The organism is Nocardioides sp., assembly GCF_035576065.1.
GTDB lineage: Bacteria > Actinomycetota > Actinomycetes > Propionibacteriales > Nocardioidaceae > Nocardioides.
On sequence record NZ_DATLWX010000011.1, the window covers coordinates 54,525 to 110,765 of the forward strand.

Annotated in this window: 56 protein-coding genes (2 of these 56 running past the window's edge); 41 read left to right on the forward strand and 15 right to left on the reverse strand. The window is 70.2% G+C overall.

The features are described from left to right. The 5 genes from rnc to VNJ48_RS04955 form a co-directional block, all read left to right on the forward strand. A protein-coding gene (rnc, locus tag VNJ48_RS04935; protein WP_325600195.1) for a ribonuclease III crosses the window boundary here: on the forward strand, positions 1-113 show its 3' portion. It extends 595 nt beyond the left edge of the window; only the last 113 of its 708 coding nucleotides appear in the window; its start codon lies off the left edge, out of view; it ends in the stop codon at positions 111-113. A gap of 3 nt (positions 114-116) precedes the next feature. Then, positions 117-983: a bifunctional DNA-formamidopyrimidine glycosylase/DNA-(apurinic or apyrimidinic site) lyase gene (gene mutM / locus VNJ48_RS04940; RefSeq protein WP_325599689.1), complete on the forward strand. Its 867-nt coding sequence runs from the start codon at positions 117-119 to the stop codon at positions 981-983. A gap of 90 nt (positions 984-1,073) precedes the next feature. Next, complete coding sequence (locus VNJ48_RS04945) at positions 1,074-1,286, forward strand: hypothetical protein (protein WP_325599691.1); 213 nt, start codon at positions 1,074-1,076, stop codon at positions 1,284-1,286. 52 nt (positions 1,287-1,338) lie between these two features. After that, entirely contained in the window at positions 1,339-2,880 is a 1,542-nt protein-coding gene (locus tag VNJ48_RS04950; RefSeq protein ID WP_325599693.1) for a hypothetical protein, read from the forward strand. 84 nt (positions 2,881-2,964) lie between these two features. Next, positions 2,965-4,233, forward strand: coding sequence for an MFS transporter (locus VNJ48_RS04955; protein WP_325599695.1), 1,269 nt, complete (start codon positions 2,965-2,967; stop codon positions 4,231-4,233). On the opposite strand, the gene VNJ48_RS04960 is transcribed toward VNJ48_RS04955, so the two are convergent. Continuing rightward, complete coding sequence (locus VNJ48_RS04960; RefSeq protein ID WP_325599697.1) at positions 4,193-5,248, reverse strand: methyltransferase domain-containing protein; 1,056 nt, start codon at positions 5,246-5,248, stop codon at positions 4,193-4,195. The two genes, VNJ48_RS04955 and VNJ48_RS04960, sit on opposite strands and share 41 nt — an antisense overlap. Positions 5,249-5,422: 174 nt before the next feature. On the opposite strand from VNJ48_RS04960, the gene smc reads away from it, so the two are divergent. From smc to ftsY, 4 genes are all read left to right on the forward strand, one after another. Further along, positions 5,423-8,977, forward strand: a complete 3,555-nt coding sequence (gene smc, locus VNJ48_RS04965) for a chromosome segregation protein SMC (RefSeq protein WP_325599699.1) — start codon at positions 5,423-5,425, stop codon at positions 8,975-8,977. Beyond that, positions 8,974-9,423 carry a thioesterase family protein gene (locus VNJ48_RS04970; RefSeq protein WP_325599701.1) on the forward strand — a complete coding sequence of 150 codons (450 nt, stop codon included), beginning with the start codon at positions 8,974-8,976 and terminating at the stop codon, positions 9,421-9,423. The genes smc and VNJ48_RS04970 overlap by 4 nt, the downstream gene beginning before the upstream one ends. Before the next feature lie 121 nt (positions 9,424-9,544). Next, on the forward strand, positions 9,545-9,724 hold the full coding sequence (locus VNJ48_RS04975) for a hypothetical protein (protein WP_325599703.1): 180 nt from the start codon (positions 9,545-9,547) through the stop codon (positions 9,722-9,724). 32 nt (positions 9,725-9,756) lie between these two features. After that, positions 9,757-10,893, forward strand: a complete 1,137-nt coding sequence (gene ftsY, locus VNJ48_RS04980) for a signal recognition particle-docking protein FtsY (protein WP_325599705.1) — start codon at positions 9,757-9,759, stop codon at positions 10,891-10,893. Positions 10,894-10,917: 24 nt separating this feature from the next. On the opposite strand, the gene VNJ48_RS04985 is transcribed toward ftsY, so the two are convergent. Genes VNJ48_RS04985 through VNJ48_RS05000 form a run of 4 tightly spaced genes read right to left on the reverse strand, consistent with a single transcriptional unit; the run spans position 10,918 to position 17,894 of the window. Next, positions 10,918-13,860 (reverse strand): glycosyltransferase, encoded by a 2,943-nt coding sequence (locus VNJ48_RS04985; RefSeq protein WP_325599707.1) that lies wholly within the window; start codon positions 13,858-13,860, stop codon positions 10,918-10,920. A 5-nt stretch (positions 13,861-13,865) separates the two neighbouring features. After that, positions 13,866-16,025, reverse strand: coding sequence for a glycosyltransferase family protein (locus tag VNJ48_RS04990; RefSeq protein ID WP_325599709.1), 2,160 nt, complete (start codon positions 16,023-16,025; stop codon positions 13,866-13,868). Further along, a complete protein-coding gene (locus VNJ48_RS04995; protein WP_325599711.1) occupies positions 16,022-16,867 on the reverse strand; it encodes a hypothetical protein in 846 nt (281 codons plus the stop codon). Before VNJ48_RS04995 ends, VNJ48_RS04990 begins: the two co-directional genes overlap by 4 nt. Before the next feature lie 7 nt (positions 16,868-16,874). After that, positions 16,875-17,894 (reverse strand): glycosyltransferase family 2 protein, encoded by a 1,020-nt coding sequence (locus VNJ48_RS05000; protein WP_325599713.1) that lies wholly within the window; start codon positions 17,892-17,894, stop codon positions 16,875-16,877. A gap of 210 nt (positions 17,895-18,104) precedes the next feature. Between VNJ48_RS05000 and VNJ48_RS05005 the strand changes: the two genes are divergently transcribed. From VNJ48_RS05005 to ffh, 4 genes are read left to right on the forward strand one after another with little or no spacing between them, the layout of a single operon-like run. After that, positions 18,105-19,433: an ammonium transporter gene (locus tag VNJ48_RS05005; protein WP_325599715.1), complete on the forward strand. Its 1,329-nt coding sequence runs from the start codon at positions 18,105-18,107 to the stop codon at positions 19,431-19,433. Then, positions 19,430-19,768 (forward strand): P-II family nitrogen regulator, encoded by a 339-nt coding sequence (locus VNJ48_RS05010; RefSeq protein WP_325599717.1) that lies wholly within the window; start codon positions 19,430-19,432, stop codon positions 19,766-19,768. Before VNJ48_RS05005 ends, VNJ48_RS05010 begins: the two co-directional genes overlap by 4 nt. Positions 19,769-19,817: 49 nt before the next feature. Then, on the forward strand, positions 19,818-22,070 hold the full coding sequence (locus VNJ48_RS05015) for a [protein-PII] uridylyltransferase (protein ID WP_325599719.1): 2,253 nt from the start codon (positions 19,818-19,820) through the stop codon (positions 22,068-22,070). 46 nt (positions 22,071-22,116) lie between these two features. After that, positions 22,117-23,685 carry a signal recognition particle protein gene (gene ffh, locus VNJ48_RS05020; RefSeq protein WP_325599721.1) on the forward strand — a complete coding sequence of 523 codons (1,569 nt, stop codon included), beginning with the start codon at positions 22,117-22,119 and terminating at the stop codon, positions 23,683-23,685. Between the two features lie 3 nt (positions 23,686-23,688). On the opposite strand, the gene VNJ48_RS05025 is transcribed toward ffh, so the two are convergent. After that, positions 23,689-24,855: an ROK family transcriptional regulator gene (locus tag VNJ48_RS05025; protein WP_325599723.1), complete on the reverse strand. Its 1,167-nt coding sequence runs from the start codon at positions 24,853-24,855 to the stop codon at positions 23,689-23,691. 151 nt (positions 24,856-25,006) lie between these two features. On the opposite strand from VNJ48_RS05025, the gene VNJ48_RS05030 reads away from it, so the two are divergent. From VNJ48_RS05030 to VNJ48_RS05040, 3 genes are read left to right on the forward strand one after another with little or no spacing between them, the layout of a single operon-like run. Further along, a complete protein-coding gene (locus VNJ48_RS05030; protein WP_325599725.1) occupies positions 25,007-26,992 on the forward strand; it encodes a glycoside hydrolase family 3 protein in 1,986 nt (661 codons plus the stop codon). 54 nt (positions 26,993-27,046) lie between these two features. Further along, complete coding sequence (locus tag VNJ48_RS05035) at positions 27,047-27,412, forward strand: NYN domain-containing protein (RefSeq protein WP_297740375.1); 366 nt, start codon at positions 27,047-27,049, stop codon at positions 27,410-27,412. A gap of 46 nt (positions 27,413-27,458) precedes the next feature. After that, on the forward strand, positions 27,459-28,532 hold the full coding sequence (locus VNJ48_RS05040) for an amidohydrolase family protein (protein WP_325599728.1): 1,074 nt from the start codon (positions 27,459-27,461) through the stop codon (positions 28,530-28,532). 21 nt (positions 28,533-28,553) lie between these two features. On the opposite strand, the gene VNJ48_RS05045 is transcribed toward VNJ48_RS05040, so the two are convergent. Then, positions 28,554-29,204: a hypothetical protein gene (locus tag VNJ48_RS05045; protein WP_325599730.1), complete on the reverse strand. Its 651-nt coding sequence runs from the start codon at positions 29,202-29,204 to the stop codon at positions 28,554-28,556. A 127-nt stretch (positions 29,205-29,331) separates the two neighbouring features. On the opposite strand from VNJ48_RS05045, the gene VNJ48_RS05050 reads away from it, so the two are divergent. From VNJ48_RS05050 to VNJ48_RS05115, 14 genes are all read left to right on the forward strand, one after another. Continuing rightward, positions 29,332-29,988 (forward strand): GNAT family protein, encoded by a 657-nt coding sequence (locus tag VNJ48_RS05050; protein WP_325599732.1) that lies wholly within the window; start codon positions 29,332-29,334, stop codon positions 29,986-29,988. Between the two features lie 173 nt (positions 29,989-30,161). Then, positions 30,162-30,809 (forward strand): 30S ribosomal protein S16, encoded by a 648-nt coding sequence (gene rpsP / locus VNJ48_RS05055; RefSeq protein ID WP_325599734.1) that lies wholly within the window; start codon positions 30,162-30,164, stop codon positions 30,807-30,809. Between the two features lie 5 nt (positions 30,810-30,814). Further along, positions 30,815-31,057: an RNA-binding protein gene (locus tag VNJ48_RS05060; RefSeq protein WP_297740349.1), complete on the forward strand. Its 243-nt coding sequence runs from the start codon at positions 30,815-30,817 to the stop codon at positions 31,055-31,057. Positions 31,058-31,129: 72 nt separating this feature from the next. Further along, on the forward strand, positions 31,130-31,687 hold the full coding sequence (gene rimM, locus VNJ48_RS05065; RefSeq protein ID WP_325599739.1) for a ribosome maturation factor RimM: 558 nt from the start codon (positions 31,130-31,132) through the stop codon (positions 31,685-31,687). After that, positions 31,684-32,838 carry a tRNA (guanosine(37)-N1)-methyltransferase TrmD gene (trmD, locus tag VNJ48_RS05070; RefSeq protein ID WP_325599741.1) on the forward strand — a complete coding sequence of 385 codons (1,155 nt, stop codon included), beginning with the start codon at positions 31,684-31,686 and terminating at the stop codon, positions 32,836-32,838. Before rimM ends, trmD begins: the two co-directional genes overlap by 4 nt. Before the next feature lie 233 nt (positions 32,839-33,071). Beyond that, the gene (gene rplS / locus VNJ48_RS05075) at positions 33,072-33,422 is read left to right on the forward strand and encodes a 50S ribosomal protein L19 (protein ID WP_297740355.1); all 351 of its coding nucleotides are present in this window, start codon (positions 33,072-33,074) and stop codon (positions 33,420-33,422) included. A 50-nt stretch (positions 33,423-33,472) separates the two neighbouring features. Further along, entirely contained in the window at positions 33,473-34,267 is a 795-nt protein-coding gene (gene lepB, locus VNJ48_RS05080; RefSeq protein WP_325599743.1) for a signal peptidase I, read from the forward strand. A gap of 22 nt (positions 34,268-34,289) precedes the next feature. Further along, positions 34,290-35,021: a ribonuclease HII gene (locus VNJ48_RS05085; RefSeq protein WP_325600197.1), complete on the forward strand. Its 732-nt coding sequence runs from the start codon at positions 34,290-34,292 to the stop codon at positions 35,019-35,021. After that, positions 35,021-35,329 carry a DUF2469 domain-containing protein gene (locus tag VNJ48_RS05090; protein WP_297740361.1) on the forward strand — a complete coding sequence of 103 codons (309 nt, stop codon included), beginning with the start codon at positions 35,021-35,023 and terminating at the stop codon, positions 35,327-35,329. The genes VNJ48_RS05085 and VNJ48_RS05090 overlap by 1 nt, the downstream gene beginning before the upstream one ends. Before the next feature lie 128 nt (positions 35,330-35,457). Continuing rightward, complete coding sequence (locus VNJ48_RS05095; protein ID WP_325599745.1) at positions 35,458-35,844, forward strand: YraN family protein; 387 nt, start codon at positions 35,458-35,460, stop codon at positions 35,842-35,844. After that, the gene (locus tag VNJ48_RS05100; RefSeq protein ID WP_325599747.1) at positions 35,844-37,448 is read left to right on the forward strand and encodes a YifB family Mg chelatase-like AAA ATPase; all 1,605 of its coding nucleotides are present in this window, start codon (positions 35,844-35,846) and stop codon (positions 37,446-37,448) included. The genes VNJ48_RS05095 and VNJ48_RS05100 overlap by 1 nt, the downstream gene beginning before the upstream one ends. Then, positions 37,445-38,581 carry a DNA-processing protein DprA gene (dprA, locus tag VNJ48_RS05105; protein WP_325599749.1) on the forward strand — a complete coding sequence of 379 codons (1,137 nt, stop codon included), beginning with the start codon at positions 37,445-37,447 and terminating at the stop codon, positions 38,579-38,581. The genes VNJ48_RS05100 and dprA overlap by 4 nt, the downstream gene beginning before the upstream one ends. An 81-nt stretch (positions 38,582-38,662) precedes the next feature. Further along, positions 38,663-39,610, forward strand: coding sequence for a tyrosine recombinase XerC (locus tag VNJ48_RS05110; RefSeq protein ID WP_325599751.1), 948 nt, complete (start codon positions 38,663-38,665; stop codon positions 39,608-39,610). A gap of 132 nt (positions 39,611-39,742) precedes the next feature. Continuing rightward, positions 39,743-42,550 carry an Ig-like domain-containing protein gene (locus VNJ48_RS05115; RefSeq protein WP_325599753.1) on the forward strand — a complete coding sequence of 936 codons (2,808 nt, stop codon included), beginning with the start codon at positions 39,743-39,745 and terminating at the stop codon, positions 42,548-42,550. A gap of 78 nt (positions 42,551-42,628) precedes the next feature. On the opposite strand, the gene VNJ48_RS05120 is transcribed toward VNJ48_RS05115, so the two are convergent. Continuing rightward, positions 42,629-43,228, reverse strand: a complete 600-nt coding sequence (locus tag VNJ48_RS05120) for a M23 family metallopeptidase (protein ID WP_325599755.1) — start codon at positions 43,226-43,228, stop codon at positions 42,629-42,631. A 414-nt stretch (positions 43,229-43,642) separates the two neighbouring features. Between VNJ48_RS05120 and rpsB the strand changes: the two genes are divergently transcribed. Both rpsB and tsf read left to right on the forward strand, forming a co-directional pair. After that, a complete protein-coding gene (gene rpsB / locus VNJ48_RS05125; protein ID WP_325599757.1) occupies positions 43,643-44,887 on the forward strand; it encodes a 30S ribosomal protein S2 in 1,245 nt (414 codons plus the stop codon). 75 nt (positions 44,888-44,962) lie between these two features. Then, positions 44,963-45,775, forward strand: a complete 813-nt coding sequence (gene tsf / locus VNJ48_RS05130; RefSeq protein WP_325599759.1) for a translation elongation factor Ts — start codon at positions 44,963-44,965, stop codon at positions 45,773-45,775. A 73-nt stretch (positions 45,776-45,848) separates the two neighbouring features. Here tsf and VNJ48_RS05135 read toward each other — a convergent pair whose 3' ends face one another. After that, on the reverse strand, positions 45,849-46,397 hold the full coding sequence (locus VNJ48_RS05135; protein WP_325599761.1) for a hypothetical protein: 549 nt from the start codon (positions 46,395-46,397) through the stop codon (positions 45,849-45,851). Between the two features lie 105 nt (positions 46,398-46,502). Between VNJ48_RS05135 and pyrH the strand changes: the two genes are divergently transcribed. The 7 genes from pyrH (at position 46,503) to rlmN (ending at position 51,598) form a co-directional block, all read left to right on the forward strand. Further along, positions 46,503-47,219: a UMP kinase gene (gene pyrH, locus VNJ48_RS05140; RefSeq protein WP_325599763.1), complete on the forward strand. Its 717-nt coding sequence runs from the start codon at positions 46,503-46,505 to the stop codon at positions 47,217-47,219. Between the two features lie 70 nt (positions 47,220-47,289). Next, the gene (gene frr / locus VNJ48_RS05145) at positions 47,290-47,844 is read left to right on the forward strand and encodes a ribosome recycling factor (RefSeq protein WP_325600199.1); all 555 of its coding nucleotides are present in this window, start codon (positions 47,290-47,292) and stop codon (positions 47,842-47,844) included. A 21-nt stretch (positions 47,845-47,865) separates the two neighbouring features. Next, a complete protein-coding gene (locus VNJ48_RS05150) occupies positions 47,866-48,762 on the forward strand; it encodes a phosphatidate cytidylyltransferase (RefSeq protein WP_325599765.1) in 897 nt (298 codons plus the stop codon). 1 nt (position 48,763) lies between these two features. After that, positions 48,764-49,540, forward strand: coding sequence for an SDR family oxidoreductase (locus VNJ48_RS05155; RefSeq protein WP_325599767.1), 777 nt, complete (start codon positions 48,764-48,766; stop codon positions 49,538-49,540). Beyond that, entirely contained in the window at positions 49,537-50,061 is a 525-nt protein-coding gene (locus tag VNJ48_RS05160) for a histidine phosphatase family protein (protein WP_325599769.1), read from the forward strand. The genes VNJ48_RS05155 and VNJ48_RS05160 overlap by 4 nt, the downstream gene beginning before the upstream one ends. Before the next feature lie 4 nt (positions 50,062-50,065). Further along, positions 50,066-50,416 carry a hypothetical protein gene (locus tag VNJ48_RS05165; protein WP_325599771.1) on the forward strand — a complete coding sequence of 117 codons (351 nt, stop codon included), beginning with the start codon at positions 50,066-50,068 and terminating at the stop codon, positions 50,414-50,416. A gap of 54 nt (positions 50,417-50,470) precedes the next feature. After that, on the forward strand, positions 50,471-51,598 hold the full coding sequence (rlmN, locus tag VNJ48_RS05170; protein ID WP_325599773.1) for a 23S rRNA (adenine(2503)-C(2))-methyltransferase RlmN: 1,128 nt from the start codon (positions 50,471-50,473) through the stop codon (positions 51,596-51,598). Positions 51,599-51,616: 18 nt separating this feature from the next. On the opposite strand, the gene VNJ48_RS05175 is transcribed toward rlmN, so the two are convergent. From VNJ48_RS05175 to VNJ48_RS05185, 3 genes are read right to left on the reverse strand one after another with little or no spacing between them, the layout of a single operon-like run. Next, a complete protein-coding gene (locus VNJ48_RS05175) occupies positions 51,617-52,357 on the reverse strand; it encodes a class I SAM-dependent methyltransferase (protein ID WP_325599775.1) in 741 nt (246 codons plus the stop codon). Positions 52,358-52,396: 39 nt separating this feature from the next. Further along, positions 52,397-52,936 carry an AAA family ATPase gene (locus tag VNJ48_RS05180; RefSeq protein WP_325599777.1) on the reverse strand — a complete coding sequence of 180 codons (540 nt, stop codon included), beginning with the start codon at positions 52,934-52,936 and terminating at the stop codon, positions 52,397-52,399. Continuing rightward, the gene (locus VNJ48_RS05185; RefSeq protein WP_325599779.1) at positions 52,933-53,505 is read right to left on the reverse strand and encodes a hypothetical protein; all 573 of its coding nucleotides are present in this window, start codon (positions 53,503-53,505) and stop codon (positions 52,933-52,935) included. Before VNJ48_RS05185 ends, VNJ48_RS05180 begins: the two co-directional genes overlap by 4 nt. A 130-nt stretch (positions 53,506-53,635) precedes the next feature. Between VNJ48_RS05185 and VNJ48_RS05190 the strand changes: the two genes are divergently transcribed. Next, the gene (locus VNJ48_RS05190) at positions 53,636-53,890 is read left to right on the forward strand and encodes a PspC domain-containing protein (RefSeq protein WP_325599781.1); all 255 of its coding nucleotides are present in this window, start codon (positions 53,636-53,638) and stop codon (positions 53,888-53,890) included. A gap of 31 nt (positions 53,891-53,921) precedes the next feature. Continuing rightward, positions 53,922-54,107 carry a hypothetical protein gene (locus VNJ48_RS05195; RefSeq protein WP_325599783.1) on the forward strand — a complete coding sequence of 62 codons (186 nt, stop codon included), beginning with the start codon at positions 53,922-53,924 and terminating at the stop codon, positions 54,105-54,107. A gap of 2 nt (positions 54,108-54,109) precedes the next feature. Here VNJ48_RS05195 and VNJ48_RS05200 read toward each other — a convergent pair whose 3' ends face one another. From VNJ48_RS05200 to VNJ48_RS05210, 3 genes are all read right to left on the reverse strand, one after another. Then, complete coding sequence (locus VNJ48_RS05200) at positions 54,110-55,174, reverse strand: alanine racemase (protein WP_325599785.1); 1,065 nt, start codon at positions 55,172-55,174, stop codon at positions 54,110-54,112. 572 nt (positions 55,175-55,746) lie between these two features. Further along, the gene (locus VNJ48_RS05205; RefSeq protein ID WP_325599787.1) at positions 55,747-55,923 is read right to left on the reverse strand and encodes a hypothetical protein; all 177 of its coding nucleotides are present in this window, start codon (positions 55,921-55,923) and stop codon (positions 55,747-55,749) included. A 259-nt stretch (positions 55,924-56,182) separates the two neighbouring features. Beyond that, a protein-coding gene (locus VNJ48_RS05210; RefSeq protein WP_325599789.1) for a hypothetical protein crosses the window boundary here: on the reverse strand, positions 56,183-56,241 show its final stretch. Its footprint extends 292 nt past the window's final position; the window shows 59 of its 351 coding nt (coding positions 293-351); its start codon lies off the right edge, out of view; it ends in the stop codon at positions 56,183-56,185.

A 56,241-nucleotide genomic window follows, 5' to 3' on the forward strand; every position in this document is an offset into this window, starting at 1 on the left:
TCTACGGCCACGGCACCGGCGGCTCCAAGAAGCAGGCCGAGCAGGGCGCGGCAGAGACGGCCTACGGCGAGCTGTCGAAGCTCCACCCCGAGCTCGTCTTCGACCGCTCCTGACCGGTGCCTGAGCTCCCCGAGGTCGAGGTCGTCCGGGCGGGCCTGGCCCGGCACGTCACCGGCTGCACCATCGAGGGCGTCGAGGTGCTGCACCCACGCCCGTTGCGGCGTGACCCTCGCGGCTCCGACGGTTTCGCGGCGCACCTGATCGGCCACGAGATCACGGCCGTACGTCGCCGCGGCAAGTACTTCTGGCTCGCCCTCAGCTCCGGCGACGCCGTGCTCGGACATCTCGGGATGAGCGGGCAGATGCTGCTCCAGCAACCCGGGGTGCCGGACGAGAGGCATCTACGGGTGCGGTTCACCCTCTCCGGGGGTCTGGAGATGCGTTTCGTGGACCAGCGGATGTTCGGCGGGCTGCTCATCTCCGACGGCGGGGCCGAGCTGCCGACCGAGATCGTCCACATCGGCCGCGACCCGCTCGACCCGGAGTTCGACCAGGGTGCGGTCGTGCGGCGGATCCGTCGCCGTACGGTCGGGATCAAGCGCCAGCTGCTCGACCAGGGACTCGTCTCCGGCATCGGTAACATCTACGCCGACGAGGCCCTGTGGGCGGCGCGCCTGCACTACGACCGGCCGGGGGACCGGCTCACCCGCGCCCAGGCCGACCTCGTCCTGAGCCACGCGACCACGGTCATGCGAGAGGCGCTGGGCCAGGGCGGGACGTCGTTCGACGCGCTCTACGTCAACGTCAACGGTGAGTCCGGCTACTTCGACCGCTCCTTGCACGCCTACGGCCGCGAAGGGGAACCGTGCGAGCGGTGCGGGACCGCGATCAGGCGGGCGGCCTTCATGAACCGGTCGTCGTTCTTCTGCCCCGCGTGCCAGAAGGTGCCGCGTCAGACGCGAAAGCCCCCCTCGCGACATTGACCCGCACCCCAAGCGGTGGGACATTGGTAGACGGTGGCAAACGCGACCACCTCACCCTCCTCACTGACTCTGCTCGAAGGAGCGCTCCTCATGGCGAAGGCGCTTGTCGGCCATCTCCGTAGCGACCAACGCATCCCCACCCGGCTGTCACTGGACAACCAGCGCCTGCGTCGTCGCGTGTCCGACCTCGAGACGCTGGTGCTGCAGCTCCAGGTCGAGAACGACCGCCTGCGGATCGAGAACGAGCGATTGGTCTCCGAACGCTCAACGCCCGTGCACCAGCCGGAGATGCTGCCGGCCTGACCCGGTCGACGTCGGGGCGTGACCTCCGACATGTGTGCCTCGTTGAGGTGCCATGCGAATCCTGCCCGCCGCCACAGCGGCCCTCATCCTGGGCGCCTCCGTCGCCCTGACCAGCCCCGCCCTGGCACATGGTGACCGCGACCGCATGGACCAGAAGCGCTCCGAGTACGACGCCGGCCTGAACGCCCCCGTCGTCATGAGTGACAGCGTCAGCCTGGTGGACAGCAATCCCGGATCGGCGGGTATCTCCGGCTGCTTCATGAAGACCGCGCCGCTGTTCGTGATGTCGGGGCTCGACTCGGTCGTCGTGCACGACGTGAGCAACCCGCTCGACCCGCAGCGCGTCGGCACGATGCCGAGCGCGCAGTTCGAGAACGAGGCCGTGAACTGTGGCGAGCGCAAGGTCGGCAAGTCAACGCAGCGGTTCGCCCTGATCGGCGTCGATCTCTACCAGGCCTCGCCGGACGACATCACGCACGTCAACGAGCCCGTGACCGGTGACTACGAGCTGATCGTGGTCGACGTCACCGACCCGACGAACCCGCACGTCCGCTCGCGCGTCCCGTCTACGACCAGCACCCACACGGTGAGCTGCGTCGTCGCCACCGACTGCCGCTACGTCTACTCCGCAGGCGATGCCCGGCAGGTGCGCGGGCAGGGCAGTTTCTCGATCTTCGACCTGACCGACCTCGACCGTCCCGTCGAGGTCGACAGCGACCCGGCGACCGCCGGCATCCAGCCCTTCCGCTCCGACGCGGTCGGCTGGGGCGGGCACAAGTGGAACTTCGACGGCGCCGGTCGTGGTGTCCACACGGGCGCCGGCGGGTCCTACATCTACGACGTCTCCAACCCCATCAAGCCGGTGGAGATCGCCAACACTGGCGCGGCGGGCGACTCGTCGCGGGAGGGCATGACCAACGGCTTCAACAACTTCATCCACCACAACTCGTTCCACCCCAACGCTGCGGCCTTCCGTCCCGACGCAGCTCCCTCGCTGCAGAACGGCAACATCCTGCTCGTCACCGAGGAGGACTACGAGGACCCCGACTGCTCGACCGCGGGCTCCTTCCAGACCTGGCACATCAAGCGGTTGGACGGCTCCGACGGCTCGATCGTGCCGCTCGCGAAGGTGGAGCTGGCCGACCTCGGGACCTACCCGCTCCCGGTCGGAGCGTTCTGCTCGGCGCACTGGTTCGACTACCACCAGTCCGGGATCGTGTCGGTCGGCTACTACGGTGGCGGCACCCAGTTCATCGACGTGAACGACCCGCTGGCGCCCAGCAGCCACGGCTTCGCGTGGTTCGGGGCCTCCGAGGTCTGGGACAGCTACTGGGTCCCGGTCTACAACTCCCGTGGCGTCGCCACCGGCAAGAAGACCAACCTGGCCTACTCGGTCGACCTGGTGCGAGGCCTTGACGTCCTCGCCGTGGACGTCGAGGGCGACTCGGTCGGTGCGGTGCCCGACCCGACCCTCCTGCCCGGTGGCTCGGGGACGGACCTCGGGCTCACCGAGACTGCCCCGATCGGTGCGCTCGGTGCGCTCGGTGCTCTCCTCGTCGTGATGCGTCGGCGCCGGGTGCTGCACCAGGACTAGCGGGCGGGGGTGGCCGGTTCTCCGCCTCCGGGGTCAGGAATCTCGGAGGCGGGGATCAGCCGTCGCGACTACGCTCTTGACCTTGTGAGCCGCTTGGTCGAGACCGTCTTCCCGCAGCGCCTCGGCATCTCCTTCCGGTGGCTGGTGGCGTCGTCCTGGACGACCAACCTCGGCGACGGACTGATGATGGCTGCGGGGCCGCTGCTGGTGGCCTCGCAGACCCGCGACCCACTCCTGGTGGCGGCCGCTGCCATGTCCTTCCAGCTTCCGTGGCTGGTCTTCGGCCTGGTCGCGGGAGCCATGGCCGACCGGCTCGACCGCCGGGTGCTGGTGATGGCCATGGACGCGGCACGCGCCGTGGTGCTCGGCGGCCTGTGCGTGGTGATCGTCACCGGGCAGGTGAACATCTGGTTCGTGATGGCGGCGATGTTCCTCATCGGCCTGGCCGAGGTCTTTGCGGACACGGCGACCAGCACGTTGGTGCCGATGCTGGTCGACAAGTCCGACCTCGGCATCGCGAACGCGCGGATCCAGGTTGGCTTCCTGACCGCCAACCAGCTCGTGGGACCGGCGGCCGGAGCGGTGATCTTCGCCGCCGGGATGGCATGGCCGTTCTTGATCCAGACGGTGTGCGTCGCGCTGGGAGTGGTGCTGGTGTCGCGGATCGCGACCCCCCGCGGCCCGGTGCGCGAGCACGTGGAGACCCACGTCCGTCAGGACATCGCGGAAGGACTGCGCTGGCTGGCCGGGAACGGCCCGGTCCGGACGCTGGCCCTGGTGATCGTGGCCTTCAACATCACCTGGGCGGCGCCATGGTCGGTGATGGTGCTGTGGGCCACCGAGCGCGTCGGCATCGGCGAGGCCGGCTACGGACTCCTCGCGACCGCGTCTGCGCTCGGGGGCCTCCTGGGCACCCTCGTCTACGGCCGCATCGAGAAGCGGGTGCCGTTGGCGACCCTGATGCGCGCCGTGCTGGCCAGCGAGGTGGTCTTCCACCTCGCGATGGCGCTGACGACGTCGCCGTACGTCGCCTATCCATTGATGTTCTTCTTCGGTGCCTACGCCTTCGTCTGGGGGACCCTGTCCCAGGCGGTCCGGCAACGGGCGGTGCCGACGGAGTTCCAGGGACGGGTCGGGTCGGTCTACATGCTGTGCGTCATGGGCGGGATGCTGGGCGGGTCGCTGCTCGGCGGCCTGATCGCCCGGCAGTGGGGCGTCAATGCTCCGTGGTGGTTCGCCTTCGTCGGCTCCGGGCTCACCCTGGCCCTGGTCTGGCGCGAGCTCGCGAAGATCGCCCACGCCGACGAGGTGGCTAGCGTCCCCCGCGACGAAGCCGTGCAGACAGCCGACTGAGGACACCGGGCGAGGCGCCGGGACCGGGACCGGCCTCATTGAGCTGGGTCTGCAGGCGGCGTACGCGGCGCCTGGCCCGGTCGCGCTGACGCTGGGCTTCGACGAGCTGGGCCTGCAGCAGCTCGACCGGATCGGGGTCGGGTGCGGGCTCCGGGGTGCTGATGGTGCGCTCCGGCGGCAGGCCGGCTAGCACCGCGCCGTGGACGCGCTCACGGTGCGCGTCCCGGGTGTCCCCGTCCATACCCGCCGGCAGCCGGGCCAGCACGACGTGGAACTCGAGGTCGTTGTGCGCAGTGGGCAGCATGCGGTCGACGACGAAGCCGACGAGCCCGAGGTGGCACAGGTCGTCGATGAACGACACGAACTCCCGGGGGGTCCACAACCACACGTGGCTGTCGACGTATTCGCCCCGCCGGCAACGCTCGAGCATCTCGAGGGTGTAGTCCCACGTGTGGCTCCGGGCGGTGGCGTCCGGCACATCGCCAGCCCAGGCGCGCGCGGCCGGCACGTCCACTGCTCCGCGGTGGGCGTCGAAGACGGCCCGCGGGGACGGGGTCTGGTCGCCGCGGTCGTGTGCCTCGAGGGCCTGGCCGACGGTCGTGGCCGGGCGGTGGACGTCGAAGCAGAAGCGGCGGTCGGGCACGCTGAGGGCGAGCTCGGCGTCCTCACCGGTCACCTGCCAAAGCTGGCGCAGCCACCCGACGACGTCGGGGATGTGCTCGATGACGTGACTGGCGAGCACCCAGTCGAAGGGCGCGCCGCTGCTGCAGGCGTCCTCGAGGCTGCGGAACCCGTCGTCGTGCTCGAGCCAGAAGTCGAGCTCGGGGATCTTGTCGACGTCCACGTTGTCGTCGGGGCCGTAGTGCGCCTGCAGCTTGGCGCGGTCGGACACGTCCAGGTAGGACACGTCGGACTCGGGGCGTACGGCGATGGGTCGGTCCAGCGGCCCGATCTCCAGGCCGTGGCCGACGCGCAGGTCGAGCAGCGTGGTCAACGGGGTGTCTCTACCGGGCACGCCAGGAGGCTACACATCCGCCCGCCACCTCCCCGGAGGGCGCCGGCCTCCCGGTTAGGCTGGGACCCGCTTCCCCTGCCATCGTCTGCAGGCGTCTGAGAAGATGCCGCGTTCGCCGTACTCACCGCGCCCTACCGGAATCTGCGCCACCCACATTTTGCAGGGAGCTGCACGTTGTATCTCAAGAGCCTCACGCTGAAGGGCTTCAAGTCCTTTGCGTCCTCGACGACGCTCCAGCTCGAGCCCGGGATCACCTGCATCGTCGGGCCCAACGGCTCGGGGAAGTCCAACGTCGTCGACGCGCTGGCCTGGGTGATGGGCGAGCAGGGCGCCAAGTCGCTGCGCGGCGGCAAGATGGAGGACGTCATCTTCGCCGGCACCTCCAGCCGCCCACCGCTCGGGCGGGCCGAGGTGCAGCTCACGATCGACAACAGCGACGGCGCGCTGCCGATCGAGTATGCCGAGGTCACCATCTCGCGCACGATGTTCCGCAACGGCGGCTCGGAGTATGCGATCAACGGGAGCAGCTGCCGATTGCTGGACGTGCAGGAGCTGCTCAGCGACTCCGGCATCGGCCGCGAGATGCACGTCATCGTCGGTCAGGGACAGCTCGACACCATCCTGCACGCGACACCCGAGGACCGGCGTGGCTTCATCGAGGAGGCGGCCGGCGTCCTCAAGCATCGCAAGCGCAAGGAGAAGGCGCTCCGCAAGCTCGACTCCACCGACGGCAACCTCACCCGTCTCAGCGACCTGCTGACCGAGATCAGACGTCAGCTCAAGCCACTGGGACGACAGGCCGAGGTCGCCCGCCGAGCCGCTTCGGTGCAGGCCGACGTCCGCGACGCCCGCGCCCGGCTGATGGCCGACGACCTCGTCAACGCCCGTCGGGCGCTGGAGCAGGAGATGGCCGACGAGTCGATCCTCCTCGAGCGTCGCCAGCAGGTCGAAGCAGCCCAGGCGTTGGCCCGGGAGCAGGAGACGGTCCTGGAGGCAGCGCTGCGGACGGACCTGCCTGCGCTGGCCAAGGCCCAGGAGACGTGGTTCGCCCTGTCGGGTCTCAAGGAGCGCCTCCGCGGGACCCAGTCGCTGGCAGTCGAGCGGCTCCGCAACGCCGCCGGTGCGGCCGAGTCGGACACCGTCGACTCCGGACGCGACCCCGACGAGCTGGAGGCGCAGGCAGGGCGCGTCCGCGAGCAGGAAGCAGAGATCGCAGCGCTGGTCGAGGAGCACCGGGCCGCGCTCGAGGCCGCGGTCGCAGGTCGGCGTACGGCCGAGGAGACTTCCGTGGAGGAGGAGCGCCGCATCGCAGGGCTCGTCCGGGCCGCGGCCGACCGGCGCGAGGGGCTGGCCCGCCTGCACGGGCAGGTCAATGCGCTGAAGTCGCGCGCGGCTGCCGCCGACGACGAGATCGGCCGGCTGCAGGCCCAGCGCGAGGAAGCCCTCGCACGTGCGGCTCGGGCGCAGAAGGACTTCACGGCGCTCGAGACCCGGGTGGCCGGGCTCGACGCGGGGGAGGAGGGCCTCGACGCCGAGCACGAGGCCGCCGTCGCGGCCCTCGACGACGTGGACGAGCGTCTGTCCAAGGCCCGCGAGGAGGCGCAGCAGGCCGACCGCGTCCGGGCCGGACTGGTGGCGCGACGCGATGCCCTCGAGATCGGTCTGAACCGCAAGGACGGCGCGGGCGCACTGCTCGCCGCCTCTGGCTCGGTGTCCGGGCTGATGGGCTCCGTGGCCGCCCTGCTGAGCGTCCGGCCCCTCTACGAGGCCGCCGTCGCCGCCGCGCTCGGGACCGCCGCGGATGCCGTCGTCGTCACCGACGCGGAGGCGGCCGTCGACGCGATCGCCCACCTCAAGGGAGACGACCTCGGCCGTGCGGGATTGCTTCTCGGCGGCGGATCGGTCGCCGCCGCACCACGAGCCCGGCTTCCTGCTGGCGCGGTCTACGCCCTCGACGTGGTCGAGGCGCCCGACGAGATCCGGCCGGCGGTGTCGCGCCTGCTCGCCGAGTTCGTGGTCGTCGACGACATCGCGGCCGCCCGTGCCCTGGTGCGCAACCAGCCGCAGCTGACCGCGGTGACGAGGGACGGCGACCTCTTCGGCGCGCACTTCGCGGCCGGTGGGTCGTCGAGGCAGCCCAGCCTGCTCGAGATCCAGGCAGCCGTCGACGAGGCCGCCACCCAGCTGCAGGAGGCGACCGCCGCCACCGAGCGCCTCGGGTTCACCATCTCCCGTTTCGAGGCCGAGCGTCACGAAGCACTCAAGCGTGCCGACGTGGCTCTCGCCAAGCTGCACGAGTCCGACGCCACGCTGGCCGCCGTGGCCGAGGAGCTCGGCCAGCACGGCTCCCTGGCCCGCTCCGCGAAGGGTGAGGCCGAGCGCCTCGAGCGCGCCATCTCGACGGCTCTCGAGGCTCATGAGTCGGACGTCGCCGGTCTAGCCGACCTCGAGCTGAGGCTCACGGCAGCCGAGGAGTCCCCGGACGAGGAGCCTGACCTCACCGAGCGCGAACGCCTCGTGGAGGCGGCCCGTGGGGCACGCCAGTCCGAGATGGAGGCGCGCCTCACCTTGCGCACGACCGAGGAGCGGGCCCGCGCGCTGCACGGTCGCGCCGACTCGTTGCTCCGTGCAGCGCAGGCCGAGCGCGAGTCCCGCGGCCGTGCCCGGGAGCGCCGCGAACGTCTGATCCGTGAGGGGAAGGCGGCCGAGGAGGTCAATGCAGCGGTGACCGTGGTCCTGCAGGCCCTCGAGCGCTCCGTGATGATGGCGGCCGACGCCCGCGCGGCGGTCGAGGATTCCCGGCAGGAGCGCGAACAGCAGCTGCTCGCCGTGCGCACCACCCTGCGAGACCTCGCCCGCGAGCACGACGAGCTCGTCAACTCCGTGCACCGCGACGAGATGGCCCGCACCCAGCAGAAGATGCGGATCGAGCAGCTCGAGGAGCGTGCCCTCGAGGAGCTCGGCATGGAGGCGGACGGGCTCATCGGCGACTACGGTCCCGAGACCCTGGTGCCGTTCTTCGGTGAGGTCGCAGAGGACGAGGTCACTCCGGAGCCCGTGCCCTTCGTCCGCGAGGAGCAGCAGAAGCGACTCAAGTCCGCAGAGCGGGCGCTCGCGATGCTCGGGCGGGTCAACCCGCTCGCGCTGGAGGAGTTCTCGGCGATGGAGGAGCGGCACAAGTTCCTCTCGGAGCAGCTCGAGGACCTGCGGCGTACGCGCAAGGACCTCCTCGACATCGTCCGCGAGGTCGACGAGCGGGTCGAGCAGGTGTTCCGGGAGGCCTACGCCGACGTGGAGAAGGCCTTCGACTCGACGTTCTCCCGACTCTTCCCCGGCGGAGAAGGGCGCCTGGTGCTCACCGACCCGGACGACATGCTCAACACCGGGATCGAGGTGGAGGCGCGCCCGGCCGGCAAGCGGGTCAAGCGGCTCTCGCTGCTCTCCGGCGGCGAGCGGTCGCTGGTGGCCGTGGCCTTCCTCGTGGCGCTGTTCAAGGCCCGTCCGTCGCCGTTCTACATCCTCGACGAGGTCGAGGCGGCGCTCGACGACACCAACCTCGGACGCCTGCTGGAGATCTACGAGGAGCTCCGGGAGAACTCTCAGCTCCTGGTCATCACCCACCAGAAGCGCACCATGGAGGTCGGCGACGCGTTGTACGGCGTCACGATGCGCGGCGACGGCGTCTCGGCCGTCATCTCCCAGCGTCTGGACCGCGCGGAGCCGGCGTGAACGAGCGAGCCCCGGTGCCCACTCGCGCCGACTACGTCGTCTGGCGCACCGCAACCACCCGGTGGCGTGACGACGACGCCTACGGGCACCTGAACAACGCGACGTACTACGAGCTCTTCGACACGGCCGTCAACGCCCACCTCTTCGAGGCCACCGGCACCAACGTCCGGCTGCTCCCGCAGATCGGCGTCGTCGCCGAGACCTCGTGTCGCTACTTCCGCGAGATCGGGTTCCCCGAGCCGATCGAGATGGGGATCGTGGTCGACAAGGTCGGCACCTCCTCGATCATCTATCGCATCGGGCTGTTCCAGGGCGACTCCGACGAGGCGGCAGCCGAGGGCCGCTTCGTCCACGTCTACGTCGACAACGAGCACGGGACCGGCAACCGCCCCGTGGTGCCGATGCCGGACGCGATCCGCGCCGCTGTGGAGCCATTGCTCCGCTGACTCCGCCCTGGGGGTGGGGTGCGGCCACGACACGCCCACGCCGGAGCCGATGAATCGCTCAAGGCCGCGCCAGTGTGCCACCGTTGGACGACCCCACCACTCTCTCGGAAGGTGAAGACCCATGCTGTCGATCGTCCTCATGATGGGCCTCGCCCTCGTCCTGTCGGTCGCGGTCGTGGTGTACGTCGCATTCCCGCACCGCGGCGAGGACCTGCCACTCGTCCCCCAGCTCGGTGACGCCATGCGCAAGGGCGTCGACTCGTTGCCGACCATCGGCGACCACGAGGACATCCGCGCCTGAGTCCCACCACGGGCGTCTGATTGGATTGCCCCATGGATTTCCTCGGTGACTGGCTCTACCTGATCATCGGCATCGCCGTCGTCGGCGTGCTCACGCTGGTCGGCCTGCTGTCCGGCCGCCGCGGCAAGCGGCCGGTGACGCCGGGCGCCGGCAGCGACCTGATCTCTCCGCCCCCTACCGAGGTGGACGTCGAGTCGCCGGGCGAGGCGGCCGGGGACGCGTCCGCGACCCACACCCTGGACCGACCCGAGGGCACGGCCTCGCGGATCGTCCGGCTTCGGCAACGCCTCGCTGGTTCGCAAGGGACCCTGGGACGGGGGCTGCTGGCCCTGCTGAGCCGTGACCGGCTGGACGAGGACACCTGGGAGTCCATCGAGGACACCCTGCTGACCGCCGACATCGGCGTCGCTCCCACCACCCAGCTGGTCGAGCGGCTGCGCTCCCGGCTGCGCGTCGAGGGCGGGCCGGACCATGACGTGCGAGCGGTCCTTCGCGAAGAGCTCATCGCCCTGGTGGACCCCGACATGGATCGCCGCCTCCAGGTGAGCGGCGCGGACGGCAAGCCCGGCGTGGTGCTGGTCGTCGGCGTCAACGGCGCGGGCAAGACCACCACGGTCGGCAAGATCGCCCGCATCCTGGTCGCCGAGGACCGCACCGTCACCCTGGGCGCCGCAGACACCTTCCGCGCCGCAGCCGTCGACCAGCTCGCCACCTGGGGTGAGCGCGTCGGGGTCGAGGTGGTGCGCGGTCCCGAGGGCTCCGACCCCGCCAGCGTGGCGTTCGAAGCGGTGAGGCAAGGCGTCGAGCAGGGCGTCGACACGGTCCTGATCGACACCGCTGGTCGCCTGCAGAACAAGGCCGGGCTGATGGACGAGCTGGGGAAGGTCAAGCGGGTCATCGAGAAGCAGGCCCCGGTGACCGAGGTGCTGCTCGTGCTCGATGCGACCACCGGGCAGAACGGGATGATCCAGGCCCGGGTGTTCAGCGAGATCGTGGATGTCACCGGCATCGTGCTGACCAAGCTCGACGGCTCGGCCAAGGGCGGCATCGTGGTCGCCGTCCAGCGCGAGCTGGGAGTCCCGGTCAAGCTGGTCGGGCTCGGTGAGGGCGCCGACGACCTCGCGCCGTTCGACGCAGCCGCCTTCGTCGACGCGTTGCTCGGCGGCTGAGACCGGACCGACCGGGCGGACCGGTCAGCGGCTGGCCAGTCGCTCGCGCAGGGCGGCGACGGCGTCCTCGACGAGCCGGGCCGCGCGCTGGTCGAAGGTGTGCGCCGCGATGAGCCTGAGCGCCTGCTCCCGGCGGACGTCGTTGTCGGGGAACGCGGCGTAGGGCGGGGAGATCAGGCGCAGGAGGTCACTCTCGTCCTGGAAGGGCTGCACCAGCTCCCCGAACGTCTCGTGCAGCCCGGAGACGGGGTCCGTCGCGATCCGGGCTCCGCAGGCTGCGGCGTCGAAGAGGCGGTTGGACAGGAAGCTGTCGCGCCGCATGTCGACGTGGTGGTCGTTGAGGACGACCCCTGCGGAGGCATAGAGGGCGCCGACCTCCTCGTTGGGGACCCCGGAGGAGGCGACGGCGGACGGGTCGAGGAACTCGTCCCAGTCGGCGCCGTGCACCGTCAGGTCGGCGTCGGCTGCCAGAGCGGTGCGCACGGCCTGGCGGAAGACGCCGCGCGAGTTGCCCACGAACAGCACGGCCGGTCCGGTGTCGGGCACGCCCCGGTCGGGGTTGAAGAAGCGCGGGTCGGTGCACTGCAGGAGCGGCTCGACGGGCACTCCCCACTCGCGTCGGATCTGCGCGGGCCAGCTCAGGCTTGCGGCGTACACGAGGTCGAAGCCCTTGAGCTCGGTCATCGAGGTCAGGTCCGGGTGGCTGATGATCCACTGCATGTTGAGCGCCGTTGGATGAGGCTCGACGAGGTCGAGACCACGCAGCACCAGGACCACGTCGTCGTGCTCGCGCGAGGTGCGGTGCCGCGCGTCGCGCGAGTCGACCGAGACGTCCTGACCGCTGCGCTCGAGCGCAGCGGCCAACGACCGGGCGAAGTGGGTGTCGCCCCAGCGCTCGCCCCGGGGACCGGCAGGTGCCGCCGTGTCGATGGTCCACCGCAGCCGGGGCGGATGCTCGTGGATGCCCTGCACGGCTCGGACGACCTGCTGTTGCAGCAGGACCGAGTCCGACTCGGGGTCGTCGGGGTCGGCGGAGACTCGCTGGGTGCGGACCCCGGTGACCTCGAAGCCGGTGGCCCGCCAGAGCTCGCCGGTGCTGTCGGGGGTGATGGCGTGACGGTGCGACCGGAGCGCGGCCAGCGCAAACCTCAGATCGGCCGGTTCGGCGTACGGCGTGCGCGAGGTGATGCTGACCGAGGGCACCAGGACGCTGCTGCCGGCGCCCATGGCAATCGCCCTCAGCCCGAGGTCGGTCTCCGCCAGCACGTCGGAGAAGCTCGGGTCCAGGCCCTGGAGCGCCAGCAGGGTCTCCGCGCGCAGCGCCACCATGGGTGAGGCGGGCGCGGGGATCTCGCACGTCCCGAGCCGACGGGCGTCCGCGGGTGGGTGGCCGGCCAGGAGGAGCCCGAGACGGCCGTCGTCCCGGGGGAAGACGGCACCCGCGGAGATGATCAGACCGCGCCGGTCCAGCACCACCGGCTGGGCGACGGCGACGCCGGGCTCGGCGAGCGCCTCGATGAGCCGAGGGAGCACGTCTGGCGCGGGCTGGGCCTCGGGACGGAGGAGGACCACGTGTTCGCCCGTGGTGTGGGCAATGCCGATGTTGAGGGCCGACGAGATGCGGGTGCCTGTCGGCACCGAGATGCTGGTGATCGACGGCAGCACGCCCGCAAGGGCGGATGTCAGCAGGTGCGGGCCGCGACGGTCCCGGGTGGCGACCACGACGACCTCGACGTCCGGTCCACCGGCGAGCAGCCAGTCGACGGTGCCGCGTGAGCCGTAGCCGAGCGGCAGCACGATGCTGGTGCGGCCCGGCACTCGGCCGGTGGCTTGGGCTGCCTCCCAGTTGACCGTGCGCGGGGCGTCGGTGCCCGTGCCCCGGACCAGGACCAGAGGACCGGCCCAGGTGACCAGCGCCGAGCCCCGGAGACGATCGACGAAGCGCGAGACCGTCTCGTCCGCATCGCTCTCGTCGGGGTCCTGCTCGTCGAACGTGCCGACCTCGGCGAGGACCGACCGGCGCACCAGCGTCGTCCCGAGGTCGAACTGGGACGGCGTCACCAGGTCGCCTGACAGACGGGTCTCCGGGCCGGTGAAGGCGTGGACGGCAGACCCGTCGCCGGCGCGGAGCATGCTGACCGCCCGGGCGAGGAACTCCGGGTGCCAGTGGTGACCGGGTTCGAGGAAGGCGAGGAATTCGCCCCGGGCGCGCTGGATGCCGCGGTTGAGCGTCCGCCCCAGCTGAGTGCGAGAACCCAGGATCACCCGGACGCGATGGTCGCCTGCGGCGGCCTCGGTCGCGACCGTGCCGGTGGCGTCGATGGAGCCCCGGTCGAGGACGAGGAGCTCCCACTGGTCCAGTGTCTGGTCCTGCAGCGCCGCGATCGTCGGCGCCAGCAGGGGCCCGACGTCCTGCGCGCTCATCAGGACGGTGACGACGGGTCCGTCGGTGGCGGGGGAGGGCTGATGGGCGCCCGGGTTGGCGTCGAGGTAGGAGAGGACCTGCCACTCGCGGGCAGCGCGCACAGCGTTGTCGCGGAACTCCCCCCACTGCAGGTGCGGGTAGCCGCGGCGTACGGGCAGCGGCGTGTCGCGCGTGGCGTTGTCCGCCCACCAGGCGAGTGGGCCGAACTGGTGGTCGCGTGCAGCGCGGTTCTCCTCGAGGATCCGCTCGGTGTTGATGAGCGGGTGCGGCGCCAGTCGGTTGCGGCGGGGACCCTCGGTGACGTACCAGAGGGAGGCGGGCAGGTCGCCCGCCTGCCACACCCCCTTGCTCGGCAGCCACGTCGCTTCGAAGAGCGGGTGCGGGGAGATGTCGGGGGTGTTGATCACTGCACGCGCGGCGTCCTCGGCCGTCTGTGGCTGGACGCCGAGCTGCGCGCCGATCCAGTCGAGGTCGAGGAGTCCCGAGGCGACGAGGTCGCGGACGGCGTGCCGTGCGGCCGAGGTCATGTGCGGCTCGATCACTCAGGTCACCCCGCTACCCGGCGGCGGGACCGGTCCTGGCCGGTGAGCAGCGGTTCGATGAACTCGGCGAAGTCCTCGGCCATGCGATGGGGTGGCCGCGCGCGAGCGGCCCTGAGCGAGGCCTCTCGCGCGGCCGCGAGCCGGTCCGGGTCGTTGACCAGGTCGACGATCGTTGACCGCAGGGTCTGCTTGAGGGAGCGGTCGTCGCGGGGGTTGAACAGGCGCACGTGGGGCTCGTCGGCGAGGTCCAGCAGGGCACCGGTGCGCGGGCCGACGATGGGAAGGCCGAAGCTCTGGGCCAGCCAGAAGACGCCGGAGTTCAGGATGCGCGAGTAGGGGAGCACGGCGAGGTCCGCCGCCCCGAACCACACCTGGAGCTGGTCGTCCGGGACGTAGGAGAACTCCGAGATGACCCGGGAGGACTGCTCACACCTTCTCTGCAGCCCCGCAGTCTCCTGGGTCTGGGCGGGCTTGCCGGCGACCAGGAGCCGCAGGCTGGGGTCGTCCTCGGCGAGCTCGTGGAAGACGTCGAGCAACCGGCCCAACCCCTTGTAGGGACGGATGCCGCCCAGCGCGACGAGCACCTTGTCATCGGGACCGAGGCCCAGCTGCTTGCGAGCCGCGTCCCGGCTGATCCAGTGGGGATAGCGGCCGAGATAGCTGGAGTGTTCGATCACCACCACCCGGCGGGGGTCGAGACGAAGGACCTCGGAGGCCTGCCGGGCGGTGATCTCCGACAGCGCGTGGATCGCGTCGGCACGATCGGCGATCAGCTGGGCCAGCTGGGTCTCGGCCCACACGTGACGCGTCTCGTGGGGCAGGACGTTGTGCAGCGTCCAGACCAGCCGTCCGCCCGCGGTGCGGAACTTGTGAAGCGCCGCGCTGAAGCGGTCGAGCTCGATCGCAGCACGGAACGGACCCGTGGCGTACTGCATGATCGGTGTCGTCCAGTGGATGTTCAACGTCCCCGGGACCGACGCGACCGAGCGGTTCTCGAGGTGCTCGATGACGTCGGTCACCGCGACCGGATAGGCGTCGACCGCCGTCAGCCCCGCGAAGAGCATCCCCTGGTAGGGGTTGGCACGGTTGTAGTCCGGGAAGTAGTGGAGCGCTCGGTGCGGCGGCGCGCTCGTCTGGTCGCTGCGGGCGGTGGCGACCGTCTCCTCGAACTCGGCGGCGCGCAGGTCCCAGGTGTGGTCGAGCAGCACGCGTTCGCGGAGCTCCTCGACACGGGCGCGGATGGTCTCGGGGTCGGCCAGCAGTGAGGTGATCCGCTGCCCCAGCTCGTCGGAGGAGCGGTAGGTCGGGACGTCGAGCCCGCACTCCGTGGCGCCGAGGCGCGAGTTGACCACGGGCAGCGAGCCGCACGCGAGACTCTCGAAGAAGTGGGGGGAGAGGGTGGCGTCGCCCATCGCCGTACCGGGCAGCTCGATCACGGTCAGCTCGGATCGCGTCAGCACCTCGGGGGCGCGCAGCCACGGGATCGGCTCCTCGAGTCGACCCAGCAGGCCCGAGCGCATGCTGCGGAGGGGCTCGGCGTAGACCGTCAGGGGCACGGTGAGTCGTAGGTCGTTGATCAACGGCTGGATGGCACGGCCGCGCTCGACGTTGACCCCGAGGCTGACGACGCCGTCGCGGGGCGGAGCTGGTTCGTCCCGGGGCGCGAACAGCTCGACGTCCGCGGCGTTGCGCAGGACGTCGACGCGCCGAGCCGCGGTGGGGACCAGGATGCTGCGGGCGACCTCGGAGCCCACCAGCATCTGGTCGAAGGCCATCAGGTGGTCCAGCTCGGCCCACGCCTCCGTTTCGCTGTGGGCCCAGGCCACGCGCCACGCGTCGACCGGCGCCTGTGAGGGATCCGCATCCGGGGTGGTCGCGATCCAGATCTCGGCCGACCCGCCGAGGTGCCACCGGTGGCGGGGGACCAGCCGTACGCCGTACCCGCGATCGCTCAGCGCCAGCCCGAGCCCGGCGGCCGCGACCAGGTCAGGCGTCGCGTGACGAAGGTCCACCGAGTGCACGAAGAAGAGCACCCGCTCTCCGTCGCCGGTCGCAAGCTCGCCGTCGATGAGCTGGCGGTAGGCCGCCCGACGGCGGTCGACCGTCGACAGGTGCTCGCCGTCGTGGCCTCCGACCGCCTCGGAGAGGGAGGTGCCCGTGGTCACGCGCCGTCCTTGCGGCGCCGGGCCTTCTCCACGACGGAGGCGACAGCCCGGACCGCACGCGAGTCGCGGGCCAGGAAGAGGTCCTCCTCCAGCGAGGTCACCTGGGTCTGCACGAGGTCGCGCTCGCGGGACACCTGGGCGACGCGCGCTCTCAGCAGGACGTTCTTGTGGCGCAGCCTCTGCAACCGCTCCTGGAGGTCGTTGAGCTCGCGGTCCATGGACAGCAGCTCGTCCTTGCCGGACTGCATCTCGCGGGCGATGGTCGCGCGTTCGCGTGCGAGCAGCTCGCGGGTGCGCTCGAGCTCGTGGGCAAGTCGCCGGACCTCGGCCGCGCTGGCTTCGTCGGCGGCGGGGGACTGGGGGGCGGCCGTGGTGAAGGACGGGAACCGGGCGACCGTGATGTGACGGCCCTTGTCCAGCGCGGCGGAGGCGTCCGACTCCAGCACGAAACCGGCCAAGGCGATCGGTGACGTCAGGTCCCGCACACCCGACACCACGACGAGTGCTCCCGGGACGAGGGCGCCCGAGCCGAGCGTACGGAAGAACAGGTCTGCGTCGTGGCTCTCGTCGAGGACGTCCTCGACGACCACCACGTCGACAGGCGCCACCAGGAACGGCTGTGCCCAGTCGTCGACCTCGTCCCGGCGTCCTACGTCGAGCCCCCAGGGCTCTTCAGCCTGCGTGGTGATCGGCCAACGAAGGCACTCGACTTCACGGTCGTGCTCCTGGGCGAGCCGCACGGGCACCGTCGAGACGTCCAGCCCGATGTGCAGCACGCGCGGCCCACCGGCGAGCGCGCGCTCGATGACGGTGACGACCTCGTCGCGACCCTTGGTGGTCATCGGTTGCTCACCCCACATCTCTCGGTCGGTCGGTCGGCGTCTCGGTCCGCACCACATCGTCGGGCCACGGCACGTGTGAGACAGCATCATTGCGCCCGTCACGCCCTGCGCGCGCGTCGGCTGCCGCGCGTTCCACCAGGGCGTCGAACTCGGGCAGCCACTCGGGCGCCTGCTTCTCGACCTTGCGGCGCCAGTTGCGCAGCCACTTGCCGCGGAGCTGCGCCAGCGCGGCCTCGCCGTCGCCGCCGAGGGCGCGCTCGACGAAGAGGAAGCGGTTCCGGGTCATGTAGTAGAGGTGGTACGGCGAGGGCATCGCACCCGTGGAGCGCTGGTGGTGCAGCATCCGGGCCTGCTGGTCGACCATCACCCGCCAGCCCGCGCGACGGACGTCGCGACACCAGTGCGTCTCCTCGAAGTAGAGGAAGTAGCTGTCAGGGAGCAGACCGACCGTCTCCAGGACCGTGCGCCGGGTCAGCAGCGATGCCCCGGTGACGTAGTCCACGTCGCGCACCGTCGGCGGAGCCACCTGGGCGACGCCCCGTCCCTGGTGCAGGTGACGGGTCTCGCCGGACTTGGACTCGTCGACGATGCCCCCGTCGAACCAGACCGTCTCCGTACCACCGGGTGGCGCCGGGTGCACGATCCGTGGACCGACCACCCCGCAGTCGGGGACCTCGGCGAGCAGCGCCTTGAGTCGCGGCAACGTCTCGGGCTCGACCCGGGTGTCGGGGTTGAGCAACCACACGAACTCGTTGCCGCGCTCCAGGCAGCGCCGGATCCCGACGTTGGAACCGCCGGCGTAGCCCAGGTTGCCGCCGCTGGACAGCACCACCGCCCGGTCGCCCACGAGGTCGCGCAGCGAGGTGAGGGAGTCCTCCGAGTCGGAGTTGTCGATCACGACGACGTCCATGTCGAGGTCGTACGACGCCTCGAGGGACGCGATGCAGCCGACGGTGTCCTCGGCGCTGTCGTGATTGACGAGTACGACGCCGGTGCGCGCCGTGCGATCGGCGCTGCTTCCGGTCATGCGGGGAGTGTATCGAGGCGTGTGCGGCCTCCGACGTCCGCGGCTGTTCACACGGACGTAACACGAGCCCGGAATCTGTTGCCTGCGCGCAACACGAGGCGGCCCACGAGGAAACGTCGCGCTTGCAGGGTTCAGGGCAACAGGTGGTGCCCGAGATGACAGCGTCGTCGTGTCGCGCAGACCACCCCCCGATCGCTCCCTGGAGGTTCTGTGGACGGCTACTACGCGTTCATGCTCGTCGCGACTGCTCTCGTGCTGATGATGACGGTGCCCGCGCTGGCACTGTTCTACGGCGGGATGTCGCGATCGAAGTCCGTGCTCAACATGATGATGATGTCGTACGTCGCGGCAGCCATCGTCGGGATCCTGTACGTCGCAGTCGGCTGGTCGATGGGCTGGAGCGGGGACGGCACGCTGTTCGCCAACCCCTTCGACCTCTTCTGGCTCGACGGTGTCGCGACCGGCGACTACATCTACGTGATGTTCCAGATGACGTTCGCGATCATCACCGTGGCGCTGATCAGCGGCGCGGTCGAGAGCCGGATGAAGTTCTCGGCCTGGGTGCTGTTCGTGCCCGTCTGGGCGCTGGTCGTCTACTTCCCGCTGGCGCACATGGTGTTCAGCTGCACCGAGGACTCGCTCATCTGCGGCCGGATCGGCGCGCAGGACTACGCCGGCGGTACTGCGGTGCACATCAACGCGGGCATCGCGGCCCTCGTCCTGGTGCTGCTGCTCGGCAAGCGGATCGGCTGGCCGAAGGAGCAGATGCGCCCGCACAACCTGACGCTGACGATGCTCGGCGCTGGCCTGCTGTGGTTCGGCTGGTACGGCTTCAACGTCGGCTCGATCGTGTTCGCCGGCGAGGAGGGCGAGGCCTTCACCGAGCGCTTCATCTCCGAGACCGGTCGCACCTTCGCCAACACCACGCTGGCCACCTTTGCCGCGATCCTCGGCTGGCTGGTCATCGAGCGCCTGGTCCACAAGAAGGCCACCTCCCTCGGCGCCGCCTCCGGCATCGTCGCGGGCCTCGTCGCCATCACCCCGGCCGCCGGCGCGGTCGACATCGGGGGTGCCGTCGCGATCGGTCTCGTCGCCGGCGCCGTGTGCGCCTGGGCGGTCAGCCTGAAGTACAAGCTGGGCTTCGACGACTCCCTCGACGTGGTGGGAGTCCACCTGGTCGGTGGTGTCATCGGCACCGTGCTGATCGGCGTGTTCTCCACCTCCGAGGGAGCCGGCGGCGTCGACGGTCTTCTCTACGGCGGCGGATTCGGTTCCTTGGGCGACCAGACCCTCGGAGTCCTGGTCGCGGTCGTCTACTCGGGGGTCCTGACGGCCGTCATCGCCCTCGCGATCAAGTACACGATCGGGTTGCGCCTCGACGAGGAGGACGAGGTCAACGGCATCGACCTCGCAGCCCACGGTGAGTCGGCGTACGACCTGCACAGCGGTTCCAGCGGCAGCGGCAGCAGCTCCGGCATCCTGGCCGCTAGCACCTCGAGCACGGCAGTCACCTCCCGCAACGAAGGAGTCAAGGCATGAAGCTCGTCACCGCAGTGATCAAGCCCCACAAGTGGGAGGACGTCCGCGAGGCGCTGGAGACCTTCGGTGTCACCGGCATGACCGTCTCGGAGGTCAGCGGCTACGGCCGGCAGAAGGGCCACACCGAGGTCTACCGGGGCGCGGAGTACGACATCGCCCTGGTGCCGAAGATCCGTCTCGAGATCGTGGTCGACGACGCGGACGCACAGGACGTGGTCGGGATCATCGTCAAGACCGCACAGACCGGCCGCATCGGCGACGGCAAGGTGTGGGTGAGCCCCGTGGAGACAGTGGTGCGGGTCCGCACCGGCGACACGGACGAAGCAGCGATCTGACACCACCCTGCGCACGTCGTGCGGCCCGCCCACCACGAGAGGACCTGTTGTGACCTCGAGCGAGCGGGCCGCACGAACGGCCGGGGCCGACGGCCTGTGTCGGAGCGCCTACTCGGCACATGACGGCCCGGACGTGGGGGTGGCGCTGATCGCAGCGGGCGGTTACGGCCGGGGCGAGCTGGCTCCGTACTCGGATCTCGACGTCGTCCTGGTGCACGACGACGGCCTCGACCCCGGGCTGCTGGCCCAGCAGGTCTGGTATCCGCTCTGGGACTCCGGCTCGCGGCTCGACCACTCGGTGCGCTCGCTGTCGCAGATGACCGCCGCCGCGCAGGACGACCTCAAGGTGGCGCTCGGGTTGCTGGACATCAGGCACCTGGCCGGCGATCCCAACCTCACGTTGCGGCTGCGCGCGACCATGCTCGCCGCGTGGCGTCGCGAGGCGCGAGAACGACTGCCCGCCCTGCGCGTGCTGGTCGACAGGCGCCACGACGTGGTCGGGGAGCTGGCGCACGTCTCGGTGCCCGACATCAAGGAGGCCGAGGGGGGCCTGCGCGACGCCACCGTGCTGAAGGCCCTCGAGACGACCTGGCTCGTGGACGTGTCGAGCGCCGAGCTCGAGCGGTCCCGGCAGTCGCTCCTCGACTTCCGCGACCTGCTGCACGACCAGACCCAGCGTCCGACCGACCGCGTGGCGCCCGAGCTCTGGGAGCCGATGGCCCACGCGCTCGACCTGGCCGACGCGGAGGCCGCGCAACGGCACGTCCGCGAGCTGGGCCGACGCATCACCCATCTGTCCCGGCTGACCTGGCGGCGCGTCGACGACATGCTGACGCGGCCGGTGTCGGTGCGCGACGCGCGCCGCCCCGCGTTGGAGCCGATCGCTCCAGGGATCGCACTGGCCCGGGGCGAGGTGGTGCTCGATGCGCGGGCTCGCCCCGACCTGGATCCCTCCTTGCTGCTGCGAGCTGCGGCCGAGGCGGCCCAGCGCGACGCCGTCCTGGCGCCGGCGACCGCCGCACGACTGGCCCGCGAGAGCTCGGCACTGCCCACCCCTTGGCCTGCGCCGGCCCGCGACGCCCTGATCCGCCTGCTCGCATCGGGCACGGGCCTCCTCCCGGTCTGGGAGACGCTGGAGGAGACGGGCGCGCTGGCCGGATTCCTGCCCGAGTGGGAGCGCATCCGGATGCTCCCGCACGCCTCGCCGATCCACCGGTTCACCGTGGACCGTCATGTCGTGGAGACCTGTGTCGAGGCGTCTGCACTGATCCGCTCGGTGGCGCGCCCTGACGTCCTGCTGGTCGCGGCCCTGCTCCATGACATCGGCAAGGGCGAACGGACCGAGCACTCGGTCGCGGGTGAGCCGATCGCCCGTGCCATCGCCGCCCGCATGGGTTTCGACGCCGAGGGCGTCGACCTCATCGCCTTGCTCGTACGCCACCACCTGCTCCTCTCCGAGATGGCGACGTCGCGCGACCCGGACGATCCGACGACCATCGCCGGACTGCTCGCGCACGTCCCTGATGCCGCTTCCCTGAGCCTGCTCCTGGCGCTCACGGAGGCCGATTCACGCGCGGCCTCCCCCCAGGCGTGGTCGACGTGGCGAGCAGGACTGGTCACCCGGTTGGCCCGGCACGCCCTCGCGGCGGTGGGCGATGACCCGGCACCACCGGCCCTGTCCGGCGACCTTCTCGTCCCCTCCGTCGTCGAAGCGGGCGGTGTGTGGGTGGGGGTCGAGTCCGACACCGCCGGGACCCGGGTGACGGTGATGGCACCCGACCGGGTCGGCCTCCTGGCGGATGCCGCCGCAGTGCTGGCCCTCCAGCGCGTGCCGGTGCACTCCGCGCGGGCCTGGGCCCAGGAGGGCCCCTCCGGGCCGGTCGGTGTCTCCGTCTGGGAGGTGTCCGACGCCGACCTGGACCCCAGGGTGCTGCGTGAGCGGCTCGTCGCCCTCGCCGAGGGGCGCATCGACGTGGGCGCGCGGCTGGGCCGGCCGGCTCCGGGTCGTCTCGAGCCGCTGGTCGCCGTACGCTCCGAAGCGTCCCGCTCGGCCACGGTGCTGGAGGTCCGGACCGACGACCGGCCGGGGGTGGTCCACCGGGTGTGCGCCACCTTGGCTGCTCTGGATCTCTCGGTCCGCTCGGCCCATGTCGCCACGGTCGGGCCCCAGGCGGTGGACGTCTTCTACGTCCAGGAGAGTGGCGCGGGACGGCTCTCCGACGAGCGAGCCTCGGAGGCCGCCCACGCCGTCCGGCGCGCACTGTCCCCCGGGGAGGGCGGGACCGTGCCGGGAACCAAGTAGGCTGGACCGACCGCCTACACGCGCCACCACAAGGACTGACTCGACGTTGTTCGCCACACTTTCTGACCGGCTCGCCGACACCTTCAAGAATCTCCGCGGCAAGGGGAAGCTGTCCGAGGCCGACATCGACGCCACTGCGCGCGACATCCGCATCGCGCTGCTCGAGGCCGACGTGGCGTTGCCCGTCGTCAAGGAGTTCGTGGCCGCGGTCAAGGAACGCGCCCGCGGCGAGGAGGTCAGCCAGGCGCTGAACCCCGCGCAGCAGGTCATCAAGATCGTCAACGAGGAGCTCGCCGCGATCCTCGGCGGCGAGACCCGCCGCCTCAGGTTCGCCAAGACCGGCCCGACCGTCATCATGCTGGCCGGGCTCCAGGGCGCCGGCAAGACGACGCTCGCCGCCAAGCTCGCGCTGTGGCTGAAGGACCAGGGCAAGACCCCCATCCTCGTCGCGGCCGACCTACAGCGTCCCAACGCCGTCCAGCAGCTCCAGGTCAACGGTGAGCGCGTCGGCGTGCCGGTCTTCGCACCCGAGCCCGGCAACGGCGTCGGCAGTCCCGTCGAGGTGGCCCGTGCCTCGATCGAGGAGGCCAAGCGCAAGCTGCACGACGTGGTCATCATCGACACCGCCGGGCGCCTCGGTGTCGACGCCGAGCTGATGAAGCAGGCCGCCGACATCCGCGACGCCGTCCAGCCCGACGAGGTGCTGTTCGTCGTCGACGCCATGATCGGCCAGGACGCCGTCACGACCGCGCAGCTGTTCCTCGACGGCGTGGGCTACGACGGTGTCGTGCTGACCAAGCTCGACGGTGACGCCCGAGGCGGCGCGGCCCTCTCGATCGCCAGCCTCACCGGCAGACCGGTCATGTTCGCCTCGGCGGGCGAGAAGATGACCGACTTCGACCTCTTCCACCCCGACCGCATGGCCTCCCGCATCCTCGACATGGGCGACATGCTCACCCTGATCGAGCAGGCCGAGAAGACCTTCGACGAGGAGGAGTCGCGCAAGGCGGCCGAGAGGCTCGTCCAGACCGGCGACTTCACCCTCGACGACTTCCTCAAGCAGATGCAGCAGCTCCGCAAGCTCGGCTCGATGTCGAAGATCATGGGGATGCTGCCCGGGATGGGGCAGTTCCGCGACCAGCTCGAGAACTTCGACGAGCGCGAGATCGACCGCATCCAGGCGATCATCCAATCGATGACACCGGCCGAGCGCGACAACCCCAAGCTCATCGACGGCTCGCGGCGCGCCCGCATCGCCAAGGGCTCCGGGCGTCAGGTCTCCGACGTCAACCAGCTGGTCGACCGCTTCTTCGAGGCGCGCAAGATGATGCAGCAGATGATGAAGGGCGGCGGGATGCCCGGGATGCCCGGCATGCCCGGCATGGGCGCCGTCGGGGGCGGGAAGCGCGGCAAGGCCAAGCAGGCCCCCAAGAAGGCCAAGGGCAAGCGTGCCTCCGGCAACCCGGCCAAGGCCGCGCAGGAGGCGGCAGCCGCCCAGGCTGCGGCGGCCGACAAGGCCGCCAACCCGTTCGGCGGGACCGGTGAGGACGTGGACTACGAGAAGGCGGCCGCCGCCCTCGATCTGCCGAAGGACTTCTCCAAGTTCCTGAAGTGACGCTCAGTCAGCCGCGGCGAGGCCGGCAATCGCCAAGGTCACTGCGCCGACGACCTCGGCGCGTGCGCCGAGCTGGCCCGGGACCACGCACACGGCGCTGGCACTGTCGGGATGGGCGTGACGGTCCAAGGCGCTGCGGATCCCGTCTCGGACCACGGGGGAGGCGCCGATGGACCCCCCGACCACGATCGTGCTGGGGTTGAGCGCCGTGCACAGGTCGGCCAGGGCGCGCCCGATGGTGCGGCCCGCGTCGCCGAGCACCCGGCAGACCCCGGGGTCTTCTTCAGCCTCGAGCGACATCATCGTGGCGACATCGAGGTCATCGCCGTAGGCGTGGCGCAGGATGGTCAGCAGGTGTTGCGCTGAGACCTCGGTCTCGAGACAGCCCCGGCTGCCGCACCGGCACACGCGTCCGTCCTCCCGCACGTGGACGTGCCCGAGCTCACCAGCGATGCCCGTGGCACCCCGATGGAGGCGTCCGCCGAGGATCAAGCCGGCGCCCAGGCCGCTGGCCGCCTTGACGTAGATGGCGTCAGCAGCGCCGCGGGCGGCGCCGTGCTGGTGCTCGGCGATAGCCCCGACGTTGGCGTCGTTGTCGGCGATCACCGGCAGACCTGTGCGTCGCTGGAGCTCCTCGGCCGGCACCAGGCCGCGCCAGCCGGGGAGAATCCCGCTGCTGACCCGGTGGGACGCGCGGTTGAGTGGGCTGGGGACGCACATCCCGATACCGAGCAGCTGCTCGACGCGGACGTCGGCTTCCAGCGCTGCGCGAGCGACCATGTCGGCGACCAGGTCGAGGGTGCGCTGTCCTTCGGGATCGACGTCGACCTCGGCCACGTGCTCCACGAGGATGTTCGCCGCCCGGTCCGCAATGGCGACTCGGACATGGTGGTGTCCCGCATCGACACCCGCCACCAGCCCCGGTCGTGTCGTCAACCGGAGCAGGCGCGGCGGGCGACCGCTGCCGCCCTTGTAGGGCAGGCCCACCCCCTCGCACTCCTCGACGACGCCACCCCCCATGAGCTGGGCGACCAGACTGGAGACGGTGGTGCTCGACAGACCCGTCCGGCGGGCGAGCTCGGCCCGGCTCAACGGGTCGCCGAGGGACAGGAGGCTCGTGACTGCGCGCTGGTTCGCCATCCGCAACGCTTCGAGGGACCGACCCGTCATGAGCGTGAAGGCTATCCGCAGTTTCTCCGGAACACGCACTAAAAACTGGTGTCAAGTGGATCTTTCTGCATTGACGCGGGCAAAAGACCCGGTGACGATCGAGACGCTCCGTGACCCAGGTCACCCCACCTCCAACTCTCGGGAGAACTCGATGCCGTACCACCCCCTGCGCAGCACCAGCCGGCCACACCGGCTCGGTGTCCTCGCCGCCGCCGCCGTAGCGGCAATGACGTGCTCGATGCTGACGCCAACGCAGTCGGTCGCCACCCCGACGGGCGCCTCGGCCGAGCGCTCTGAGGTGCCCGACTACCAGGATCCGCGGCTGTCGACGCAGGAGCGCGTCGCCGACCTCCTGAGCCGAATGACGCTGGCCGAGAAGATCGGCCAGATGACCCAGGCCGAGCGTGGCGACGTGGCCGCCGATCCCACCAAGGTCAAGACGTGGGGACTCGGGTCGGTGCTCTCAGGCGGCGGGTCGGTGCCGGAGGACAACACTCCCACCGGCTGGGCGGACATGGTCGACGCGTTCCAGGCGCAGGCACTCCAGACGCGGTTGGGCATCCCGCTGCTGTACGGCGTCGACTCGGTGCACGGCCACGCCAACCTCAAGGGAGCCACGGTGTTCCCGCACAACATCGGCCTCGGCGCCACCCGTGACCCGGGACTCGTGCGCAAGATCGGTGAGATCACGGCAGAGGAGACCCGAGCCTCGGGTCCCCAATGGTCGTTCGCGCCGTGCGTCTGCGTCGCCCGTGACGATCGTTGGGGCCGGACCTACGAGTCCTTCGGCGAAGACCCCGACCTGGTGATCTCCATGGAGACCATCATCGACGGCCTCCAGGGCAGGCGCGCCCGCTACGACGACCCGAGTCGGGTGCTGGCCACGGCCAAGCACTTCGCCGGCGACGGACTGACCACCTTCGGCACCGGCCACGGCGACTACACGATCGACCAGGGCATTGCCGAGGTCGACCGCCAGACCTTCCGTCAGCTCGCGCTGGCGCCGTACGGCCCCGCCATCGACCGCCACCACGTCGGCTCCATCATGCCGTCGTTCTCGAGCGTCGACTGGACAGAGGACGGCTTGGGCAACCCGATCAAGATGCACGCCAACCGCGAGCTGATCAGTGGTGTGCTCAAGGGCGAGATGGGCTTCGACGGTCTCGTCATCTCTGACTGGCTCGCCATCCAGCAGCTTCCCGGCACCTACGACCAACAGGTCGCGACCTCGGTCAATGCGGGCGTCGACATGTTCATGGAGCCGGCCTTCGCCGACAAGTTCATCGCAACGCTCACAGCAGCGGTGGAGTCCGGGGCGGTGCCGATGCCACGCATCGATGACGCGGTCTCGCGGATCCTGACGGTGAAGTTCGATCTCGGGCTCTTCGAGAACCCCTACACAGACCGTCGCAACATCGACGAGATCGGCTCCGAGCAGCACCGCAAGGTCGCGCGTCGCGCCGTGGCCCAGTCGCAGGTGCTGTTGAAGAACGAGGGCCGCACGCTGCCCATCGCCACCAAGCGCCCGGTCTACGTCGCGGGTAGCAACGCCGACAACATCGGCAACCAGGCCGGCGGTTGGACGCTCACGTGGCAGGGCGGCTCCAAGAACGTCATCCCCGGGGACACCATCCTCGACGGCCTGCGCGACGGTCACCGTGACGTGACCTTCAGCGAGACCGCTCTCGAGCCGGTGCCGCGCAACGCGGTCGGCGTCGTCGTGGTCGGCGAGACGCCGTACGCCGAAGGCTTCGGTGACGTCGGCGGACCGCGGTGGGGCTGGGACCCCGCCGATGGCGGCGTGCAGCGTCCCGCGCAGACGATGATGCTCAACGAGGCCGACAAGGCTGCGGTCTCCACGGTCTGCTCGCGAGCCGCACGATGTGTCGTGGTCGTCGTCTCCGGTCGTCCGATGATCCTGGAGCCGACGCTCTTGGCGGAGGTCGATGCCGTGGTGGCCTCGTGGCTCCCGGGCTCGGAGGGCGCTGGTGTGGCCGACGTCCTGCTGGGCAAGCGGCCGTTCACCGGCAAGCTGCCCGTCACCTGGCCGCGCACGATCGCACAGGAGCCGATCAACATCGGCGACGCGAACTACGACCCGCTGTACCCCTACGGCTGGGGGCTGCGCACGCGCTGAGCCCCGTAGCTGCCCGACCACACCCGCCCAGTGATCCTCGTGGACACTGGGCGGGTGTCCGTGCTCGTGGTCGATGCCGCCAACGTCGTCGGCGCGCGCGCCGACGGCTGGTGGAAGGACCGCCCCGGGGCCGCGAGACGCCTCCACGAGGAGCTCCTGGTGGCCGACCTGCCACATGACGAGGTCGTCCTGGTCCTCGAGGGTGCCGCGAAGGGCGGCGCGCGGGCCGGACGCGATGCCCATGTGCGCGTCGTACACGCTCCCAAGGACGGGGACTCGGAGATCGAGCGACAGGTCTCTGCCGCCGTCGAACGCGGCCAACGGGTCACCGTGATCACCGCCGACCGCTTCCTGCAGGCACGCGTCCAGGGCCTGGGGGCGATGGCGATGAGCCCGTCCTGGCTCCTGTCCCAGCTGTAGGCGGCTCTCCACGCGGGCGGCCGTCGTCGCCCGCTACCGTCGGACCATGACGGCGATGCGCTTCCGCGGACCGGTGCTGCCCGACGGCGAGGCTCGTGACCTCTACGTCGTCGGCGACACGATCACCTATGAGCCGCAGCCCGGCGCGAGCACCGAGACCGAGGGGTGGATCGTCCCGGGCCTCGTCGACGCCCACTGCCACATCGGCCTCGACGACCACGGACCGGTCGGCGAGGCCGAGACCGAGGCCCAGGCGGTCGAGGACCGCGATGCCGGGGCGTTGCTGATCCGGGACTGCGGGTCAGCGGCGGACACGTCGTGGGTCCATGACCGCGAGGACCTGCCCCGGCTGATCCGGGCGGGCCGTCACATCTCCCGGACGAAGCGCTACATCCGCAACTACGCCTACGAGGTCGAGCCCGGCGATCTCATCGCCACCGTGACGCAGGAGGCGCGGCGAGGCGACGGCTGGGTCAAGCTGGTGGGCGACTGGATCTCCCGTGACGAGGGCGACCTGGCTCCGTCCTTCCCCGCCTCCGACTTCAAGGACGCGATCGCAGTCGCCCACGAGCTCGGCGCCCGGGTCACGGCCCACTGCTTCGGCGAGGCGGTGCTGCCCGGGCTGATCGAGGCCGGCATCGACTGCATCGAGCACGGCACCGGCCTGTCCACCGACCTCGCCCAGACCATGGCGGACCGTGCGATCGCCCTGGTGCCGACAGTGATGCAGATCGACAAGTTCCCGCAGTACGCCGAAGCCGGGCGCGCGAAGTTCCCGGGCTACGCAGACCACATGAGCGACCTGCACGCCCGACAGCGCGAGACCATCATGGCGGCGTACGAGGCCGGGGTCGTGCTCTACGCGGGCTCCGACGGCGGGGGAGTGAGCCGTCATGGCAACATCGCGGGCGAGGTGCTGGCCATGCGCGAGCTGGGGATGCCGGCCGACTACGCGCTCGGTGCTGCGTCGTGGCGTGCCCGCGAGTGGCTGGGTTGGAACGCCACCCTGGCCGAGGGCGCGCCGGCGGACTTCGTCGTCTATCCGCGCGATCCCCTGCTCGACCTCACGGTGCTGCGCGAACCGTCGCGCGTCGTGCTCCGTGGACGCGTCGTCGCTTGACCCGTCCGCGGCGGGCCCGGATCAGCCGACCGGGGCGGGCGCCTCGTCCTCGTCTTCGGGCTTTGCCAGCTTCAGGAGGTCGCGCGCGTCGCGAACGTCGTCCTTGGTGCTCACAGCAGTGATCGCAAGCGCGGCGTCGACCGCTGCCGCGAGTTGAGCCGCAGCCGTCGGGTCGGCGGTCAGCTCGGTCTCCAGCTTCTCGGCCTTGCGAAGGATGTTGCCGGCCAGCACGTAGTTGACGACGCGGAAGTCGTGCAGGTCCTTGCGCACAGTCTTGACGTCGAGCGTCGACCCGACTGCCTCGGCGTCCGCCCGGAGGGTCGCCAGTGCGGTCCGGTCTGCCGTCATGTTGGCGACGAACGCCGCCTCGACGTCGTCGCTGAGCTCTGACGTGCGCTCGGCCGTCGTCAACCGCTCGAGCTTGGCGTCCCTGACGTCGATCGCCTTGAGCAGCTGCTTGGTCTTGGGCGCCTCGGATGCCTTGGACGGCTTGGACGGCTTGGACGACTTCGGTGCCTTGGGTGCCTTGGACGGCTTCGGTGCCTTGGGCGCCTTCGCCGAGCCGTGATTGTCATCGGAGGTGCCGGTTGCCGATGCGCTCATCGCGACCGGAACGGTCAGGGCGAGAGCGGCGATGACGGCGGCGAGGGTGCGTCGGGGGGTCGTGGCCATGAGGTTGGTGCTCCTGCAGCTGGGGAATTGGTCCGACGTCGAGCGTAGGTGATCCGCGCCGGGGAGGAAGCGCGTTTGGCGGATCTCGATTGGACCCGCACTCACGGTGCCGTCCAGACTCGCGCCCATGACTGACGTCGCCGACCTCCTGCCCGCGCTCGGGGTCCGGGTGACCGCTGGTGACCTGGAGCTGCGCGGGGTCACCGACGACCTCGTCGTCCAGCTGGCGGACCTGGCTGCTCGCGGGGTGCACCACCCGGACCGGATGCCGTTCACCTATCCGTGGACGGACACGGCACCGGGGGACTTCGGGCGCTCCTTCGGCCAGTACCACTGGCGTACCCGGGCGGAGTTCTCGCCGAGCTCGTGGGTCCTGAACCTGGCGGTGCTCCACCGCGGTGAGGTGGTCGGTGTCCAGGGCGTCACCACGTCGGACTTCCTCGTCACCCGCACCGGCGAGACCGGGTCGTGGCTCGGGCTCGCCCACCAGGGGAAGGGGTTGGGGACCGCCGTGCGCCAGGTGATGTGTGCCTTCCTCTTCGACCACCTCGACTTCACCGAGATCACTTCCGGTGCCTTCAGCGACAACGCCGCCTCGCTCACCGTGAGCGCGAAGGTCGGCTACGTCGCCAACGGCACGGTGCGCCACGAGCGTCGCGGCGAGCAGGCCATCCTGACCCAGCTGCTGCTGACCCCGGATGCGTTCCGGCGCGGTCCCCATGCGCTAGAGGTCGAGGGCGTCGAGGCCTTCCGTCGCTCCGTCGGCCTGGACGCGGCCGCCTGAGCATGCCGGATTGGGCGGCGCAGGCCCGTTCTGGCACAATGTCGCGCTGAGTCGCGCCAGCGGACGGACCCTCTAATCTCGGTCGTTGGTGCGCCATCGAGGCAGTCCTGTCCGGTCCCCACCCGGTCTGCAGGTTCCTCACCCACTTCCACTCGCAAGGAGACACCACACACGTGGCCGTCAAGATCCGTTTGAAGCGCCTGGGCAAGATCCGGGTCCCGCAATACCGCATCGTCATCGTCGACTCGCGCAAGAAGCGCGACGGCCGTGTGATCGAGGAGATCGGCAAGTACCACCCCAAGGAGGACCCGTCGTACATCGACGTCGTCTCCGACCGGGCGCAGTACTGGCTCGGCGTCGGCGCGCAGCCGACCGAGGCCGTCGAGGCCATCCTCAAGATCACCGGCGACTGGCAGAAGTTCAAGGGCCTGCCGGGCACCGAGGGGACCTTGAAGGTCAAGGAGCCGAAGCGCGACAAGCTCGACATCTTCAACGAGGCCCTCAAGGACGCCACCAGCGAGCCCAAGGCTGCCGCGACGACCAAGAAGTCGTCGAAGAAGGCCGAGGCCAGCGACGAGTCGGCGCCCGCCGAGAAGCCCGCCACGACCGAGAAGCCCGCCAAGGCAGCGAAGGCTGAGAAGGCTGAGAAGGCTGAGAAGGCATCGGCCGAGCCGACCGCCGAGGCCGTCGAGGCTGACGCCGCCGAGACCGAGACGCAGACCGCTCCGGTGCCGGCGTCGCAGACCCCTGAGGGCGCTGCAGCCGAGGCCGAGGCGGCCGAGACCGTCACGGCCGAGGACCTCGGCAAGAGCGAGGCCTGAGCACCATGCTCGCCGAAGCACTCGAGCACCTCGTCCGGGGCGTCGTCGACAACCCGGACGACGTCTCGGTCCGCGACAAGGAGCTGCGTCGCGGCTCGATCCTCGAGGTCCGGGTCCACCCCGACGACCTCGGCAAGGTGATCGGCCGCAACGGTCGCACGGCCACGGCGTTCCGCACCGTCGTCTCGGCCCTCGCGGGCCGCGCCGGCGCGCGGGTCGACTTCGTGGACGTCGACCGCCGACGCTGAGTAGCACGCACGCGTCCTCTGAGCGCCCCTCCCGATCTCGGGAGGGGCGCTCGTCTCATCTAGCCTGACCCCGTGGACAGCATCGAGGTCGTCGTCGGCCGCATCGGCAAGCCGCACGGGATCCGTGGCGAGGTCACCATCGACGTCCGGACCGACGAACCGGAGCGCCGGTTCGCCCCCGGGACGACGCTCCGGGCCGAGCCGTCACCAGGGTCTGCGAGCACGCTGACCAGTCTCACCGTGAGTCGCTCGCGCTGGCACCAGAGCGTGCTCCTGGTGACCTTCGAGGAGGTCGAGGGTCGCGACCAGGCCGAGACCGTCCGTGGGCTCGTGCTCCACACGACGCTCGGGCCCGAGGACGCGCCGGCGGACCCGGAGGAGTTCTACGACCACCAGCTGATCGGCCTTGCGGCGTACGACGAGGACGGCACGCACCTCGGCGAGCTCACCGCCGTCGTCCACGGAGCTGCCCAGGACCTCCTCACCGTGCGGACACCGGACGGCCGCAACGCGCTCGTGCCGTTCGTGGCCGCGCTCGTGCCGGAGGTCGACCTCGAAGGTGGGCGCGTGGTCATCGCCGACCGGCCCGGGCTGGTCGCGCCGTTCCCCGACGAGCTGACCGACGCGTGAAGATCGACATCGTCTCGATCTTCCCCGACTACCTGCGCCCCCTCGAGCTCAGCCTGCCGGGGAAGGCGCGCGCCAAGGGGCTGCTCGACATCACCGTCCACGACCTGCGCGAGTGGACGACCGACCGCCACCACGCCACCGACGACACGCCCTACGGGGGCGGCGCCGGGATGGTGATGAAGCCCGAGCCCTGGGGTGCCGCGCTCGACGCGGTGGCGACGGGCGCGACCATCGTCTTCACGACACCGAGCGGCCGGCCGTTCACGCAGGTGATGGCACGCGAGCTGGCCGGCGAGGAGCACCTCGTCTTCGCCTGCGGTCGCTACGAGGGGATCGACCAGCGCGTCATCGAGCACGCTGCCACCCTCGGCACCGTGCGGGAGATCTCGCTGGGCGACTACGTCCTCAACGGGGGAGAGGTGGCAGCCCTGGCGATCACCGAGGCCGTGGTGCGCCTCGTCCCCGGGTTCATGGGCAACGCCGAGTCGCTCGTGGAGGAGTCGCACGAGGACGGCCTCCTCGAATATCCCGTCTACACCAAGCCCGCATCGTGGCGCGGGCGCGACGTGCCCGACGTCCTGCTGTCCGGCGACCACGGCCGGATCGCCCGCTGGCGACACGAGCAGGCCGTACGCCGCACTGCGCAGCGCCGCCCGGACCTCATCGCGCCCACCAGCGTCGGTGCTGACGAGGTGCGCCTCGCCACCCTCGCCGATGCCGGGGAGATCCTCACCCTGCAGCTCGCCTGCTGGGTGGCCGAGCAGCAGGCCAATCCGGGCGTCCAGATCCACGCCCAGCACGAGACGCTCGAGGACGTGCGCCGCTGGCTGGGGACGTGGACCGTCATCGTCCGGCGACGCGAGGGGCGCCTGGTCGCAGCCGCCCGGGGCCGGATGGAGCGCCACGGCGAGCATGCCGGCGCCTGGGACGTGGGCCGGCTGATGGTGGCTCCGGACCTGCAGGGCCAGGGGCTCGGACGCGACATGCTGGCGCGGATCGAGGACGCGGCGCCGCCGGAGGTTGCGGCATACGTGCTCTTCACCGGTGCCGGGAGCCTGGACAACATCCGGATGTACAAGAAGGCCGGCTACCGGCTCCGCGGGCCCGCGCCCGGCGAGCCCGGTGCCGTGGTGCTGGCCAAGAAGCGCTGAGCTCCCCGCGCTGATTTCTCGCCGCTGATTTCGCCGGGTCGCTGCGATCTGGCAGACTCGACCCTTGGTCCAGTCGGCCAAACGATCGCCCCGAAGATCACGTCCGGGGGATCCGCGATGTATCACCTGCCACAGGGGGTGTGCGACGCCGCCGGCCACGATGACGGGACCTCCGCACTGATCCGCACCAACTACATCCGTGTCCGGCCTGTGGCGAACACGTGGGAGCAACCATGACCAACGTGCTCAGCGAGCTCGTCAGCAACAACCTGCGAACCGACGTCCCGGCCTTCCGTGCCGGTGACACCGTCAACGTCCACGTGAAGGTCGTCGAAGGCAGCCGCGCCCGCGTCCAGCAGTTCCAGGGCGTCGTCATCCGGATCCACGGCTCCGGTGTCGGACGCACCTTCACCGTCCGCAAGGTCTCCTTCGGCGTCGGTGTCGAGCGCACCTTCCCGCTGCACTCCCCGATCTTCGAGACCATCGACATCGTCACCCGCGGTGACGTGCGTCGCGCGAAGCTCTACTACCTGCGCAACCTGCGCGGCAAGGCCGCCAAGATCAAGGAGCGCCGCGAGCGCTGAGCTTGGCCCGAAAGTCCTGAGATCGACCACAGACTGGTTAGTCTCAGCGAGTGACTTCACACGACCGCGGTTCCGTCCCGACTGACACTCAGCCGGAGGAGCCGCGGTCGTCGTCGTCGAAGCCCGCGAAGGCCCACCACCTGCCGTTGTGGCAGGAGACCATCCTGCTGCTGGCCGTGGCCCTCATCCTGGCCATCGCGATCAAGGCGCTGTTCCTGCAGGCCTTCTACATCCCCTCGGAGTCGATGGAGCCCGGTCTGGTCAAGGACGACCGGATCCTGGTCCAGAAGGTCTCCTACTGGGGCGGCGGCGAGCCTCAGCGCGGTGACGTCGTGGTCTTCAAGGACCCGGGTGGCTGGCTGCCGTCCCAGGACGCAGCCGGGCCGACCGCGACGCTCCCCAAGCTGATGACGAAGATCGGTCTCTACCCCGCCGGCGGTCACCTCGTGAAGCGGGTGATCGGGGTCGGTGGCGACACGATCGAGTGCTGCGACGACCAGGGCAGGATCCTGGTGAACGGCAAGCCCCTGGACGAGGACCTCTACGTCAAGGTCGACCAGGGCACCCAGTGCGACGGGCCGATGGTCAACCAGTGCGGCACGGACTGGAAGGCCGGACCCGTGCCCGACGGGCACGTCTTCGTCATGGGCGACAACCGTGGCCACTCGGCCGACTCCAGCCAGAAGATGTGCAAGCCCAAGGTCGAGACCGACTGCGTCCCGGGTCCGGAGTTCGTGCCGGTGGACCTGGTCGTCGGCAAGGTCTTCGTCCTGCTGTGGCCCCGCCAGCGCTTCGAGTTCGTCTCCCGGCCGGGCACGTTCGAGGACGTTCCCGCCGCGTCGTGATCGGCCGATCCGCATGACCTTGATGACGCACCTGCCGCCCGGCGCGACGATCCGGAGCGATGCCGGGTTGTACGGCTACGAGCGTGCCCTGCGACGGGTGGGGATCGAGCCGATCGCCGGTGTCGACGAGGCGGGACGAGGCGCGTGCGCCGGCCCGCTGGTCGCCGGCGCCTGCATCCTGCCGGCGGGCAAGGCCGGGATCGTTCCGGGCCTCGCCGACTCCAAGCTGCTCACCGAGAAGGCGCGTGAACGCGTCTACGCCCAGGTCGTGCGGCGTGCCGTCGCGTGGTCGGTGGTGGCGATCGACTCCGAGGAGTGCGACCGGCTGGGCATGCACGTGGCCAACGTCGAGGCGCTGCGCCGCGCGGTCGCCCTGCTCGACCGGCGTCCGTCCTACGTCCTGACTGACGGTTTCCCCGTCGACGGCCTGGAGGTGCCGGGTCTGGCGGTGTGGAAGGGCGACCGGGTGGCGGCGTGCATCGCAGCCGCCTCGGTGCTCGCGAAGGTGACGCGGGACCGGATGATGGTCGAGCTCGACGCGACGTACCCCGCCTATGACTTCAAGACCCACAAGGGCTACATCACCGATGTGCACTCCGCTGCGCTGGACCGGCACGGACCCTCCTCGGTGCACCGGATGCGCTTCGTCAACGTGCGGCGGGCCGCCGGGCTGGAGTGCGCCCCCGATGTGCACAATGAGCGGGAGCACGTCGACCCGGCGCCAGCCGAGGGTCCGTCGAGGAGGGATCACTGATGAGCGCCGAGGAGCTCGAGAAGTACGAGACCGAGATGGAGCTCACCCTCTACCGGGAGTATCGCGATGTCGTCTCGATCTTCAAGTACGTCGTGGAGACCGACCGCCGCTTCTACCTCTGCAACCAGGTCGACGTGCGGGCCCGCACCGAGAACGGCGACGTCTTCTTCGAGGTCTCGATGACCGACGCGTGGGTCTGGGACATGTATCGCCCGGCGAGGTTCGCCAAGAGCGTCAAGGTGCTGACCTTCAAGGACGTCAACGTCGAGGAGCTCAGCGTGCAGGAGATCGAGCCGCCCAAGGACTGACCACGGTCCTTCGGGCCCCAACTCGTCCACAGCAGCCTGCACGGCGTCGTCCTCCACAGGATCACCCCGCCCCGCGTGCGGCTGTCCGTGCCCGGCGGTGTGCTGGGACCTCCCAACCAGGAGGCCCCATGGACAGCACGGTCCACCACCCGCCGCGGCTCACGCACAACCAGGCTCTCGGGGCGTACGGCGAGCTCCTCGCCGCGCGATTCCTGACCGCGCAGGGCCTGGTGCTGCTCGACCACAACTGGCGCAGCCCCGCGGGGGAGATCGACCTCGTGCTCCGCGACGGCCGGACGTTGGTGATCTGCGAGGTGAAGACGCGCTCCTCCAACGACTACGGCACACCGCACGAGGCGATCGACCGGCGCAAGGTCGATCGGATGCGGCGGCTGGCCGGCTGTTGGCTGCGCGCCCACTCCGTCCATCCCGACGACATCAGGCTCGACCTGGTGGCTGTGATCGTGCCTCGGTCCGGCGACCCCGAGATCGACCACGTCGTCGGGTTGTCGTGATGTCGCTGGCAACGGCGCGCTGCCTCGCGCTGTCGGGCACCCAGGGGCACCTGATCGACGTCCAGGTCGACATCTCGCCCGGCACGCCCGGGACCTATCTGGTCGGTCGGCCGGACAAGGCGCTCCAGGAGTCCCGTGACCGGGTGCGGATGGCGATCAACAACGCCGTCCCGTCGTGGCCGGCGAGCAGGCGCGTGACGATCCTGCTCGCGCCGGCCGATCTGCCGAAGAGCGGCACCCACTTCGACCTCGCCATCGCCGTGGCCGTCAAGTCCGCGGACCAGACACCTCCCAAGAACGGCCGGGACCACCGGATCCCGCAGTCTGCGCTCGACGGCACTGCCTTCATCGGCGAGCTGACCCTCTCGGGCAACCTGCGTCCCGTGATCGGAGTTCTGCCGATGGTGCTGGCCGCCCGACAACGAGGGATCAGAAGGGTCTTCGTCCCCGAGTCGCAGGCGAGCGAGGCCGCGATGGTGCCGGGGATGACCGTCTTCGGGATGCGCTCCCTGGCCCAGGTGGTGGCCGAGCTGCGCGGTGAGCCGGTGCCGGAGGCGCCGCCCGTCGAGGGCACCACGTCGGGGCGGCTGCTGTCCTGGCGTGGCCAGGACCTCCGTGAGGAGGTCGACATGTCGGAGGTCGAGGGGATGCAGGAGGTGATCTATGCCGTGACCGTGGCGGCCGCGGGCGGACACCACCTGATGCTCAGCGGTCCCCGCGGCGCCGGCAAGACGACCGTGGCCGAGCGGATTCCCACGATCCTGCCGGACCTGACGCTCGAGCAGTCGCTGGAGGTCACGGCCGTGCACTCCCTGGTCGGAGCCCTGGACACCCTCGTCACCCGGCCGCCCTTCTTCTCCCCTCACCACGACGCCAGCCGCGCGAGCATCCTGGGCGGCGGCACCGGCCGACCGCGACCCGGCGAGGTGAGCCTGGCCCACCACGGCGTGCTCTTCCTCGATGAGTTCCCCTTGTTCCGTGCCGACGTCATCGACGCCCTGCGCCAGCCGCTGGAGGCGGGGGAGGTGTCGATCGCCCGGGGTGAGGAGTCCGCCACCTACCCGGCTCGCGCCATGGTCGTGCTGGCGGCCAACCCGTGTCCCTGCGGCAACTTCCATGCTCGGGCGGGCGGTCACGTCTGCGACTGTCTCGACCAGGTGCGCCGCAACTACCAACGCAAGCTGAGCGGCCCCGTCGTGGACCGCATCGACATCTGGCGCGAGCTCCAGCCCATGGCCGCCCACCGAGGCGGTGACCGGTTCGCACCGCGGTGGAGCTCCTCAGAGCTGCGTGATCGGGTGGCAGCGGCGCGCGCTCGACAGGCAGTCCGCTACGCGGGGCTCGGGTTCGGCGTCAACTCCGCCGTGCCCGGGCCGGCCCTGACCGAGGGCTGGCCGCTCCCGCTGGGGGGTCAACGGCTGCTCGACGAGGCCATGGCCAACGGGAAGCTCACCCGCCGCGGGCTGACTCGCGTGCACCGGGTGGCGCTCTCGGTCGCGGATCTGGCTGGGCGCGACCTGCCCGACGTCGCCGACGTCCGCACGGCAATGGCGCTGCGCTCGAGTGAGCCCGTGGCGATCACCGCCATGGAGCTGGCATCGTGAGCGCGCAGCAGGAGCTATTGGCGAGGGTGCGGCTGAGCCATGCCCTGGAGCCCGGCGACGCGAAGGTGGCCGACGCCGTGGCGACGGTCGGCGCGATCCAGACGATCGACGAGCTGCTGGGGGACGCACGGTCCCGGCCCGAGCTCGCCGCCAGGATCCTCGAGGCCGATCCGGACCGGCTGTTGTCGGTGGCGGAGCGTCAGGGCATCCGGTTCGTCACCCCGGCCGAGGCGGAGTGGCCGACCCAGCTCGACGACCTGGCTCATGGTCAGCGCGTGCAGGGACTCGGCGGCGTCCCTGTCGGGTTGTGGGTGCGGGGTCCGATGACGCTCGACGAGCTGGGCGCCTCCGTGGCGATCGTGGGCTCACGTTCGGCGACCTCCTACGGCTTCGACGTCGCCATGGACGTCGCCGCAGCGCTGGCCCGTGCCGACGCCCCGGTCGTCTCGGGCGCGGCGTTCGGGATCGACCAGGCCGGACACCGGGGGGCCCTTGCGGCAGGAGGGGCGACGGTCGCTGTCCTGGCGTGTGGCGTCGACCGGGTCTACCCCGCAGCGCACCGCGAGCTCATCGAACACATCGCCCGGCACTTCGCGGTCGTCTCCGAGGCGCCACTGGGTTCGTCGCCGACCAAGGTGCGGTTCCTCTCGCGCAACCGCCTGATCGCGGCCCTGAGCCGTGGCACCGTGCTGGTTGAGGCCGCGATTCGCAGCGGTGCCCTCAACACGGCCCATTGGGCCGACCAGCTGAGCCGCGTGCTGATGGGCGTCCCCGGACCGGTGACGAGCGCGACGTCGCAAGGCGTCCACCTGCAGATCCGTCGAGGTGGAGCCAGTCTCGTCACCTCGGGGCTCGAGGTGCTCGAGCTCGTCGGCGCATCGGGCGAACACCTGATGACCGTGCCTCGGGGCCCGGAGCGGACCCACGACGGCTTCTCGTTGCGGGAGGTCAGGGTGCTTGACGCGGTCCCCGTGTCTCGGGGAGCGGGCAGTGAGTCGATCGGCCGGATCGCCGGGGTCGGTGTGCAGGAGACCGACCGGGTGTTGGTGGCCCTGAGCGCCGCCGGGTTGGTACGGCTGGGCGAGGACGGGTGGCGCCTGGTGGCGGGAGCCGCCCGGGGTGGTGGGTGTTGAGGCGTGCATCGGCACGACTGCCGGCCGGACTGTCCGTCGTGGCTCCGGTGTCTTGGAGCGTCACCGACCTACCATCGGCCCATGGCTCAGGGAGACGGGGACGCGGACGACGTGTCGTTGCCCGAGTCGATGGCCCGCGTGCTGGCCGACTACGAGCGACACCTGACCTCCGAACGCGACCTGACTCCCCACACCGTCCGCGCCTACCTCGGGGACCTCAGCGGACTGCTCGAGCACGCGACCCGGCTCAGCTGCACCGACGTGGGAGACCTCGACCTGCGGGTCCTACGAAGCTGGCTGGCCAAGCAGCAGACGATGGGCAAGTCCCGGACCACGCTCGCCCGCAGAGCCACCGCTGCACGGGTCTTCACCGCGTGGCTGGCGCGGACGGGTCGGGCGCCCAGTGACGCCGGAGCATCGCTGGGATCTCCGAAGAAGCACCAGGCCCTGCCCTCGGTGCTGCGCGTCGACGAGGCAGCAGACCTGATCCGCTCCGCAGCCGCCCTGGCAGACGACGGCTCGCCGGGCGGGCTTCGTGACGTGGCCATGCTCGAGCTGCTCTATGCCACGGGCATCCGCGTCGGCGAGCTGGTCGGCCTCGACATCGACGACCTGGACACCGAGCGACAGGTGGTCAGGGTCTTCGGCAAGGGACGCAAGGAACGCTCCGTCCCCTATGGCCACCCGGCCGCCCGCGCCGTCGACCGCTGGCTGACCTCCGGGCGGCCGTCGCTGCGCATCGAGGGCTCCGGGCCGGCGCTCTTCCTGGGCGCTCGGGGCCGCCGCATCGACCAGCGCGTCGTGCGCGAGCTCGTGCACCGTCGGATCGCCGACGTCCCGGGTGCTCCCGACATCGGGCCGCACGGGCTGCGGCACTCTGCGGCGACCCACCTGCTCGAGGGGGGAGCCGACCTCCGCTCGGTCCAGGAGCTGCTCGGCCACGCGTCACTGGCGACGACCCAGCTCTACACGCACGTGACGACCGATCGGCTGCGGCAGGCCTACCGACAGGCGCACCCCCGCGCCTGATCCTGGGTGGCCCTTCCTGGGGCAGCCCACTCTCGACTCTCGACCTGTCCGCCGCGTCCAAGACCTCGGTAGGTCATCACCAGATTCGGTGAAACGGGTGCTGCGCTCTTCGACGTAAGGGACAGTCACGCTGTGGCCCCCCTCCGAACGTCCCACCGTCTGCTCCGCTCGGTTCTCTCGCTCACCGTGGTCGCTGCTTCGACTGCGCTGGTCGTCGTCGGCTCCCTGGCGTCCCCGGCGAGCGCTGACGAAAACGTGGTGCCGCCCACGGAGACGTTTGCCTACACCGGGTCCGCCCAAACGTGGACGGTGCCTGCCGACGTCACCGCGTTGACCTTCGACGTCTACGGCGCCGGGGGACAAGCGCTCGCTGGCAGCCCGACCCGTCCCGGCTGGGGCGGGCACGTCGGCAGCACCACGCTGCGGGTCACTCCCGGGGAGGTCTTCCAGATCAACGTGGGGGGCCAAGGTCACGACGGCATCGGCGGCTTCAACGGCGGAGGCGACGGCGGATGGCACGGCGGGGGTGGAGCGACCGACATCCGCAGGAACGGCACCGCTCTCAGCGACCGCATCCTGGTCGCGGGCGGCGGCGGCGGAGCGAGCAAGTGCGGGTTTCCGGCCGCGAACGGCGGCGACGGCGGCGACGGCGGCTTCTACGTCCCGGCGACCGCGAACTCTGCGTGCACCACGTCCGGATGGGGCGGCGACGCGTCGAACAACACCGCGGGCTACACCACGGCCGCCGCTGGCGTCGGCGCCACCGGCGCCGAGTCAGGTTCGTTCGGGTCCGGTGGCGACGCGCGCCCGGGCGGCGAAGGAGGCGGCGGTGGAGGCGGCTGGTACGGCGGCGGTGGCGGCGACAGCGGCGGTGGTGGTGGTGGCCTGAACTACGCCGCCGACTACACTCCGATCAACGAACGGGCCGCGAACGGCGGCAACGGGTACGCGACCGTCACGTACCTCGACTCATCCACCACCACCACCTTGACCGTCGACGACACCTACAGCACCTTCGGCGACCCCAGCCCCAAGGTCACTATCAAGGTCACTCCGAACGACGCCCGGATCAGTTTCTACAGCTACGGCGACGTTCAGCTGTACCTGGACGGCGAGCCCTACGGCCGCCTTCTCCAGGTGGACTCCAATCAGCTGGTCCTGCCGCACCTCACGGACGCTCTCGGCAACGCGTACTACAGCGACGACGCGGCGTCCGCGCTCGACGCTGGTATGCACACGCTCTCTGCCCGGTTCGTCGGCGCGCGCACCTACAACGGCGCCCTGTACATGCCGCCAAACCTGCAGCCTTCGACGTCCGCGGACGTCGGGCTCTCGGTGTCTCAGGCTCAGTCGGGGGTGGTCCTCAACTGGGTCGAGCCGGCCGTCTACGGCCAACCCACCGGGGTGCTCGCCACGGTTCGCCCCACCAGCCTGTTCGGCCAGGTCCTTGACGGCATGCCCGCCCCCCTGGGCACCGTCCAGTTCTTCGCCGACGGCGCTCCCTACGGCACGCCACAGCCGCTGGACCCGGAGAGCGGCACCGCGCCGTTCCCCGCGAGACCCGACGTCGAGCGCCTCGCCGTGGGCCTGCATCTGCTGTCCGCGGAGTACTCGGGGAGTCGCAACTACCGGCGGGCCAACACCGGAACTTCGTGGCTGACCGTCCTGCGGCCCGCAAGCACGCTGACGGTGACGCCGTCGGCTGACATGATCGGGTACGGCGAGCAGCCGCCGTCCGTGGCCGGGGTCGTTGCGGCCGCCGACAACACGCTGCGAACTCCCGAAGGGCGGGCGCAGTTCCACCTCGACGGAAAGGCGTACGGCGATCCGCAGCCGATCGGTCCCGACGGATCAGTCACGATGCCCGACGTTGTCGATGCGCCGCTGCTCGACGCCGGCGCCCACGAGGTCACCCTCATCTACAGCGGCGACGCACTGTTCGACGGCGGCAGCGCCGTAGCGACCGTTGTCGTCGCGAGGCTGGCGAGCACCACGACCCTGGCGGTCACCGCGGAAGGGCTGAGGGCCACAGTCACGGCCCCGGAGCCCGGCACCACCTCCGGCACCGTCACCTTCCTGATCGACGGCACCAAGGTCGGCGCCGCTGATGTCGGCGGCGACGGGGTGGCCACCTGGGCCGGCGACACGACCCGCGGTGCCGGCACCGCCTTCGCGGCAGTCTTCAACGGGAACACGAACGTGGACGTGTCCGCCGCCTCGACCGCCCGCTCGAACCCGGTCGTGACCGCGCACGTTCCCGCCGCACCGACCACCGGCTGGTACACCGCCCCGGTGACGGTGTCGTTCACGTGCGAGGCCGGATCCGGGGCCATCGACTGCCCGGCGCCCGTCACGCTGGGAGACGGTGCCGCGCAGGTCGTGACCCGGTCCGTCGTCGCGAGCGACGGTGGCATCGACGTCGTCAGCACCGAACCGATTTCGGTCGACACGCTCGCTCCAGGCGTACGAGTGGGCGGCGTGGCGCAGGGTGCGATCTACAACGGTGCCTCCCCGATTCCGCAGTGCGTCGGCACCGACGGCGGGGCCGGGGTCATCAACTGTTCGGCCGCGACGGTCGTCATCGGCGACCAGCGGACCACTACGGTCATCGCGACCGACCGGGCCGGGCTCAACACCATTGGCCGGGTCGCGTACACGGTGCGGCACGTGTGGGTTGCCAGCACTGTCCTGCGCGCCGGCGCGTGGGATGTCCCCCGCACCAGGTTCCGTGACCTGCACATCGTGTCGCCGAAGCGTCCGGTGCTGTTGAACCGGAGCAATGGCACGCGCCTGCAGTTCGTGCTCGCAGGTCGTATCGACGGTATCTCCCACTGGATCGCCGCACTCGAAGCGCCGACGGCGGCCAAGGCGGGCACCGTGACCCGGTTCCGGGTCGCGACGTCGGTGGGCACCGAGGTGGTGAAAGTCCGCACTACCTGACGTGGTGCTTGTGGGTCGGTTGGCAGTGGCGCAACATGAGGCATCCCCAGCGTCAGGAGCGGGGACTGGAGGCCGAGTTCAGGGGAGGAAGTCGCGCAGCGGCGACCAGGCGGCGTACGGCAGCGGCAGGGTCTTGACGGAGGGAGGACGCCACGACGGCGTGCTCTCGTGGTCGACAGGCTCGTCCCGCCACAGCGGCAGCAGCCGCACCCGGCCGGTGCCGACCAGCGTGAGCGGGTCGAGGTAGGTCTCGCCGTGGAGCCACCCCCAGTGGAGACAGGCTCGGGGGAAGCAGTGACTGAATGCGAGCTCCAAGGACCCGATCCGACGGCCGGGCGCGACCGGGTCGCCGACCTCGAGGTCGGAGGAGACGGGTTCGTAGGTCGTCCGGGTCTCGCCGTGGGAGACGGTCACCACGGGCTTGCCGGCGATGTGGCCGATGAAGGCGATGGTGCCGGCCATCGCGCTGTGCACCGGCTGCCCCACGGCGCCGGCCAGGTCAACACCGCGGTGGCCAGCGCTGTAGGGACCGGCCGGCGGTTCGAAGGCGTGCACCACCTCGGGCGTCGGACGCAGCGGCCAGACGCCGACCGGGTCAATGTCGGCCTGCGCCGGGGGAGCGGCGACTCCGAGCAGCACCGAAGTCAGGAGGGGGACCAGGGATCGCGAACCATGCATGGCGCGATCCTTGTCGGCTGTGCCCCTGCGCGGCATGCGTGCTGCGGCATACCGGGGGACGACGGCTCGAGCGGAGCGCCTGTGGATGGTCCGCGGCCCAGCCGCGGCTCGATTGGCCCGCCGATGGAGGAGTGGCCTACGATTCGCAGAGCAGCCCAGCACGACCCAGATCGACCCGGGCTGACTTCGCACGCTCGCCGACCACGACGGTCTCTCTCCGGAGACCGACCACCCGTGGGCGCCGATCCTCGGTTCCGGCTCACCTGAGTCGGATCGGATCGCGCGCGAGCGTCAGGGCAACCGACACCCGTCGGGTGCAATCAACTGAAAACCCACGTCGGAGCTCGTTCCCCGGCTCGGCCTGCCACAAGGTCGAGTGCGACGGAGAGCGGCTCCACCACACAGGAGAATCACATGGCAGTCGTCACCATGCGCCAGCTGCTCGAGAGCGGCGTCCACTTCGGTCACCAGACCCGTCGTTGGAACCCCAAGATGAAGCGCTTCATCATGACCGAGCGCAACGGCATCTACATCATCGACCTGCAGCAGTCGCTGGCCTACATCGACCGCTCCTACGCCTTCGTCAAGGAGACGGTCGCCAACGGCGGCGTCGTCATGTTCGTCGGCACCAAGAAGCAGGCCCAGGAAGCCATCGCCGAGCAGGCGACGCGCGTCGGGATGCCCTACGTCAACCAGCGGTGGCTCGGTGGCATGCTCACCAACTTCCAGACGGTGCACCAGCGGATCAACCGCCTCAAGGAGCTCGACGAGATCGACTTCGACGACGTTGCGGGTTCCAACCGCACCAAGAAGGAACTGCTCGGCATGAAGCGCGAGCGCACCAAGCTGGACAAGACCCTCGGCGGCATCCGCGACATGACGAAGGTTCCTTCGGCCGTGTGGATCGTGGACACCAACAAGGAGCACCTCGCCGTCGAGGAGGCCCGCAAGCTGCGGATCCCGATCATCGGCATTCTCGACTCCAACTGCGACCCCGACCTCGTCGACTTCCCGATCCCGGGCAACGACGACGCCATCCGCGCCGTCGGCCTGCTGACCCGCGTGGTCGCCGACGCCGTCGCCGAGGGCCTCATCGCTCGCTCCGGTGCCAAGGGCGGCGCGGACGCGACCACCGCCGAGCCCCTCGCCGAGTGGGAGCGCGAGCTCCTCGAGGGCGACGCCGAGAAGGTTGCCGTCCAGGCGACCGGCGGCGACGTTGCCACCGACGTCCCGGCCGGCGAGTCGACCGGTGCCGCCGCTGAGGCGCCTGCCGCCGACGCTGCCGCAGAGGCTGCGACCGAGGCGCCTGCCGCCGAGGCTCCGGCTGCTGCTGCCCCGGAGGCGCCCGCCGCCACCGAGACCGCTGAGGCCCCGGCCGAGACCGAGACCGCTGAGGCCGAGACCGAGACCGCGACCGAGACCGCCGAGGCCCCTGCCGAGGCTGACAAGGCCGACGAGGCACAGCCCGCCGGTTCGGCTCCCGCCAACGAGGACGGCTCGGCTCCCAAGGGCTTCGACATCAAGGGCAACAAGTCCTCGATGAAGTTCCACGGCCCCACCAGCCCTTGGTATGACCGCACCAAGGCTGAGATCTGGTTCGACAGCGCCGAGGCCGCCGAGGCCGCCGGATTCGTCAACGCCGAGACCAAGAACGACTGATTGGCTGGCGGGCCGCGAGGAGACTCGCGGCCCGCTTCAGCTCACTGCCCACCACGAACACAGGGAAGAGGGACCATGGCCGACTTCACCGCTACCGATGTCAAGAAGCTCCGTGACCTGACGCAGGCCGGAATGATGGACTGCAAGAAGGCGCTCACCGAGGCCGACGGCGACTTCGACAAGGCTGTCGAGCTGCTGCGCGTCAAGGGTGCCGCCAAGGCGGCCAACCGCGCGGCCGAGCGCGAGGCCGCTGCCGGACTCGTCGCCACCGCCGGTGGTGCGCTCGTCGAGCTCAAGTGTGAGACCGACTTCGTGGCCAAGGGCGACGACTTCGTCGCCGTCGCCCAGCGCATCGCTGACGCCGCCAACGAGGCCAAGGCCGGCGAGGTCGAGGCCCTCAAGGTCGTCCCGCTCGACGGCAAGACCGTGGGCGAGGTCGTCCAGGACCTGGCGATCACCATCGGCGAGAAGATCGAGCTCGGCCAGGTCGCCTACTTCGAGGGCGAGACGGTCGTCTACATGCACAAGCGTGCCGCTGACCTGCCTCCCGCGGTCGGCGTGCTCGTCGAGTTCGACGGCGACGCCGCCGCCGCTCGAGGTGCCGCCATGCAGATCGCCGCGATGAAGGCGCAGTACCTCACCCGTGACGAGGTCCCCGCGGACGTCGTCGCGAGCGAGCGCTCCATCGCCGAGCAGAAGACCCGCGAAGAGGGCAAGCCCGAGCAGGCCATCGCGAAGATCGTCGAGGGTCGACTGGGCGGCTTCTACAAGGAGATCGTCCTGCTGGAGCAGGAGTCCGTCTCCGAGGCGAAGAAGTCGGTCAAGGCCGTCCTCGACGAGGCCGGCACCAGCGTCAAGCGCTTCGCGCGCTTCGAGGTCGGCGCCTGAGCGTCACACCGGACAACACGCTGAGGGGCCGGTACGACGAGAGTCGTACCGGCCCTTCGCCGTACCTCGCGGCTCAGTTGCCCTCACCGCGCGCGACGCCGTGCCAGTAGGCCGCGATCTTGCTGCCCTCACGTACCACCGCGTCGGCGGTCGGGTCGCAGGGCCACAACTGAAGCAGGTAGCGGTCTGGAGCCGCCTCGTCCTCATCGGGCGTATCTAGCTCGTTGCCGGCATCCATCTCAGCCGCGCTGTAGCGCGCTCGGTGCCAGCCTGCCTGCGGGGTGGCCGCTGCGTACCAGTCCTCGAAGGTCTGGATGGACAACTCCTTGCTCGGGAGTTCGACGGACACCTCGACGGCGTCGGTCCACTGTGCGTCCAGCGCCGGCTCCTGGGGATCCCAGGTGATCGTCAGCGGCACCTCACCAGTGTGCAGGCCGGTGACGAGGGAGACCATGTGGGGCAGACGGGCGCCAGCCAGTCCGTTGGTCTGGTCCTTGATGGCAGTCGAGTGGTCGCCGTCGAACTCCTCGTCCACCGACGGGAGCGTGGCCCCGGGTGCGGCGGCCGAGAACACCTGGATGAAGCCATAGTGGACGCTGACGTGTTCGTCGAAGATCTGCATGGCACTCAACACTAGGGGCTGCTGCAGTTGGCCCGGGGTCGCCCGGGTCGAGTAGGTTTCTCGCGTATCGACCACGCCTGAAAAGGCCCGTGAAGGGATCCTCTCGTGACCGCCTACCACCGTGTCCTGATCAAGCTGTCGGGCGAGGTGTTCGGCGGCGGCAAGGTCGGGGTCGACCTCGACGTCGTGCAGAAGATCGCCCGCGAGATCACCACGGTCGTCCGTTCGGGCGTCGGCGTGAGCATCGTGGTCGGCGGTGGCAACTTCTTCCGCGGAGCGGAGATGCAGCAGCGCGGCATGGACCGCTCGCGTGCCGACTACATGGGCATGCTCGGCACGGTGATGAACTGTCTTGCCCTCCAGGACTTCCTGGAGAAGGGCGGGGTCGAGACCCGCGTGCAGACCGCCATCGCGATGGGCCAGGTCGCCGAGCCCTACATCCCGCGGCGTGCGATCCGGCACATGGAGAAGGGCCGGGTGGTCATCTTCGGCGCCGGCGCGGGCATGCCGTTCTTCTCCACCGACACCGTCGCTGCCCAGAGGGCGCTGGAGACGCACTGCGAGGTGGTGCTCTACGCCAAGCAGGGCGTGGACGGTGTCTACAGCGCCGACCCCCACAAGGACCCGCTGGCGACGAAGTACGACACGCTGACGTTCAACGATGCGCTGGTCCAGGGGCTCAACGTCATCGACGCGACGGCGTTCGCGCTGTGCCAGGAGAACGACATGCCCATCATCGTCTTCGGTGCCGAGGACGAGGGCGCGATCCTGCGCATCGTGCAGGGTGAGAAGATTGGCACGCTGGTGAGTCGCGACGGCTGAGCGCCGCACGACCACAGCACCCACGACGACAGCGTTCAACCACGTACGAACCCACACAGGAGTCCCCGTGATCAACGAAGTTCTCAGCGCGGCCGATAGCAAGATGGAGAAGTCGGTCGAGGCGACCCGCGAGGAGTTCAGTGCGATCCGTGCCGGGCGCGTCAACCCCAGCATGTTCAGCAAGATCGTCGCCGACTACTACGGATCGCCGACCCCGCTGCAGGCGCTTGCCTCCTTCACCTCCCAGGACGCTCGCACGATCCTGATCTCCCCCTTCGACATCGGAGCGATGGGCGCCATCGAGAAGGCCATCCGCGACTCCGACCTGGGGGTCAACCCGTCGAATGACGGCAAGATCCTGCGCATCGTCTTCCCGGAGCTGACCGAGGAGCGCCGCAAGGACTACATCAAGATGGCCAGGGCGAAGGCTGAGGACGGTCGCGTGTCGGTGCGCAACGTGCGGCGTACCGCCAAGCAGGGCCTGGAGAAGCTCGAGAAGGACGGCGAGGTCGGCCAGGACGACGTCACCGGCGCCGAGAAGAAGCTCGACTCGATCACCAAGAAGCACACGGACGCCATCGACGACATGCTCAAGAACAAGGAAGCCGAGCTCCTCGAGGTCTGAGTGCAGGCCGACAACCACATCATGACGACCCCTCATTCCCCGGCCGCCCCGGACGCGCCTGCGAAGGTCCACGGCCGCGCCGGTCGGGACCTCCGCGCCGCCATCGTCTCCGGGCTGACGCTGGTGGGACTGATCCTGTTGTCCCTGTTCTTCTGGAAGACCGCATTCGTGGCGGTCGTCGCGGTCGCGGTCGTCGTGGCCGTGTGGGAGCTGCAGCGCGGCCTGTCCGCCAAGGGCATCGACATCCCGGAGCAGCCGCTGATGGTCGGCGGCGTCGTCATGGTCGTCGTCGCCTACATCTGGGGTGCCCCGTCCTTGGTCACGGCCACCGCCGTGAGCGCGCTCATCGTGATGTTGTGGCTGCTCCGCCGTGGCATCGACGGCTACGTCCAGAATGCCTCCGCCGCGGTCTTCACCCTCGTCTACGTGCCGTTCCTGGCCTCGTTCGTCGCCCTGCTGCTCGGTGAGGGGGGCAACGCCCCGGGCTTCGGTTTCACCATCGACGACAACGGTGTCCGCGGGGTCATCACCTTCATCGCCATGGTCGTCGCCTCCGATCTCGGCGGCTACATCGCCGGCGTTCTCTTCGGCAAGCACCCGATGGCCCGGGTCATCTCCCCGAAGAAGTCGTGGGAGGGGTTCGCGGGATCGGTCCTCGCGTGCGTCGGAGCTGGCGTCGGTCTGGTCACCCTGTTCCTGGACGGCGACTGGTGGGTGGGTGCGCTGCTCGGCGTGGTGGCGGCGGTGATGGCGACGCTGGGTGACCTGTGTGAGTCGGTGATCAAGCGCGACCTGGGCATCAAGGACATGAGCCAGATCATCCCCGGCCACGGCGGCCTGATGGACCGGCTCGACTCGCTGCTCGCGACGGTGGCGCCGACCTGGCTGATCCTGCACTACCTCGTCTTCGCTCGCTGACGTGCGCCTCCTCGTCACCGGCGGCCGCACCGGCTACTTGGGCCAGCACGTCGTCACGGCTGCGGCTGGCCACGACGTGGTCGGCGTCGGCTCCGTCGACGCCGACCTGCGGAACAGGGCGGCCGTGGACGCCCTGGTCGCGCAACACCGCCCCGACGCCGTCGTCCACACCGCCTACCTCCAGTCCGACTGGTCGGTCACCGCCACCGGGGCCGCCCACGTCGCGACGGCGGCTGCCCGACACGGTGCCCGGCTGGTGCTCGTCTCCAGCGACGTCGTCTTCTCCGGCGCCGACGGCCTCTATGCCGAGTCGGCGCCACCCGACCCGGTCACGTCGTACGGCGCAGCGAAGGCCGCCGCCGAGACCTGTGCGCTCGCCGTCTGCCCCGACGTCGTCGTCGCCCGCACCTCGCTGATCCTCGGCGACGGCACCTCGCAGCACGAGAGGCTGGTCCATGCCCTTCTCGAGGGCAGCGACGGCGCACTGTTCGAGGACGAACGCCGGTGCCCGGTGCACGTCACCGACCTGGCGCAGGCCCTCGTCGAGCTTGCGGGCTCGGAGCTCCAGGGCGTGCTGCACGTCGCTGGCGCGGACGCCATGAGCAGGTTCGAGCTCGGCCGGCTGATCGCCCGACGCGACGGGCTGGACCCCTCGTCACTGCGCAGCACCAGTCGCGTCGCCGCGCGGGTGGCGGGGCCGATCGACGTACGCCTCGACTCGACCAAGGCGTCGCAGGTGCTGAGGACGCGACTGCGTGGGGCAGGGGAGTTCCTGTGACCCTGCACCTCGTCCGTCACGGCCTGCCCGTCATCGACCCGCAGTGCCCTGCCGCCGAGTGGGAGCTCGACCCGGCCGGCTTCGACGACATCTGGGCACTGCGCGAGAGCGACCGCCTTCCGCAGCGCGTCGCCTGGTTCAGCTCGCCCGAGCCCAAGGCCCAGCAGACCGCGCAGCTGCTGACCGACGGGGAGGTCGGGGTCATCGAGGAGCTGCGCGAGCACGAGCGTGGCGTGACGGCGTGGACGGAGGACTTCCAGGACCGCGTGCTGGACGCCTTCGCGCAGCCGGACACGTCCGCCGTCCCCGGCTGGGAACCGCTCGCGGCGCTGCGAGAGCGCCTCGTCCCGGCCGTCCGCCGGATCCTCGACGTCCACGGTGACGACGACGTCGTGATGGTCGGGCACGGCACCGCCTGGACCCTGCTCGTGGCCGAGCTGACGGGCGCCACGCCGGATCTCGTGAGGTGGAGATCACTCGCCATGCCCGACGTGCTCACGGTCGACCCAGCCCTACGATGAATCCATGAGCTCGCCCCACACGACCCCCGACACCGACCAGCAGGTCACGTCGACCGACGAGGGCAACTGGTGGCACCGCAGCCACCCCACATTTGCCGCGATCACGGGATTCTTCGCTGGCATGGTCCTCGTGACCGCCCTCCCGGGCGGGTTCGCGGCGATCCTTCGCCTGCTGTTCTCCGACGAGACGGCCACCGAGCTGTTCCCCTTCGCGCTTCTCGGGCTGGCAGTACCGATCGTCATGCTGGCCAAGCGCAAGACCCGCCGGTTCGGGGTCTTCATGGTGATCGGCATGGTGCTGACGGCCGTGGTCGTCCTCAGCGTGACGTCGCTGGTGCTCTTCTTCATGCTCTAGCCCGCACCCGCTGAGTCGCCCTTTTGGCCGGACGGGTGGGAGGATCGCGGAGCGATGTCCCACGAACCCATCAAGACCCTGCCGCTCGTCTTCGACGAGCCACGCGGCCGCAAGAAGCCGCCGCGCCACCTCGCCGACCTCGATGAGGCCGGCCGCAAGGACCTGCTGACCGAGATGGGGTTGCCCGGCTTCCGCGCCAAGCAGCTCTCCCACCACTACTTCGGTCGCCTCGCCGACGACCCAGCCGAGATGACGGACCTGCCGGCTGGCCAGCGCGACGAGCTCGTCAGTGCCTTGCTCCCGCACCTGATGACACCTCTGCGCACGCTCGAGGCCGACAAGGGCACGACCCGCAAGACGCTGTGGAAGCTCTTCGACGGAGCGCTCGTCGAGTCCGTGCTGATGCGCTACCCCGACCGGGCGACCGTGTGTGTCTCCAGCCAGGCCGGTTGCGGCATGGCCTGCCCGTTCTGTGCCACCGGCCAGGGCGGTCTCCAGCGCAACATGTCCACGGCTGAGATCGTCGAGCAGGTCGTCGCCGGCGCCCGCTCGATGGCGCGTGGCGAGGTCGCCGGCGGGCCCGGACGTGTGTCCAACGTCGTCTTCATGGGCATGGGCGAGCCGTTGGCCAACTACAAGGCCGTGATCGGGGCCGTACGCCGCCTCGTGGACCCCAGCCCCGCCGGGCTGGGCATGAGCGCACGCGGCATCACCGTGTCGACCGTCGGGCTGGTGCCGCGCATCAGGCAGCTCACCGACGAGGGCATCCCGGTGACCCTCGCGCTGAGCCTGCATGCGCCCGACGACGAGCTCCGCAACGAGCTCGTGCCGATCAACACCCGCTTCTCGGTCGCCGAGACCGTGGAGTCGGCGTGGGACTACGCCGCCAAGACCAAGCGCCGGGTGTCGATCGAATACGCCATGATGCGCGGGATCAACGACCAGGCCTGGCGCGCCGACCTGCTCGGCGACGTCCTCAATGGGTACGGCGACTGGGGCTGGGTGCACGTCAACCTGATCCCGCTCAACCCCACGCCGGGGTCCAAGTGGACGGCCAGCGACCCCAAGGACGAGCGCGAGTTCGTGCGCCGTCTCGAGGCCAAGGGCATCTCCACCACGGTCCGCGACACCCGTGGCCGGGAGATCGACGGGGCCTGCGGGCAGCTCGCCGCGTCCGAGTAGGACCGCGTCGGATCGGGGTCAGCGGGCTCGGTCCGGCTTGCGCCATACGGAGACATGGCTCTCGCTGTCGCTCGTGAAGGGGCTGCCGTCCCAGTCGGCGACCCTGCGTTCGAGCTCCAGCCCGGCGAGCTGGGCCATCAGGTCGCACTCGGCCGGCCAGATGTAGCGGAAGTTGCTCGCGCCGTACGTCACGGTGCCGTCGGGGTGCCGGCGGTAGTGGTGCGAGGTGCCCTGCTGCGTGGTCATGTCGTAGGTGTCGAGCCCGACGTGGCTGTCCCCGACATGGAAGGGCACCGCTGCCTGACCCGGCGGGAAGCGCCTGATGCCGGGGATCCACAGCTCGATGACGAATCGGCCGCCGGGGACGAGATGGCGTGCAGCGTTGCGGAAGCACGCGACCTGTTCCTCCTGGGTGCGGAGGTTCCCGATGCTGTTCCACACGACGTAGACGAGCGCGAACTCTCCCGGGACCGTGGTCGTCGCCATGTCGCCGACCACCGTCGCGATGTCGGTCCGCTTCTCCCGGAGCTTGTCGACCATCGGCTGGGAGAGCTCGATGCCGCTCACCGCGATCCCGTGGTCGGCCAGGGGGATGGCGACCCGCCCTGTCCCGATCGCGAGCTCCAGCGCAGGTCCGTCGCCTGCGAGCTCCGCCAGGAAGGCGACCGCGGGGTCCAGGACGTCGGGTTCGAACATGTAGGCCGACGACTCGTCGTAGTGCTCGGCGGTCTCGGCATCCCACAGGTCGCTGCTCGTCATGCGCGCAGCCTTGCGCATGCGACTCGCGACGGACACCGGTTATCGAGCAGCCACCACCATCGCCGACCTGACCTGCTCCGTCGTGTGGTCGGGGTCGACGGGTCGGCTCGTGTCGATGCGGACGAGCTCCCCGACTCCCAACGGACCTCGATAGTTGTCCCGCAGACGGGTGATCCCGTCCTCGATCTCCTTGACGGACAGGTCGCCGTCGTGATGTCCCGGGTGGCGTCTGCGGGCCTGGAACCTCTCAGCTGCCACCTCGACGGGACAGTCGCAGTGGACCTCGACGATGGATGTCGCGATGTCCCGCAGTCGTTGGGGTGCCGAGTCGTGGTTCCACCAGTTGACCAGGATCGACGCGTGCGAAGCCTCGGCGAGTCTGAAGAGGACCTCGTCGCTCGCCCGGCTGAGTCGGGTGCGCGTCTCGCGGTCCGGAGAGCCCAGGCTGTCGAACAGGGACTCCAGGATCGCGTCCTTGTCGATCAGCGGCATGGTCAGGCGCTCGCTCAGCAGCGTGCCCGTGGTGGTCTTTCCGCTGGCAGCGAGGCCCGAGACCACCACCAGCAGGCGCGCCGTCACGGCCGCGTCCCGCCGTCGGCCGCGGGACGTCGCAGGAACCGCAGGTCGGTGAACCCGGTGCCGTCCCAGGAGAGGACGGCCCCCTCCAGCTGGTGCACGGGCCCTCCCCAGCCTGCATGGGGAGCGGACGGGAGGGCAGCCACGAGCACCGGCTCGATCGACCCGCCCGAGGACACGACGAGACCGCTGCCGCCGTCTGGGACGTTGGCCAGGACGCGGCGCCAGTGGTCAAGGTGCACGTGCGCCACCTCCGCCAGCCCTCGGCCGGCAGCGAGCAGCTCGGCGTAGCGGACGAACGGCTGGTCCCAGGACCACTGGTCGTGATGAGCCACCTCACCAGCGACATAGCCGGAGGGCCACGACACCTGCTCGTCCACGGCGACGCCCAGCGCCAGTGCGGTCTCGAGATGACGGGGCTGGTCGCCGACGGCGACGTACGCCATGGCAGGGAGGGTGTTGCCGAGGACCCGGGCGAGGCTCACGCCAGCAGGGGAGAGGTGCGAACCGGAAGCACGCCGGTCGTCGTCCTTGCGAGTCAGCGAGTGACGTAGCACCACCAGTTCGCGCATGCCCGAAGCCTAGGGCGCGGGGGCCATCCCCGAGGGGGAGGTGGGGGTCGGACCAGGGCCGATCCCGATGGTCAAGACGCGACGCCGGGCGCAGGCTGGTCCTACCAGCCCGATCAGTCCGGAGGACACCATGAACGACATCCGCTCCACCTTGGCCCAGCAGGGCTTCATCCGCTCGGGAGAGGACAGGATCCTGGGTGGTGTCTGCGCCGGCATCGGTCGTCGGTTCGGCCTGACACCATGGATCTCGCGCCTGCTCTTCGTCCTGCTGCTCATGGTCGTGCCCGGCAGCCAGCTCCTGATCTACCCGGTGCTGTGGATCCTGATGCCGACCGAGGACTTCATCGCCGCTCCTGCCTCATCGGCTCCGTCCCCGATCGCCTGACCTCCTCGTCGCCCTCGCCACTGGAGAGATGATGCAGACCACCCTGAGCCGAAGCGCGTACGCCGACCAGCTCGAGGCCCACGTCCGCGACGCGCAGTGCTGCGAGCCTCTCGCGCGGTGCTCGGACTGCCGGGCGAAGCGCGACGAGGTGCGTGCCGCCCGGCGAGATGCGCTCATCCACTCAGTCTCGCTCGCTCGGCTGCGCCGGGTGCGCTGACCTCAGCGGTTCCTGCCGCGGGCGGCCACCACCCAGCGGTCCACGACCGCATCGTCCTCGACGACTGCGACCTCGTCGACGAGGTTCATGGTCAGGCACACATGGTTCGGGATCAATCGGATCTGCTCGCCGAGGGCGGGCATGTCGCCTGAGTCCGGCCAACGGACGGTGGCGTGATGTTCGGAGAGAGCCGTGACGCATCCGTCCGGGGCACCGAGGACCCGGCCGTAGCCCGACGCCCATGAGGGGCGGTCGCTTCCCAGCACCTTGCTGCCGGCGTTCGCGATGAGCTCCCGCGACGACGCCCTGCGACTCACGACGGTCGCTGCGACGGACAGAGCGATGTCGTCCCAGCCGCAGCGTCCCAGCTCCAGCTGCTGGGCGTCTCCCAGGGCGTACACGCCTGGGCGCACCTCGGTGACGTGGACGGGTGAGCTGAACGCAACGCTGGGACTCGAGCCTCCGCTCGCGTGGCGGATGTCGTGGCCGGCCGCCCTGAGCCGCGCCGCCACGGCCGACAGCGCCTCTCCTTCGTGCATCGCGGCAGCCCGCGCTTGGCCGGGGAGGTACCCGTGCCCCGGGAACGTGAAGACCCCGGTCAGGCGAAGGTCGGTGCCGTCTGCCATCCGATCTTCATCGACGGAGCCGGGACGGACCCCACTGCGGTGGTGGCCCGAGTCGACTTCCACCCAGGCCTCGATGCGCGACGCCGAGGCGCCCAGGTGCTGGGCGAGGTTGGCGGCGCCTTCCGGCGAGTCCACTCCTACGGTGATCGTGGCCCGCTCGGCCAGCGCCTGCAGCCTGCGCCCGATCTCCGGGGTGGCCCAGAGGGGGTAGGCGATGAGGACGTCCGACGCACCGTCGGCGACGAAGACCTCGGCTTCACCGACTGTGGCCACCGTCAGTCCCATGGCACCCGCAGCGAGCTGTGACCGGGCGATCTCCAGCACCTTGTGGGTCTTGGCGTGCGGTCGCAGTCCGATGCCGGCGCCTGCGGTCGCGGCGGCCATCCGAGCGATGTTGGCATCGAGCAGGCGTCGGTCGATCAGGACCTCCGGCGTTTCCACCTCCACCACCGTCGCCCGTCCTCCTGCCCCGGTCTGCCGTGCCGAAGCACGCGTTTCGGTGAGGGTACGCCGCCGTGTGCTCACGTCCGCACGCGTCACTTCTATGTTGCAGCCCACATGCGAGACAGTGGTGTCTGTGATCAGCCTGCGGAGCCTCGCCGCTTGGGCCGCGGTCGTGGGCGGCGCCCTATGGCTCGCCCAAGGAGTCGTGCTGATAGCACGAGGTGGCGTCGAACCGGACCCCCTCATCGAGGCTCTCACGTTCTCTTGCGGGTTCGTACTGCTGGTGGCTGCCGCCGGAATCGCATCTTGGGTAGGTGTGGCAGCCAGGTCGAGGGCCGCCAGAGCTGCGTTCGCTGTCCTGGCCTCCCTGTCCGTTCCCTTGACCGTCTTCCTCGGGCAAGCGGCAGCGTTTGCGTTGCCCGGGTCGCACTGGCTCGAGAGTGATGTCATCGTCCTTGTGATCGCCCTCGCAGCAGTCTCTTGTGGGATCAATTGGCTCAGACGCGGAGCGCACGCGACCTGAGGCGCCCGGGTGTGCGTAGTGATGCGAGCGATCAGACGCGCGCCAACTATCTCTCCGTCCCACGCTGGGTGAGAGCACCATCGCGCACGAGCGACTGCCGCCACCAGATCAGCAGCGCCAGGAATCCAGGAAAGAGGAAGATGTAGAGCGGGAACGCCCAGTCGGTGAAGGTCCAGCGCTGAATGGTCAACAGGGTGAGTGCGCCGCCAAGGGATACCAGCACGAAGAACAGCGGGGACTCCGTGTGGGGGTGGGTGATCGTTGTCCGGACCGTTGGGATGGCCGCCAGCGTGTCTGCGGCGATGCTGAGGATGATCGCGACGCCCCGAGAAGATCTTGGTGATGTAGTGAGCGGCGACGCCAAGGTTCAGCAGCAGTCAGATAGACGAATCGCTCGTCGAGCACGCGACCTCCCCGGCGGACCCTCCTGACGATCAGATCTTAGCGACAGGGCTTCGGACGCACTTCGAGCTCAGTGCCTGCTACTCGCCTTGCGCCCAGGCGGCGGCTGGCAAGGAGAGGTACACCCCCACCGCATTCG

What these genes read in the sequence shown, in the direction of transcription:
- VNJ48_RS04945 (WP_325599691.1), top strand. Translation starts at nt 1,074, where the DNA reads ATGGCGAAGGCGCTTGTCGGCCATCTCCGTAGCGACCAACGCATCCCC.
- VNJ48_RS04950 (WP_325599693.1), top strand. Translation starts at nt 1,339, where the DNA reads ATGCGAATCCTGCCCGCCGCCACAGCGGCCCTCATCCTGGGCGCCTCC.
- VNJ48_RS04975 (WP_325599703.1), top strand. Translation starts at nt 9,545, where the DNA reads ATGCTGTCGATCGTCCTCATGATGGGCCTCGCCCTCGTCCTGTCGGTC.
- ftsY (WP_325599705.1), top strand. Translation starts at nt 9,757, where the DNA reads ATGGATTTCCTCGGTGACTGGCTCTACCTGATCATCGGCATCGCCGTC.
- VNJ48_RS04995 (WP_325599711.1), bottom strand. Translation starts at nt 16,867, where the DNA reads ATGACCACCAAGGGTCGCGACGAGGTCGTCACCGTCATCGAGCGCGCG.
- VNJ48_RS05000 (WP_325599713.1), bottom strand. Translation starts at nt 17,894, where the DNA reads ATGACCGGAAGCAGCGCCGATCGCACGGCGCGCACCGGCGTCGTACTC.
- VNJ48_RS05010 (WP_325599717.1), top strand. Translation starts at nt 19,430, where the DNA reads ATGAAGCTCGTCACCGCAGTGATCAAGCCCCACAAGTGGGAGGACGTC.
- VNJ48_RS05025 (WP_325599723.1), bottom strand. Translation starts at nt 24,855, where the DNA reads ATGACGGGTCGGTCCCTCGAAGCGTTGCGGATGGCGAACCAGCGCGCA.
- VNJ48_RS05030 (WP_325599725.1), top strand. Translation starts at nt 25,007, where the DNA reads ATGCCGTACCACCCCCTGCGCAGCACCAGCCGGCCACACCGGCTCGGT.
- VNJ48_RS05040 (WP_325599728.1), top strand. Translation starts at nt 27,459, where the DNA reads ATGACGGCGATGCGCTTCCGCGGACCGGTGCTGCCCGACGGCGAGGCT.
- VNJ48_RS05045 (WP_325599730.1), bottom strand. Translation starts at nt 29,204, where the DNA reads ATGGCCACGACCCCCCGACGCACCCTCGCCGCCGTCATCGCCGCTCTC.
- VNJ48_RS05050 (WP_325599732.1), top strand. Translation starts at nt 29,332, where the DNA reads ATGACTGACGTCGCCGACCTCCTGCCCGCGCTCGGGGTCCGGGTGACC.
- VNJ48_RS05060 (WP_297740349.1), top strand. Translation starts at nt 30,815, where the DNA reads ATGCTCGCCGAAGCACTCGAGCACCTCGTCCGGGGCGTCGTCGACAAC.
- rplS (WP_297740355.1), top strand. Translation starts at nt 33,072, where the DNA reads ATGACCAACGTGCTCAGCGAGCTCGTCAGCAACAACCTGCGAACCGAC.
- VNJ48_RS05085 (WP_325600197.1), top strand. Translation starts at nt 34,290, where the DNA reads ATGACGCACCTGCCGCCCGGCGCGACGATCCGGAGCGATGCCGGGTTG.
- VNJ48_RS05090 (WP_297740361.1), top strand. Translation starts at nt 35,021, where the DNA reads ATGAGCGCCGAGGAGCTCGAGAAGTACGAGACCGAGATGGAGCTCACC.
- VNJ48_RS05095 (WP_325599745.1), top strand. Translation starts at nt 35,458, where the DNA reads ATGGACAGCACGGTCCACCACCCGCCGCGGCTCACGCACAACCAGGCT.
- VNJ48_RS05100 (WP_325599747.1), top strand. Translation starts at nt 35,844, where the DNA reads ATGTCGCTGGCAACGGCGCGCTGCCTCGCGCTGTCGGGCACCCAGGGG.
- VNJ48_RS05110 (WP_325599751.1), top strand. Translation starts at nt 38,663, where the DNA reads ATGGCTCAGGGAGACGGGGACGCGGACGACGTGTCGTTGCCCGAGTCG.
- VNJ48_RS05120 (WP_325599755.1), bottom strand. Translation starts at nt 43,228, where the DNA reads ATGCATGGTTCGCGATCCCTGGTCCCCCTCCTGACTTCGGTGCTGCTC.
- rpsB (WP_325599757.1), top strand. Translation starts at nt 43,643, where the DNA reads ATGGCAGTCGTCACCATGCGCCAGCTGCTCGAGAGCGGCGTCCACTTC.
- tsf (WP_325599759.1), top strand. Translation starts at nt 44,963, where the DNA reads ATGGCCGACTTCACCGCTACCGATGTCAAGAAGCTCCGTGACCTGACG.
- VNJ48_RS05135 (WP_325599761.1), bottom strand. Translation starts at nt 46,397, where the DNA reads ATGCAGATCTTCGACGAACACGTCAGCGTCCACTATGGCTTCATCCAG.
- VNJ48_RS05150 (WP_325599765.1), top strand. Translation starts at nt 47,866, where the DNA reads ATGACGACCCCTCATTCCCCGGCCGCCCCGGACGCGCCTGCGAAGGTC.
- VNJ48_RS05165 (WP_325599771.1), top strand. Translation starts at nt 50,066, where the DNA reads ATGAGCTCGCCCCACACGACCCCCGACACCGACCAGCAGGTCACGTCG.
- rlmN (WP_325599773.1), top strand. Translation starts at nt 50,471, where the DNA reads ATGTCCCACGAACCCATCAAGACCCTGCCGCTCGTCTTCGACGAGCCA.
- VNJ48_RS05175 (WP_325599775.1), bottom strand. Translation starts at nt 52,357, where the DNA reads ATGACGAGCAGCGACCTGTGGGATGCCGAGACCGCCGAGCACTACGAC.
- VNJ48_RS05185 (WP_325599779.1), bottom strand. Translation starts at nt 53,505, where the DNA reads ATGCGCGAACTGGTGGTGCTACGTCACTCGCTGACTCGCAAGGACGAC.
- VNJ48_RS05190 (WP_325599781.1), top strand. Translation starts at nt 53,636, where the DNA reads ATGAACGACATCCGCTCCACCTTGGCCCAGCAGGGCTTCATCCGCTCG.
- VNJ48_RS05195 (WP_325599783.1), top strand. Translation starts at nt 53,922, where the DNA reads ATGCAGACCACCCTGAGCCGAAGCGCGTACGCCGACCAGCTCGAGGCC.